49 protein-coding genes and 4 pseudogenes (2 of these 53 only partly in view) are annotated in these 57671 nt (G+C 51.5%); 32 read left to right on the top strand and 21 right to left on the bottom strand.

All coding sequences use genetic code 11. The features are described from left to right. A protein-coding gene (locus tag HV302_RS20915; protein WP_181626538.1) for a bifunctional metallophosphatase/5'-nucleotidase crosses the window boundary here: on the bottom strand, positions 1-48 show its beginning. It extends 1524 nt beyond the left edge of the window; only the first 48 of its 1572 coding nucleotides appear in the window; the start codon lies at positions 46-48; its stop codon lies beyond the left edge, outside the window. Positions 49-158: 110 nt separating this feature from the next. Then, the gene (locus tag HV302_RS20910) at positions 159-917 is read right to left on the bottom strand and encodes an outer membrane protein OmpK (protein ID WP_046275514.1); all 759 of its coding nucleotides are present in this window, start codon (positions 915-917) and stop codon (positions 159-161) included. Between the two features lie 573 nt (positions 918-1490). Here HV302_RS20910 and HV302_RS20905 point away from each other — a divergent pair. The 8 genes and pseudogenes from HV302_RS20905 (at position 1491) to HV302_RS20870 (ending at position 12472) form a co-directional block, all read left to right on the top strand. Next, positions 1491-2984 (top strand): annotated as a pseudogene (locus HV302_RS20905) (sulfatase family protein). A 98-nt stretch (positions 2985-3082) separates the two neighbouring features. Continuing rightward, positions 3083-4282: an anaerobic sulfatase maturase gene (locus tag HV302_RS20900; protein WP_181626537.1), complete on the top strand. Its 1200-nt coding sequence runs from the start codon at positions 3083-3085 to the stop codon at positions 4280-4282. 24 nt (positions 4283-4306) lie between these two features. Then, entirely contained in the window at positions 4307-5557 is a 1251-nt protein-coding gene (locus HV302_RS20895; RefSeq protein WP_047414469.1) for an IS1/IS1595 family N-terminal zinc-binding domain-containing protein, read from the top strand. 118 nt (positions 5558-5675) lie between these two features. Further along, positions 5676-7391, top strand: coding sequence for an aryl-sulfate sulfotransferase (locus HV302_RS20890; RefSeq protein ID WP_046274470.1), 1716 nt, complete (start codon positions 5676-5678; stop codon positions 7389-7391). 156 nt (positions 7392-7547) lie between these two features. Then, entirely contained in the window at positions 7548-8714 is a 1167-nt protein-coding gene (nhaA, locus tag HV302_RS20885; RefSeq protein ID WP_181626536.1) for a Na+/H+ antiporter NhaA, read from the top strand. A gap of 38 nt (positions 8715-8752) precedes the next feature. Further along, entirely contained in the window at positions 8753-9652 is a 900-nt protein-coding gene (gene nhaR / locus HV302_RS20880) for a transcriptional activator NhaR (RefSeq protein ID WP_016155652.1), read from the top strand. 354 nt (positions 9653-10006) lie between these two features. Continuing rightward, positions 10007-11488, top strand: a complete 1482-nt coding sequence (locus HV302_RS20875; RefSeq protein ID WP_019078334.1) for a glycoside hydrolase family 18 protein — start codon at positions 10007-10009, stop codon at positions 11486-11488. Positions 11489-11746: 258 nt separating this feature from the next. After that, positions 11747-12472, top strand: coding sequence for a winged helix-turn-helix domain-containing protein (locus HV302_RS20870; protein ID WP_016155655.1), 726 nt, complete (start codon positions 11747-11749; stop codon positions 12470-12472). Between the two features lie 110 nt (positions 12473-12582). Here the strand turns inward: HV302_RS20870 and HV302_RS20865 are convergent. Together HV302_RS20865 and rpsT are read right to left on the bottom strand one after the other, a co-directional pair. After that, positions 12583-12925, bottom strand: a pseudogene (locus HV302_RS20865) (transposase domain-containing protein); the annotation flags it as partial. Between the two features lie 68 nt (positions 12926-12993). Next, the gene (gene rpsT, locus HV302_RS20860; RefSeq protein WP_003018940.1) at positions 12994-13257 is read right to left on the bottom strand and encodes a 30S ribosomal protein S20; all 264 of its coding nucleotides are present in this window, start codon (positions 13255-13257) and stop codon (positions 12994-12996) included. Between the two features lie 105 nt (positions 13258-13362). Here rpsT and HV302_RS28390 point away from each other — a divergent pair. From HV302_RS28390 to HV302_RS20820, 9 genes and pseudogenes are all read left to right on the top strand, one after another. Continuing rightward, positions 13363-13578 (top strand): annotated as a pseudogene (locus HV302_RS28390) (DUF2575 domain-containing protein). A 7-nt stretch (positions 13579-13585) separates the two neighbouring features. Continuing rightward, complete coding sequence (ribF, locus tag HV302_RS20855; RefSeq protein ID WP_016155656.1) at positions 13586-14524, top strand: bifunctional riboflavin kinase/FAD synthetase; 939 nt, start codon at positions 13586-13588, stop codon at positions 14522-14524. Between the two features lie 37 nt (positions 14525-14561). Further along, entirely contained in the window at positions 14562-17378 is a 2817-nt protein-coding gene (gene ileS / locus HV302_RS20850) for an isoleucine--tRNA ligase (RefSeq protein ID WP_016151638.1), read from the top strand. Then, entirely contained in the window at positions 17378-17875 is a 498-nt protein-coding gene (lspA, locus tag HV302_RS20845; RefSeq protein WP_003018932.1) for a signal peptidase II, read from the top strand. Before ileS ends, lspA begins: the two co-directional genes overlap by 1 nt. A gap of 116 nt (positions 17876-17991) precedes the next feature. Then, a complete protein-coding gene (fkpB, locus tag HV302_RS20840; protein WP_003018929.1) occupies positions 17992-18441 on the top strand; it encodes an FKBP-type peptidyl-prolyl cis-trans isomerase in 450 nt (149 codons plus the stop codon). A gap of 1 nt (position 18442) precedes the next feature. Then, on the top strand, positions 18443-19393 hold the full coding sequence (ispH, locus tag HV302_RS20835) for a 4-hydroxy-3-methylbut-2-enyl diphosphate reductase (RefSeq protein WP_047500149.1): 951 nt from the start codon (positions 18443-18445) through the stop codon (positions 19391-19393). A gap of 66 nt (positions 19394-19459) precedes the next feature. Next, on the top strand, positions 19460-20374 hold the full coding sequence (rihC, locus tag HV302_RS20830; protein WP_016155659.1) for a ribonucleoside hydrolase RihC: 915 nt from the start codon (positions 19460-19462) through the stop codon (positions 20372-20374). A 97-nt stretch (positions 20375-20471) separates the two neighbouring features. Beyond that, a complete protein-coding gene (locus HV302_RS20825) occupies positions 20472-21035 on the top strand; it encodes a glucose-6-phosphate isomerase family protein (protein ID WP_181626535.1) in 564 nt (187 codons plus the stop codon). Then, positions 21028-21810 (top strand): glucose-6-phosphate isomerase family protein, encoded by a 783-nt coding sequence (locus HV302_RS20820; RefSeq protein WP_181626534.1) that lies wholly within the window; start codon positions 21028-21030, stop codon positions 21808-21810. The genes HV302_RS20825 and HV302_RS20820 overlap by 8 nt, the downstream gene beginning before the upstream one ends. A gap of 41 nt (positions 21811-21851) precedes the next feature. Here the strand turns inward: HV302_RS20820 and HV302_RS20815 are convergent, their stop codons facing one another. The 5 genes from HV302_RS20815 to HV302_RS20795 are packed head-to-tail and all read right to left on the bottom strand — an operon-like array spanning position 21852 to position 26165. Then, positions 21852-22670 (bottom strand): PTS system mannose/fructose/sorbose family transporter subunit IID, encoded by an 819-nt coding sequence (locus tag HV302_RS20815; RefSeq protein ID WP_181626533.1) that lies wholly within the window; start codon positions 22668-22670, stop codon positions 21852-21854. After that, positions 22670-23470, bottom strand: coding sequence for a PTS mannose/fructose/sorbose/N-acetylgalactosamine transporter subunit IIC (locus HV302_RS20810; protein ID WP_016151644.1), 801 nt, complete (start codon positions 23468-23470; stop codon positions 22670-22672). The genes HV302_RS20815 and HV302_RS20810 overlap by 1 nt, the downstream gene beginning before the upstream one ends. Before the next feature lie 10 nt (positions 23471-23480). After that, positions 23481-23975 (bottom strand): PTS system mannose/fructose/N-acetylgalactosamine-transporter subunit IIB, encoded by a 495-nt coding sequence (locus tag HV302_RS20805; protein WP_003837349.1) that lies wholly within the window; start codon positions 23973-23975, stop codon positions 23481-23483. An 11-nt stretch (positions 23976-23986) separates the two neighbouring features. Further along, complete coding sequence (locus HV302_RS20800) at positions 23987-24415, bottom strand: PTS sugar transporter subunit IIA (protein ID WP_181626532.1); 429 nt, start codon at positions 24413-24415, stop codon at positions 23987-23989. Positions 24416-24419: 4 nt separating this feature from the next. Next, on the bottom strand, positions 24420-26165 hold the full coding sequence (locus HV302_RS20795) for a class I mannose-6-phosphate isomerase (protein WP_019078343.1): 1746 nt from the start codon (positions 26163-26165) through the stop codon (positions 24420-24422). A 187-nt stretch (positions 26166-26352) separates the two neighbouring features. Here HV302_RS20795 and HV302_RS20790 point away from each other — a divergent pair, with 187 nt between their 5' ends. The 5 genes from HV302_RS20790 to caiF all read left to right on the top strand — a co-directional run bounded on the left by HV302_RS20790 (position 26353) and on the right by caiF (position 33834). Then, a complete protein-coding gene (locus HV302_RS20790; RefSeq protein WP_016151647.1) occupies positions 26353-27360 on the top strand; it encodes a LacI family DNA-binding transcriptional regulator in 1008 nt (335 codons plus the stop codon). A gap of 133 nt (positions 27361-27493) precedes the next feature. Then, positions 27494-28315, top strand: coding sequence for a 4-hydroxy-tetrahydrodipicolinate reductase (dapB, locus tag HV302_RS20785; RefSeq protein ID WP_181626531.1), 822 nt, complete (start codon positions 27494-27496; stop codon positions 28313-28315). A 456-nt stretch (positions 28316-28771) separates the two neighbouring features. Beyond that, a complete protein-coding gene (gene carA, locus HV302_RS20780; RefSeq protein ID WP_003018918.1) occupies positions 28772-29920 on the top strand; it encodes a glutamine-hydrolyzing carbamoyl-phosphate synthase small subunit in 1149 nt (382 codons plus the stop codon). 17 nt (positions 29921-29937) lie between these two features. Then, positions 29938-33165: a carbamoyl-phosphate synthase large subunit gene (carB, locus tag HV302_RS20775; protein WP_181626530.1), complete on the top strand. Its 3228-nt coding sequence runs from the start codon at positions 29938-29940 to the stop codon at positions 33163-33165. Between the two features lie 273 nt (positions 33166-33438). Beyond that, on the top strand, positions 33439-33834 hold the full coding sequence (gene caiF / locus HV302_RS20770; RefSeq protein WP_016151651.1) for a carnitine metabolism transcriptional regulator CaiF: 396 nt from the start codon (positions 33439-33441) through the stop codon (positions 33832-33834). Positions 33835-33876: 42 nt separating this feature from the next. On the opposite strand, the gene caiE is transcribed toward caiF, so the two are convergent. From caiE to caiT, 6 genes are all read right to left on the bottom strand, one after another. After that, positions 33877-34473: a carnitine operon protein CaiE gene (gene caiE, locus HV302_RS20765; RefSeq protein ID WP_181626529.1), complete on the bottom strand. Its 597-nt coding sequence runs from the start codon at positions 34471-34473 to the stop codon at positions 33877-33879. Positions 34474-34533: 60 nt separating this feature from the next. After that, complete coding sequence (gene caiD / locus HV302_RS20760) at positions 34534-35319, bottom strand: crotonobetainyl-CoA hydratase (protein ID WP_000004376.1); 786 nt, start codon at positions 35317-35319, stop codon at positions 34534-34536. Between the two features lie 54 nt (positions 35320-35373). Further along, on the bottom strand, positions 35374-36927 hold the full coding sequence (gene caiC, locus HV302_RS20755) for a crotonobetaine/carnitine-CoA ligase (RefSeq protein WP_181598599.1): 1554 nt from the start codon (positions 36925-36927) through the stop codon (positions 35374-35376). A gap of 62 nt (positions 36928-36989) precedes the next feature. Further along, entirely contained in the window at positions 36990-38207 is a 1218-nt protein-coding gene (caiB, locus tag HV302_RS20750; RefSeq protein ID WP_019078349.1) for an L-carnitine CoA-transferase, read from the bottom strand. A 105-nt stretch (positions 38208-38312) separates the two neighbouring features. Continuing rightward, positions 38313-39455, bottom strand: coding sequence for a crotonobetainyl-CoA dehydrogenase (gene caiA, locus HV302_RS20745; protein WP_003018898.1), 1143 nt, complete (start codon positions 39453-39455; stop codon positions 38313-38315). A gap of 34 nt (positions 39456-39489) precedes the next feature. Next, complete coding sequence (caiT, locus tag HV302_RS20740; protein ID WP_016155669.1) at positions 39490-41007, bottom strand: L-carnitine/gamma-butyrobetaine antiporter; 1518 nt, start codon at positions 41005-41007, stop codon at positions 39490-39492. Between the two features lie 481 nt (positions 41008-41488). Between caiT and HV302_RS20735 the strand changes: the two genes are divergently transcribed. From HV302_RS20735 to folA, 9 genes and pseudogenes are all read left to right on the top strand, one after another. Then, complete coding sequence (locus HV302_RS20735) at positions 41489-42259, top strand: electron transfer flavoprotein FixA (protein WP_047417242.1); 771 nt, start codon at positions 41489-41491, stop codon at positions 42257-42259. Positions 42260-42274: 15 nt separating this feature from the next. Further along, a complete protein-coding gene (locus tag HV302_RS20730) occupies positions 42275-43216 on the top strand; it encodes an electron transfer flavoprotein subunit alpha/FixB family protein (RefSeq protein ID WP_075847944.1) in 942 nt (313 codons plus the stop codon). 49 nt (positions 43217-43265) lie between these two features. Beyond that, entirely contained in the window at positions 43266-44552 is a 1287-nt protein-coding gene (locus HV302_RS20725) for an FAD-dependent oxidoreductase (protein WP_016151658.1), read from the top strand. Then, positions 44549-44836, top strand: coding sequence for a ferredoxin-like protein FixX (gene fixX / locus HV302_RS20720; protein ID WP_000203736.1), 288 nt, complete (start codon positions 44549-44551; stop codon positions 44834-44836). Before HV302_RS20725 ends, fixX begins: the two co-directional genes overlap by 4 nt. 109 nt (positions 44837-44945) lie before the next feature. Then, the gene (locus HV302_RS20715) at positions 44946-46289 is read left to right on the top strand and encodes an MFS transporter (protein WP_019078353.1); all 1344 of its coding nucleotides are present in this window, start codon (positions 44946-44948) and stop codon (positions 46287-46289) included. 90 nt (positions 46290-46379) lie between these two features. Next, a complete protein-coding gene (locus HV302_RS20710) occupies positions 46380-46613 on the top strand; it encodes a YgdI/YgdR family lipoprotein (RefSeq protein WP_003018880.1) in 234 nt (77 codons plus the stop codon). 103 nt (positions 46614-46716) lie between these two features. After that, complete coding sequence (gene kefF, locus HV302_RS20705; protein ID WP_016151660.1) at positions 46717-47247, top strand: glutathione-regulated potassium-efflux system oxidoreductase KefF; 531 nt, start codon at positions 46717-46719, stop codon at positions 47245-47247. Continuing rightward, a pseudogene (gene kefC, locus HV302_RS20700) lies at positions 47240-49102 on the top strand (glutathione-regulated potassium-efflux system protein KefC). The gene kefF and the pseudogene kefC overlap by 8 nt, the downstream one beginning before the upstream one ends. Before the next feature lie 198 nt (positions 49103-49300). After that, entirely contained in the window at positions 49301-49780 is a 480-nt protein-coding gene (gene folA / locus HV302_RS20695) for a type 3 dihydrofolate reductase (RefSeq protein WP_016151662.1), read from the top strand. 94 nt (positions 49781-49874) lie between these two features. Here folA and apaH read toward each other — a convergent pair whose 3' ends face one another. From apaH to lptD, 6 genes are read right to left on the bottom strand one after another with little or no spacing between them, the layout of a single operon-like run. Further along, positions 49875-50723 (bottom strand): bis(5'-nucleosyl)-tetraphosphatase (symmetrical) ApaH, encoded by an 849-nt coding sequence (apaH, locus tag HV302_RS20690; protein WP_181626528.1) that lies wholly within the window; start codon positions 50721-50723, stop codon positions 49875-49877. A gap of 10 nt (positions 50724-50733) precedes the next feature. Continuing rightward, positions 50734-51111 carry a Co2+/Mg2+ efflux protein ApaG gene (apaG, locus tag HV302_RS20685; protein ID WP_003018867.1) on the bottom strand — a complete coding sequence of 126 codons (378 nt, stop codon included), beginning with the start codon at positions 51109-51111 and terminating at the stop codon, positions 50734-50736. A gap of 2 nt (positions 51112-51113) precedes the next feature. Further along, complete coding sequence (rsmA, locus tag HV302_RS20680; RefSeq protein WP_003018865.1) at positions 51114-51935, bottom strand: 16S rRNA (adenine(1518)-N(6)/adenine(1519)-N(6))-dimethyltransferase RsmA; 822 nt, start codon at positions 51933-51935, stop codon at positions 51114-51116. Next, entirely contained in the window at positions 51928-52920 is a 993-nt protein-coding gene (gene pdxA / locus HV302_RS20675) for a 4-hydroxythreonine-4-phosphate dehydrogenase PdxA (protein WP_181626527.1), read from the bottom strand. The genes rsmA and pdxA overlap by 8 nt, the downstream gene beginning before the upstream one ends. Next, positions 52920-54206, bottom strand: a complete 1287-nt coding sequence (gene surA, locus HV302_RS20670; RefSeq protein WP_181626526.1) for a peptidylprolyl isomerase SurA — start codon at positions 54204-54206, stop codon at positions 52920-52922. Before surA ends, pdxA begins: the two co-directional genes overlap by 1 nt. A gap of 53 nt (positions 54207-54259) precedes the next feature. Beyond that, positions 54260-56620, bottom strand: coding sequence for an LPS assembly protein LptD (lptD, locus tag HV302_RS20665; protein ID WP_016155673.1), 2361 nt, complete (start codon positions 56618-56620; stop codon positions 54260-54262). Positions 56621-56963: 343 nt separating this feature from the next. On the opposite strand from lptD, the gene djlA reads away from it, so the two are divergent. Then, positions 56964-57671, top strand: the 5' portion of a protein-coding gene (djlA, locus tag HV302_RS20660) for a co-chaperone DjlA (RefSeq protein WP_181626525.1). 108 nt of this gene lie beyond the right edge of the window; only the first 708 of its 816 coding nucleotides appear in the window; the start codon lies at positions 56964-56966; the stop codon falls past the right edge of the window.

Raw genomic sequence — 57671 nt, 5'->3', positions numbered from 1 at the left:
AATACATAAAGACAAGAGGGACAGCGAGAATTTATTCTTCACATTCATATTCATATTCCATTTATTCGATATATTGACAATTACACCTCACCGCATCTGATATATCGGATGCAGAGTTTCAAACTGGGTTATTTCTTTTTTATTTATTTTGATAGTAATCAGAACTCGAAGCCAATCATATAATTCATACGGTCACCATAATCTTTATAACCTAATTTATTATTAAAGTAACGATAGGATACCGATGCAGTCCAGCTAGGTATAAATTTCCATGTGAAAGTCACTGCGCCATTCAGACCAGTATGTCCACCTTGTTGCTCTGCATAGGCATCATTACGATCCATTTCAATTTCATTCCAGTTGGAAACAGCAAATTTTTCGTTAAACATTTCAAAATTATATGCCGCAACCCAACCAAGTACATATCCGTTAAGGCCAGTAGCCTGACCGTATTTTTTTGACGTATAGTCGTTGGATAAATTGTGTATAGCCACATAGGGTTTAATGAACCATGATTTTTCTACCAGACCAAGGTAGCCGACCCCATACATCATATTCAATTCATCACCAAACGTGTTCTCCATCGACATATAGAGTTTGGTCATCAACGTAAAATCAGAACCTTCTATCGGACGATAATGTCCGAGAAACTGAGTAACGTGGTTCCGTCCTTCGACTGGATGGTTGAGAACGTTCATTTCGTAAAATGAAGCAAATTCACCTCTGTCGAAAACGGCGCCAAAATCAGCCACCGCTTTCCACACTTCACCACGATCGACGTTTACGAAACCTTTATTCCAGTCACCATACCCGAGACTAATTTTCCCATATACGCGTTTTAGTTCAGCTGAATGACCATTAAAACAGGCTAAGATAAGGCATGCACCAAGTAGACTATTAATGTGTTTTTTGTTCATGCTCAGCTCCGTGAGGTAAAGAAAATAATAAAGTGTAATGCTTTTGAAAAAAAGGAAGTCTATTGGTTGATGTTTTGTTTGTGAGTGATAGGTGTCGCAAAAATACCAGTGTTCGAATATTAATTTGAGAAAGTGTCGGGAGGTGTTGTTTTTTTTATGCTAACTTTATGTTTTTTTGAATATAAGGCGTGTTACCGGAGTAACGCGAATATTTTTTATCGATGCTTTTGATATTCTTTTTGTATGACTTATTCGCTATTAGCAACTTAGTGCCGAGAAAACAACATATGCTGACATTAACGAGATATAGAGAGGGTGAGGGAGGTGTTTGGGATCTTCGTCACTTGTTATTGTGCAGTTTTTTAATAGAATTTTCTGGTAAGTTTATATAAATAAAAATGATACTTTAATTATTAATATAGCGTCTGCGAATGTATTTGTTTCTTTATTTTTTTTCAATCACTCTTTATTGCATGCTGATGTAATAGTGAGTGCCAGAAATCAACCGAAAATATTAAGCCTTTTGGCAAGTTTATTGCGTAATTGGTGATGTGATAATTCAAAGGAGTTGAAATGAAAAGAACTGTTGTTGCCAGTATGATCGGACTGGCCTTATGTGCCGGAAGCGTATCGTCAACCGCGCAGGCTGCTACGGATAAACGTCCTAACTTAGTCATCATTCTTGCTGACGATTTAGGCTATGGCGATCTCGCGACTTATGGCCATCAAATCGTCAAAACCCCTAATATCGACAAGCTGGCGCAGGAAGGGGTGAAATTTACCGACTACTATGCACCTGCGCCGCTGTGTTCTCCTTCTCGTGCTGGTTTATTAACGGGGCGTATGCCGTTTCGTACCGGGATACGCTCATGGATCCCTGAAGGGAAAGACGTCGCATTAGGACGCAATGAATAGACGATTGCCAATCTGCTGAAAGAGCAGGGCTATGACACGGCGATAATGGGCAAATTACACCTGAATGCCGGAGGAGATCGCACCGATCAGCCGCAAGCGAACGATATGGGATTCGATTACACCCTGGTGAATGCTGCCGGGTTCGTAACGGACTCAACTTTAGATACCGCAACAGAGCGCCCGCGTCATGGCATGGTACATCCAACCGGTTTTGTGCGTAATGGCAAGCCGATTGGTAGAGCAGAGACCTTCAGTGGAGAATTAGTAAGCTCTGAAGTTGTGAACTGGTTGGACAATAAGAAAGATGATAAGCCGTTTTTCTTATACGTCGCCTTCACAGAAGTTCATAGCCCACTGGCATCGCCGAAAAAGTATCTCGATATGTATTCACAAAACATGAGCGACTACCAGAAACAGCATCCGGATCTGTTCTACGGAGATTGGGCTGATAAACCGTGGCGCGGCACGGGAGAATATTACGCCAATATCAGCTATATGGATGCGCAGGTCGGTAAAGTAATGGATAAGATTAAGGCAATGGGTGAAGAAGATAACACCATTGTCATTTTTACCAGCGATAACGGACCGGTCACACGCGAGGCTCGTAAAGTGTATGAACTGAACCTGGCGGGCGAAACGGATGGGCTTCGCGGTCGTAAAGACAATTTGTGGGAAGGCGGCATCCGTGTTCCGGCAATCATCAAGTATGGTAAACATATTCCGCAGGGGATGGTAACGGATACGCCGGTTTATGGTCTCGACTGGATGCCGACGCTGGCAAATATGATGGATTTTAAACTGCCAACAGATCGTACCTACGATGGGCAGTCTCTGGTGCCATTACTGGAACAGAAAACGTTAGCGCGTCAGAAGCCACTCATTTTTGGTATTGATATGCCATTCCAGGATGATCCAACGGATGAGTGGGCTATTCGCGATAGTGACTGGAAAATGATCATCAATCGCGAAAATAAACCTAAATACCTCTACAACCTGAAAAAAGATCGTTTTGAAACCCTTAATCAGATTGGCAAGCAGCCTGATATCGAAAAACAGCTGTACGGTAAGTTCCTGAAGTACAAAAAGGATATTGATAACGATTCCTTAATGAAAGCCCGAGGTGAAAAACCGACGCCAGTAACCTGGGGTTAATCGGATAACAACAAAAAAATAGAGTATGCCACTTAGGGCTATGCCCGCCTGGCTCAGTATTTTTATGCTGAGCCGGGTTCTTTTATTTATGGACCTCCGTGATGCAAAGGAAAAGTTGTCAGGTAATGGTTAAGCCGACAGGATCAGTATGCAATCTGGACTGCAAATACTGTTTTTACCTGGAAAAAGAGAAGCTCTATCCAGACAGAAAAGCAAATTTCAAAATGTCAGATGAAATGCTTGAATTATTCATCAAGCAACACATTGCCGCACAGGATGTGGATGACGTCATTTTTGCATGGCAAGGTGGAGAACCGACTCTGATGGGGCGCGCGTTTTACCAGCGGGCGATTGAACTTCAGCAGCGTTACGCTGAGGGGAGAACCATAGTAAATACCTTTCAGACTAATGGCGTTTTGATCGACGAAGAATGGGCTGAGTTTTTCAAGAAGAATGATTTTCTGGTGGGGATTTCTGTTGACGGTGACGCTGCGCTACATGATGAATGGCGTGTTACTCGTTCGGGTAAACCAACACATGAGAAAGTGGAGCAGGCCATTAAACGCCTGGTACGTCACGGCGTTGAGTTTAATACGCTGACGGTGGTTAACCACACTAATATGTCTCATCCACTGCAGGTTTACCAATATCTGAAAAGCATTGGTAGCCAGTATATGCAGTTTATTCCATTAGTGGAGAGGCGTAGTGACAGCAGCGATGCCGAGTTGGCTGCACCCTGTGATAAACAAACGAAAATGATGCCGTGGTCCGTTGACTCACTTGAATTCGGCCATTTTCTCAATGCTATTTTTGATATCTGGATCCGTGAGGATATTGGTAATATTGGCATACAGATATTTGAGCAGACGCTGGCTGCCTGGTGCGGATTACCTCCGCATGTGTGCGTGTTTTCTCCAACGTGCGGCAGTGCATTCGCAATGGAAATGAATGGTGATGTTTATAACTGCGATCACTTTGTCTATCCGCAGTACAAACTAGGGAATATTCAGCATACAACGGTGCGTGCGATGAACAATAGTGAGCAAAATCGGCAATTCGGCAATGATAAAAGCCGTACCATGGCGCAAGAATGTTACTCCTGTCAGTGGCGGTTTGCTTGCAATGGGGGATGTCCTAAACACCGATTTCTCCCCTCAGTCTCAGGAGTATCGAATCAGAACTTTTTATGTGCTGGTTATCAGTTGTTTTTTTCCCATACTGCACTAGCGATGGGGGCGATGAAAACGCTCTATGAAAATAATATTTCGCCAGCAGAGATAAAAACAATATTTGTGTGATAGTAATATTCGCAGGGAGTGAATATGTTTTCTCGAATCAATGTTGATGCCTGTAAAACACCTACTTGTAAAAATATGGGTATATTAAATAGTCCGGATTATTTAACCCAAGGGAAGGAGATTCTGTGTAGAGAATGTGGATTTTTGTTCCCCATCATTTCTGAGTACTCGCTCAATCTCTTCCGTCAGTCGGCAAACCAGGCCTGGAAGGGATTGATTAAAGCTTGTCCTGGCTGCGGTAGTTCATCACTGAAAAAATATGGATTTTCCGCTCAAAGAGAGGCGCGACTATACTGCCTTGAGTGCCACAAAACGTTCGTTTCCCCAGGAGAACATAAGGCAGATATCCGTCAGGAAAACCTTGCCAGACTTATCCAGGAAGGCGCTTCGTTGTCTGATATTAGAGCGACACTTTCATTAGACAGCACGGGTCTAAACCGTGCGCTACAAAAATTATCCCGCAAGGTAAATGAGGCTGAACGAGAGTTCGTTTTTCCTGCGTTTGATCTGGCGATGAGTACGTGCGCTTTTCGGGTTAAATTTAATGGCGGCGACAACAGTTTGTATGCTCTGGTTACGGCAGAAGAGAGCAGTGGCAGGGTTATCGCTGTGACAACTAATTATTCCACGCAGCCTGTCGAAAACGAATATCAGTACATTTCTGAATACGAGGAACGTCTGCCGCCTGGGACGTTAGCGCATCTTGTCCAACGCAAAGAACTCATGACGATGCGGCGAAATACCCTATTTGATATCGACTATGGTCCCGCCACGCTTTACAAAAACGATCCCGGGATGTTGGTAAAACCGGTTCTTCCCGCGTACCGGCATTTTGAGCTGGTCAAAGAGCTTACGGATGAGCACTCCCTCAATGTTCAGCACGACATCGATCATGAGTGTTTTATATTAGGAGGATGTATGATGGCTAATCTGCAATCTGTGCGGCAAGGTCGTTGTCATATATCATTTGTAAGAGAAATGGGGGTTTCACCTCCGGATAAAGACTTTCCTTATCGAGTGTTCCTTAGTGGCGGAATACGTAATAATGTCTGGCGAGCCTTCTCAACACGCGGTTACTCTAAAGCCGTATGTAACCTCACAGGAAATAAAAAAACGAGTATGCTACGCTACGCTACCTTAACGGGCAGCACTAAATTTATTCAGTTTTTGCATACGCATCCGTTTTTCTTTCAGCTTAGCCGCCTGTCTCCTGCCAATGTTACGGTCGTACTGAATTATTTAAAATTTGAATATAATAAAAATATAATGCGATAACGGAATGTTTTTATTGATATTAATTGATACTTTTTGATTGCCTGATTGATACATCCCCAGTGTATTTATTTTGTTGTTCCGCTGTGGAACGATGAAATGAATAAATTGGACACGCATAATGAAAAAGATTATTTCCCCCGATATTAAGTTGCCTACACCTCGTCCCGCTGTTAATCAGGAGATTGACAGCAATAATGAGATGGTTCTCAGTCATACAGCTGTTTATCAAGATTGTCTGGCTCGGATCACTGATGAGAATACGTTGGAAAATGCGGTCATTGTTCTAAACCCTTATGGTACAGCCCCTTTAAGTGCATATGCCGGTGTTTGGAGTGCTGAAGAACGTACTGTAACGCTGAAAATTCAGGATCTGGCGCAAAGCGCGATACAAGTCGTGCAAGATTTTACGTTGAATGTGGGGGCGAATCTGCTGCCTGTACTTGGCCTAGTGGCAGATGTCGATAACCAACTGGCTATTTTGGTTGATGAAGTCGTTATCGCCACTTATACGATAGCAACCCAACCTTTACCTGCAACGGATTCTGCAGATGTGCAGTTAGGGTTTCCTGTTATCAATGTGACTCAACCAGTGACTGACGCCGACCTGATTGCGCCGGGCTGCTATTTCATTACGCATTTCGACCGCTATAACTATGCTCTGGATCAGGATGGTGTGGTGCGTTGGTACGTGACACAGGACTTCCCGTCATTCAATTTGGTGCGCATTGATAACGGTCATTTCTTGGCTACATCAGAAGCTAAAAACACCTACCTTGAGATGTATGAGTTCGACATGATGGGACGGCTGTATACTTTTTATATTCTGGATAACCAATTCCACCACTCAATTTGGCAATGGGACAGTAATACCATCGTCGCGCCTTCCGAATATACCTCGGGCAGACCAGATTCACTGAAGACTAATGAAGATGGCGTCTCAGTTGTGGATTTATCTACCGGGCTGGAAATTGCCTATTACGACATGGCCGCTATTCTTGATACCTCACGTACAGCGAGACCAACGGGGACGGCACCTGGTGAAGATCCGACCGCTCAGGACTGGCTGCATATCAACCAAAGCTATGTTAATGAAACGAATAGTTTGCTGATCGCTTCAGGGCGTCATCAGAGCGCTGTTTTTGGCATCAGCCTCGAGACTGAATCGCTGCAGTTTATTATGTCCACGCATGAAGATTGGAGCGAGGAGTATAAGCCTTACCTTCTGACTCCGGTCGACAGTGATGGTGTCCCTCTTTATGACTTCAGCAATCAGGATGATGTGGATGCGGCAAACCGTGATTTTTGGTCGTGGGGACAACACAATGTGACTGAAGTGGCTAATGACGAACCAGGAATGGTCGAATTTATGGTATTCGACAATGGTAACTATCGCTCTCGTGTTGATAGTAAAAGCCTGCTTCCACCAGATAATTACAGCCGGGTTGTACACTTTATCGTTGATTTGAACGCAATGACGGTAATGCGCCCTTTTGAATACGGTAAGGAGTTGGGAGCTCGCGGTTATAGTAGTTGTGTAAGCGCCAAAGAGGTGTTGCAGAATGGCAACATCGTTGTGCATTTCGGCGATTGCACATTTGACGAAAATGGCCGAGCTATCTCTTGCCAGCCGGGGGATAGCGACATTATTGACCCGCAGGAAGGAAATGAAGCATTGGGGAATTTGCTTCTGCAAGAAATTGAACCGGTAACCAAGTCGGTGCTTTTTGAGGCGACAATGACCTCTGGTTACTATAAAAACGAGGAAGTGAATGGCGTAGGCTATCGCTATGACATCACCAGTTTCCGCGTTTATAAAATGGGACTGTATGCCTGATTAGGTCTCAGTGTTTTGCGCTCTATGCCCGACATCTGTTCGGGCTTTTTTATTCGTAAAAACCGATCTATTCATCATGAATAATCTAATTTTAACGAGCTTTCTGAAGGTGTAAGATAGTATTTACGAAGTATTCACCCAATAGAGAGAATAAAAGTGAAACATCTGCATCGTTTTTTTAGTAGTGACGCCTCGGGGGGCATCATTCTGATCATCGCTGCCGTGGTTGCTATGCTGATGGCAAATATCGGGGTTACCAGTGGATGGTACCACGCCTTTCTGGAAACGCCCGTTCAACTGCGGGTTGGCGCGCTTGAGATCAACAAAAATATGCTGCTGTGGATCAATGACGCGTTGATGGCGGTGTTCTTCCTGTTGATCGGTTTGGAAGTGAAGCGTGAGTTAATGCAAGGTTCGCTGGCCAGTCTGCGCCAGGCGGCGTTTCCGATCATTGCCGCTATCGGGGGCATGATTGTCCCGGCGCTGCTGTATCTGGCATTCAACTATGCTGACCCTATCACCCGTGAGGGTTGGGCGATCCCGGCGGCAACGGATATCGCTTTTGCATTAGGCGTGCTGGCGCTGTTGGGCAGCCGTGTCCCGCTGGCGTTGAAAATCTTCCTGATGGCGCTGGCGATAATCGATGACCTCGGCGCTATTGTGATCATCGCGTTGTTCTACACCAGCGATCTCTCGCTGTTGTCGCTGGGCGTTGCCGCGTGCGCGATCCTTGTCCTGGCAGCATTGAATCTGTGCGGTGTAAGACGCACCGGTATTTATATTCTGGTTGGCGTAGTGCTGTGGACGGCCGTACTGAAGTCTGGCGTGCATGCAACTCTGGCGGGCGTGATCGTCGGTTTCTTCATTCCGCTGAAGGAAAAACACGGGCGTTCACCGGCGAAGCGTCTGGAGCATGTTTTGCACCCGTGGGTGGCATATCTGATCCTACCGTTGTTTGCCTTCGCTAACGCGGGTGTCTCACTGCAGGGCGTCACCATTGATGGACTGACTTCGGTGTTACCGCTGGGGATCATTGCTGGCCTGTTAATCGGGAAACCACTGGGTATCAGCCTCTTTTGCTGGCTGGCGTTACGCTTCAGGATGGCGCAATTGCCGGAGGGAACGAATTTCCAGCAAATTATGGCGGTCGGCATTCTGTGCGGCATTGGCTTTACGATGTCGATTTTCATCGCCAGCCTGGCGTTTGGGACCGTCGATCCTGAGCTGATTAACTGGGCGAAACTGGGGATCCTGATCGGTTCTTTGCTGTCGGCGGTAATAGGTTACTGCTGGTTACGTACCCGGTTGAAAGCTGCAGCCTGACGGGATAACCCTTTCGTGACAATTTTCAGGGAGAGTGTATGTCTCATATAAACTACAACCACCTTTACTACTTTTGGCATGTATATAAAGAAGGATCGGTGGTTGGTGCAGCAGAGGCGCTTTATCTGACACCGCAGACCATTACCGGGCAGATTAAAGCGCTTGAGGAACGCTTACAGGGAAAGTTGTTCAAGCGAAAGGGGCGTGGGCTGGAGCCCAGCGAATTAGGCGAATTGGTTTTTCGTTATGCGGATAAGATGTTCACGTTAAGCCAGGAAATGCTGGATATCGTGAACTACCGCAAAGAGTCGAATTTACTGTTCGATGTCGGCGTGGCAGATGCGTTGTCCAAACAGCTGGTCAGCAGCGTGCTGAATGCTGCAGTCGTTGAAGATGAACAAATCCATCTGCGTTGTTTTGAATCAACGCACGAGATGCTGCTTGATCAGCTCAGCCAGCATAAACTGGATATGATTATCTCCGACTGCCCGATTGATTCTACGCAGCAGGAAGGGTTGTTTTCAGTGAGGATTGGCGAATGCAGCGTGAGCTTTTGGTGCACCCAGCCATTGCCTGAGAAACCATTTCCGGCCTGCCTCGAAGAGCGTCGATTACTGATCCCTGGGCGCCGTTCGATGCTCGGGCGTAAGCTGCTGAACTGGATTAATTCACAAGGGCTGAACGTTGAAATCCTTGGCGAGTTTGATGACGCCGCGCTGATGAAAGCGTTTGGCGCAACGCATAACGCTATTTTTGTTGCGCCTACGCTTTATTCCCACAATTTCTATGCCGATGATTCAATTGTTGAAATTGGACGCGTAGAGAATGTGATGGAGGAGTATCACGCCATATTTGCGGAAAGAATGATCCAGCATCCAGCGGTGCAGCGTATTTGCAATACTGATTACTCGGCACTATTTATTTCTGCGGGTAAATAATCAAGGCGCACTCGTCATACTTCATATTGTGGGGGGGGTTACTCGGCCAGTCGGTACACTGCACCCTGCCACCTTGTGGCAGGGTCACTGGTGAGTGCTGAGCAAAGTGGATGCACCGACGCAAAAGATGTAGCAAATCAAACAGAAAGAGATTTTCTGAGACCCTCCAGCTCGCTTCTTACCCTATCTCATAACCTGTTTTATACAGAAAATGAGATCTCATCAAATCGATATCTCATGGTTTCAAAGCGTTTGTGATTAGCACCCCTCGCATAATGGGAGCATTACATAGGTGTCCCACCGGACGGATGGGACACACTATTTCTTCTATGACTCATTAACGAGGTAAGCATTATGACTAACAGCAAACTGGTACAAAATGATTCGCTCAGTACAAAAGAGTACGAGCAGAACGGATTTGTGGCGGCCACGGAAACCAATGAGTTTAGCTATACATCGGCGCGTGTTGCGAAGGTAGCCTATAACGAGTACAAGCCCAACGAGTTTAAAGTGTCCGGTTACTGGACTGACTGGTCGCAATATGACGGCCGTCTCGATGGTGATTTCGCGCCTTCCAGCTGTGGGCGCGGCGTTGACCTGGCGTTATTAGACCCCTTTGCTTACGATAAAATTACGCTGGGTTTCTGCGGGATTGTCGGCGATACCGGCGAGAAAGCGACGACCATCAACAATGCCGCAGTCGACTTCCAGCGTACGCAATGGCAACCCACTTTTGTCGATGCGTGGGGAGATGTTGCCTCCTATCGCAACTGCGGCTTTGCGGGCTGGGTAAGCAATGATTACATGGCGCTTTTCCATCAGTACGATGCACAGGGCGTTCTGGGGGGGTTACGCGATGTACAGAAAAAGAACCCGAATCTCCATCTTTCAATGAGTATCGGCGGCTGGACCATGAGCCAGGCGTTCCACTTTATGGCTAAAGATCCACATAAACGCGCGCTATTCTGCGACGGCCTGACCGATCTGTTCACCCGATTCCCGATGTTTAGCGAAATCGATCTGGATTGGGAATATCCGGGGGCACCGGGAAATACCGGTAATACCTACGATGATACTGACGCACCAAATTTTGCTGCCTTGATTAAGGATGTGAAAGCCGCGCTGAATAAAATCAATCGCAGTGATGTGAAAATTAGCGTTGCCGCGGCTGGTGACATCGAGAAACTGAAAAAAGCCAATATTCCAGCGCTCATTGATGCGGGGGTCTGGGGCATTAATTTAATGACCTACGACTTCTTTGGTACGCCGTGGGCTACCGAGCTGGCGCATCATACCAATCTCTACCCGAATGGCAGCGCGAATAACTGGAGCGTAGAGACCGCCGTTAATTATCTGGAGTCGATTGGGGTGCCGCTTAAACAGGTCTTTATCGGTTATGCCGGTTATAGCCGTAATGCTCATGATGCGACGATCCAGAGCGTATCTCCGCTGAAAGGAACTTACACACCAGGATACGGCACGACGGTCGGAACATTTGAATCCGGCTCAACGGAATGGTACGACCATATCGCAAATTATCTTGATCTGGAAAACCAGACCGGTCGCAATAATTTTATTGTTTACACCGATGAAGTGGCGGATGCGGATTTCCTGTATAACCCACAGTCTAAAGTCTTTATGTCGCTGGATACCCCACGCACCGTGAAGGCCAAAGCCGAGTACGTAAAATCCCGCGGCCTGGGCGGCCTGTTTACCTGGACGGCGGATTTGGATCGTGGCCCGCTGGTGAATGCGGCTCGCGAAGGGCTGGGCTGCGAAATGACGCGGCAAACTGTTGATATGAGACCGTTCTATTTTAAAGGTATTACGAAGTAAGTGCTCATGTCCCCCTGTAAAGGGGGACATTTTCGGCTGTCTCAATCGTGTAAAAAACATAGATAAGTAAATAAATATTGTGTATCAGGTGAATTATTATTTTGGATTGAATAAGTAAATTTATATTACATTTTATGACATTGCCTTCTTATTTTTAGATTTTTTTATGGTTTTTTACATCAGGTTTGACAATTCTCTCAGTTAGATGATTATTTTTGGTACTAAAATAACGCATCTCAATAGTTAATGGATTTTCAAATGGTTACATCATTCATGATTGGAAATGATTTATTGTTTGATACAAGTGAAATGGTTCTTCATCATCTTAAGGATGGGGAAAGTATTCATTTATCCGGCGTGAAAGGTCGCTGTTTGAAGTGTCTCATCTCACATACCCAACAAGATATAACGACAAAAAAGCAAATTTGCGATGAGGTATGGGGACAATTTGGTTTATTCGCCAGCGATAGTACGTTATTGCAGACGATTTATGCCTTGCGGCGGGATTTGCGGGATATAGAGATGACGGATTTAATCGTTACCCATCCCCGACTGGGCTACCAGATCAATCCGGCCTATAGCGTTACACCGGTTGCTGAATTAGGCGCTGAAAAAAATGAACCTGCTGCCACTGAGGTATTTTCCTGTCCTTCTGACACTGATATTCTCAGTGCCCATTATGAAATTCAGAAAAAAACCGAAGGCAAAAAAACAGACGTTGCCGTTAATCTCTCCCTGCATAAGGCGAGGGTTATTTTAGCGTTCCTGACATTTGTATTGACTACAGTATTAGTACTCCTGACAGTGTTTTTCTACAGGGAAGAGTTACGTCTTCATAATGGCGGAAAAAACTTGTATTTAAATCCTGAAACGGGAAAAGATAGTCATGGACAAAAAGGATTTATCCTGTGCCAGTGCAATAAGTACGATACAAGCGAAAATTGCAAAAATCATGAATATATATGTAAAAAAGTGACTTCATGATATTTTTCGTTACGTAATGCAACTTAAGTTTATTATGCGTTTGGTGGATAAGGCGAGAGCGTCATCTTGCCACCGAAAAGCTCAGTTAACCGTCGTTCGGCAAGATGATGCGTCCAGTGATGAGCCGGTTAGATGAAATAATGCCTCAAGTGGTGCATCACAGAATTTCCAGCAGGTCTGATTAATAGAGTTGGCAGCCAGAGAGCCATCCAGAACAAGCTCGAGTTTTGTCACCGCATCGGTGATGTAGAGATCATAATGAAGCCCATTCCGATAATTAACCAGATAACGAGTTCCGCGGAGAGTTTATGCTTTCTGATACTGGCTTTATCTGTGGAGCGAAGGACCTGAGAGACATTCAGGAGGTATTGAGTGCCGAAAAGAGGAAAGAGATTCGGGTTCAGCCCAGGTTGTATCGCATAGCGACAGGTTGAAAGTATGAAAAAGCCCCATCAAAAATGATGGGGCTTATTGTGCTACGCTTGCGCGGGTTTTTTCACAAAGCGACAACAAGCAGGCGATTAAGCCAGTTTGTTGATCTGTGCAGTCAGGTTTGCTTTATGACGTGCAGCTTTGTTTTTGTGGATCAGACCTTTAGCAGCCTGACGGTCCACGATCGGTTGCATTTCGTTAAATGCTTTCAGTGCAGTAGCTTTGTCGCCAGCTTCGATAGCTGCGTATACTTTCTTGATGAAAGTACGCATCATAGAGCGACGGCTAGCGTTGTGCTTGCGGGCCTTTTCAGACTGAACGGCGCGCTTCTTAGCTGATTTGATATTAGCCAAGGTCCAACTCCCAAATGTGTTCTATATGGACAATTCAAAGGCCGAGGAATATGCCCTTTTAGCCTTCTTTTGTCAATGGATTTGTGCAAATAAGCGCCGTTTAAATTGCAGCACTCGTTGCGTAGTGATGGCGCAGGATTCTACCAGCTTGCGGGGCGTGAATACAGCCTTTCCACGAGAAAAATTGCATTGGTGCGCCCGTGAAGGGCGTCAATTTGTTTCATAACGATGAAAACCATCCTCTTTCTGTTTCGTAGAAACAATCGCCGGTTAACGTTGAACGCGGTACAGGGTATACTTTCACGATTTTCACTGTTTTGAGCCAGACATGAAGCTGATACGAGGCATACATAATCTCAGTCAGGCCCCGCATGGGTGTGTGCTGACTATTGGTAATTTCGACGGCGTGCACCGTGGCCATCGTGCGTTGCTGCAGGGCTTACGGGAAGAAGGGCGCAAACGCAATTTACCGGTGATGGTGATGATTTTCGAGCCGCAGCCGTTGGAGCTGTTTGCGACGGACAAGTCACCTGCGCGCCTCACCCGCCTGCGGGAAAAACTGCGTTATCTGGCGGAGTGCGGCGTTGATTACGTGCTGTGCGTGCGTTTTGACAGGCGCTTCGCGGCATTAACGGCGCAGACCTTTATCAGCGATCTGCTGGTGAAGCGCCTTGGTGTACAATTTCTTGCCGTTGGTGATGATTTCCGCTTTGGCGCTAGCCGTGCGGGCGATTTCTTGTTATTACAGGAAGCGGGCGCTGAGTATGGTTTTGATATCACCAGCACCCAAACTTTCTGTGAAGGCGGTGTGCGCATCAGCAGCACCGCGGTACGTCAGGCGCTGGCGGAAGATAACCTGCAACTGGCCGAAAGCCTGCTTGGGCATCCTTTTACTATCTCAGGACGCGTAGTTCACGGTGACGAGTTAGGGCGCACTATCGGTTTTCCGACGGCAAACTTACCGCTTCGTCGCCAGGTTTCTCCGGTGAAAGGGGTTTATGCGGTTGAAGTAATGGGGCTGGGTGACAAACCTTTCCCCGGCGTCGCCAACATCGGCACACGCCCGACGGTAGCAGGCGTACGCCAACAGTTGGAAGTGCATCTATTGGACGTTGTAATGGACCTGTATGGTCGCCATATAGATGTAGTACTGCGTAAAAAAATACGCAGCGAACAGCGATTTGCCTCGCTGGATGAACTAAAAGCGCAGATTGCGCGTGATGAGTTGACTGCCCGTGAATTTTTTGGGCTAACAAAACCGGCTTAATGCCTATACGAGTTTTAAATACGGAACCGAGAATCTGATGAGTGACTATAAATCAACCCTGAATTTGCCGGAAACAGGGTTCCCGATGCGCGGCGATCTCGCCAAGCGTGAACCGGGAATGCTGGCGCGTTGGACTGATGATGACCTGTACGGCATCATTCGTGCGGCCAAAAAAGGCAAAAAAACCTTCATTCTGCATGATGGCCCTCCTTATGCGAATGGCAGCATTCATATTGGTCACTCGGTTAACAAGATTCTGAAAGACATTATCGTGAAGTCCAAAGGACTCACGGGATTCGACTCGCCTTACGTTCCGGGCTGGGACTGCCACGGCCTGCCTATCGAGCTGAAAGTAGAGCAGGAATACGGCAAGCCGGGCGAGAAGTTCACCGCCGCTGAGTTCCGCGCCAAATGCCGTGAATACGCAGCGACGCAGGTTGACGGTCAGCGTAAAGACTTTATCCGTCTTGGCGTGCTGGGCGACTGGTCGCATCCGTACCTGACCATGGACTTCAAAACTGAAGCCAACATCATTCGTGCGCTGGGTAAAATCATCGGTAACGGTCACCTGCACAAAGGTGCGAAGCCGGTGCACTGGTGCGTTGATTGCCGTTCCGCGCTGGCGGAAGCGGAAGTTGAGTATTATGACAAAACCTCCCCGTCCATCGACGTTGCGTTCCACGCCGCCGATCAGGACGCGGTAAAAGCGAAATTTGGCGTTTCTGACGTCAATGGCCCGATCTCACTGGTTATCTGGACTACCACCCCGTGGACGTTACCGGCGAACCGCGCAATCTCTCTGGCGCCTGATTTTGACTATGCGCTGGTGCAGATTGACGGGCAGGCTGTGATTCTGGCGAAGGATCTGGTTGAAAGCGTCATGCAGCGTATTGGTGCGGCTGAATACACTATTCTGGGCACCGTAAAAGGCGCCGAGCTGGAACTGCTGCGCTTTACCCATCCGTTTATGGGCTTTGACGTACCGGCTATTCTTGGCGATCACGTTACGCTGGATGCGGGTACCGGTGCGGTCCATACCGCCGGCGGCCACGGTCCGGATGACTACGTCATTAGCCAGAAATACGGTCTGGAAATCGCTAACCCGGTTGGCCCGGACGGCGCATATCTGGCGGGTACCTATCCGGATCTGGACGGTGTGAACGTCTTTAAAGCCAACGACAAAATCGTTGCGCTGCTGAGCGATAAAGGCGCTCTGCTGCACGTTGAGAAGATGCAGCACAGCTACCCGTGCTGCTGGCGCCACAAATCGCCGATCATCTTCCGTGCGACACCGCAGTGGTTCGTCAGCATGGATCAGAAAGGTCTGCGCGCGCAGTCGCTAAAAGAGATCAAAGGCGTGCAATGGATCCCGGATTGGGGTCAGGCACGTATTGAATCGATGGTTGCCAACCGTCCTGACTGGTGTATCTCCCGTCAGCGTACGTGGGGTGTGCCGATGTCTCTGTTTGTTCACAAAGACACCGAAGAGCTGCATCCGCGTGCTATCGAATTGATGGAAGAAGTGGCCAAACGCGTTGAAGTTGACGGCATCCAGGCGTGGTGGGATCTCGATCCGAAAGATATCCTCGGCGATGAAGCTGACCAGTATGTCAAAGTCCCGGATACGCTGGACGTGTGGTTCGACTCCGGTTCAACCCACTCATCCGTCGTGGACGTGCGTCCTGAGTTTGCAGGCCATGCGGCAGATATGTATCTGGAAGGTTCTGACCAGCACCGCGGCTGGTTCATGTCTTCTCTGATGATCTCCACTGCAATGAAGGGCAAAGCGCCATACCGTCAGGTACTGACCCACGGTTTCACCGTTGATGGTCAGGGTCGCAAAATGTCCAAGTCTATCGGTAACACCGTAAGCCCGCAGGACGTAATGAACAAACTGGGCGCGGATATTCTGCGTCTGTGGGTCGCTTCTACCGACTATACCGGCGAAATGGCCGTTTCTGACGAAATCCTGAAACGTGCTGCCGACAGCTATCGTCGTATCCGTAACACCGCGCGCTTCCTGCTGGCGAACCTGAATGGGTTCGATCCGGTAAAAGATATGGTGAAACCGGAAGAGATGGTGGTGCTGGATCGCTGGGCGGTAGGTTGTGCGCAAGCGGCGCAGGAAGAGATCCTGAAAGCTTATGAAGCCTATGACTTCCACGAAGTAGTACAGCGCCTGATGCGCTTCTGCTCCGTAGAAATGGGTTCGTTCTACCTCGACATCATCAAAGACCGTCAGTACACCGCGAAAGCGGACAGTGTGGCGCGTCGTAGTTGCCAGACTGCGCTGTTCCATATTGCAGAAGCGCTGGTACGCTGGATGGCGCCGATCATGTCCTTCACCGCTGATGAAATCTGGGGTTACCTGCCGGGCGAGCGTGAGAAGTACGTCTTTACCGGTGAATGGTACGAAGGTCTGTTTGGCTTAGGCGAAACCGAAGCGATGAATGACGCCTACTGGGACGAGTTGCTGAAAGTGCGCGGCGAAGTGAACAAGGTCATCGAGCAGGCACGTGCGGATAAGAAAGTCGGTGGTTCGCTGGAAGCGGCGGTTACTCTGTACGCTGAACCAGAGCTGGCGGCGAAACTGACCGCGCTGGGCGAAGAGTTGCGCTTTGTTCTGCTGACCTCCGGTGCGACGGTTGCGGATTATGCAGCGGCTCCTGCTGATGCTCAGCAGAGCGAACTGCTCAAAGGTCTGAAAATCGTACTAAGCAAAGCCGAAGGTGAGAAATGTCCGCGCTGCTGGCATTACACTACCGATGTCGGCCAGGTGGCGGAACATGCAGATATCTGCGGACGCTGTGTCAGCAACATCGCCGGTGATGGCGAACAACGTAAGTTTGCCTGATGAGTAAGCCTCTTTGTTCAACAGGACTACGCTGGCTGTGGCTGGTGGTAGTCGTGCTGATTATCGATTTAGGCAGCAAATACCTGATCCTCCAGAACTTTGCTCTGGGGGATACGGTGTCGCTGTTCCCGTCGCTTAATCTGCACTACGCGCGTAACTATGGTGCGGCGTTTAGCTTCTTAGCCGATAGCGGTGGCTGGCAACGTTGGTTCTTTGCCGGTATCGCCATTGGTATCTGCGTTATCCTGATGGTGATGATGTATCGCTCGAAGGCGACGCAGAAGCTAAACAACATCGCGTATGCGTTAATCATTGGCGGTGCGCTGGGCAACCTGTTCGACCGCCTGTGGCACGGCTTCGTGGTTGATATGATTGACTTTTACGTCGGTGACTGGCATTTCGCGACATTCAACCTTGCTGATACGGCGATCTGTATCGGTGCGGCATTGATTGTCCTCGAAGGCTTCTTACCGTCGAAAGAGAAAAAAGCCGCATAAAAAATGCCGGATGGCGCTATGCTAATCCGGCCTACAATATACTGCGATTCTTGTGGGCCCGGTAAGCGTAGCGCTATCGGGCAAACAGGCGGCAGCAATTTTAAAGAGCAACCTGCATGTCTAAATCAGTACAGAGTAACAGTGCGGTGCTGGTGCACTTCACCCTTAAGCTCGACGATGGCTCCACCGCAGAGTCAACCCGCAATAACGGCAAGCCTGCGCTGTTTCGCCTGGGCGACGGTTCTCTGTCTGAAGGACTGGAACAACACCTGCTGGGGTTAAAAGAAGGTGATAAAACCACTTTTGCTCTGGAGCCGGATGCCGCCTTCGGCGTGTCAAGCCCGGACTTAATTCAGTATTTCTCGCGTCGGGAATTTATGGACGCGGGCGAGCCAGAAATTGGCGCTATCATGCTCTTTACCGCAATGGACGGCAGTGAGATGCCTGGTGTGATCCGCGAAATCAATGGTGACTCGATCACGGTTGATTTCAACCATCCGCTGGCCGGGCATACCGTTCATTTTGATATTGAAGTGCTGGAAGTCGAACCGGCACTGGAGGCGTAAAATGCAGATCCTGTTGGCCAACCCGCGCGGTTTTTGCGCTGGCGTAGACCGCGCTATCAGCATTGTGGAAAACGCGCTGGCTATTTACGGCGCACCGATTTATGTCCGTCATGAAGTGGTGCATAACCGCTATGTGGTGGATAGCCTGCGCGAGCGCGGCGCTATTTTTATTGAGCAAATCAGTGAAGTACCGGATGGCGCGATCCTGATTTTCTCCGCTCATGGTGTGTCTCAGGCGGTGCGTAACGAAGCCAAAGGCCGCGACCTCACGGTTTTTGATGCGACCTGCCCGCTGGTAACGAAAGTGCATATGGAAGTTGCCCGCGCCAGCCGTCGCGGTGAAGAGTCAATTTTAATTGGTCACGCCGGGCATCCGGAAGTTGAAGGCACGATGGGCCAGTACAGTAACCCGCAGGGGGGAATGTATCTGGTCGAATCACCTGAAGATGTGCTGAAACTGAATGTAAAAAATGAAGGCAAATTGTCCTTCATGACGCAGACTACTCTCTCCGTTGATGACACCTCTGACGTCATTGACGCGTTGCGAAGCCGTTTTCCGAAAATTGTCGGGCCGCGCAAAGACGATATCTGTTATGCCACGACCAACCGCCAGGAAGCGGTCCGTGCGCTGGCAGAGCAGGCCGATGTTGTGCTGGTGGTCGGCTCGAAAAACTCTTCTAACTCCAACCGTCTGGCTGAACTGGCCCAACGAATGGGGAAAGCGGCGTATCTGATTGACGATGCGACCGATATCCAGGAAGCGTGGGTGAAAGAAGCTAGGTGCGTGGGCGTGACGGCCGGTGCCTCGGCGCCTGATATCCTGGTGCAAAACGTGATTGCCCGCCTGCAGGAGCTTGGCGGTGGGGAAGCTATTCCACTGGAAGGGCGTGAAGAAAACATCGTTTTCGAAGTACCGAAAGAGCTGCGTGTGGATGTTCGTGAAGTAGAGTAAGTCTTTCCGGTTACGATTATGAGAAGATGCCAGACTTAACGTCTGGCATTTTTTTATGGAGAAACCATGCGCTTACCGATCATTCTTGATACCGATCCCGGCATTGATGATGCTGCCGCTATTGCCGCCGCGCTGTTTGCCCCTGAGCTGGATCTGCAACTGATGACCACGGTAGCAGGTAATGTGTCGGTGGAAAAAACCACCCGTAATGCATTGCAACTGCTGCACTTCTGGAATGCGGATATTCCGCTAGCGCAGGGGGCATCGATGCCGCTGGTGAGACCGCTGCGAGATGCCGCTTCCGTACACGGTGAATCAGGTATGGAAGGGTATGAATTTGTCGAACATGACCGCCAGGTGATGGCAAAACCTGCCTTCCAGGCCATTCGCGATGCGTTGATGCATGCCCCGCAGCCTGTGACGCTGGTGGCAATTGGCCCCCTGACCAACATTGCGCTGCTGCTGACTCATTATCCTGAATGCATATTCAACATTCACCGTCTGGTGATTATGGGCGGTTCTGCCGGGCGCGGGAACTTCACGCCAAACGCGGAGTTTAATATTGCTATTGATCCCGAGGCCGCCGCAAAAGTCTTCCAGAGCGGGCTGGAGATTGTGATGTGTGGGCTGGATGTCACTAATCAGGCCATGCTCACCCCTGACTATCTGGCGACGTTGCCGCAGCTTAACCAGACGGGAAAAATGCTGCACGCGCTGTTTAGCCATTACCGTAGCGGCAGTATGAATACGGGGCTACGAATGCACGACCTGTGCGCTATTGCCTGGCTGGTGCGCCCGGAACTGTTTACCCTGCAGCCGTGCTTCGTGGCGGTTGAAACCCAGGGGGAATATACCTCGGGTACGACGGTGGTGGACATTGAAGGACGTTTAGGGCATCCGGCAAATGCCCAGGTCGCGCTGGGGCTGGACGTTGAGGGGTTCCAGCAGTGGGTGGCAGAGGTACTGACGCTGGCACCTTGAGGCTGTGATCCGGCCCGCAATATGCAGATAGCGATAGCAGGTTAATCGATTAATCTGCTAATCTGATCCTGTTGTTCTCCTCGGGCCGGAGACACATATGAACCTTTCTTTTATCCAGCCACCGCAGGTGGCGTGGGCAAGCGGCGCTTTAGCTGATGGCCTGTTATTGCGTAAATCCACCCGTATTGAGGATCTTCCAAACGTTTTTGCCGATGAACACGCCCGTCAACAGCTGACTGGCGAGCAGGTCGTGTATGACGTTGAGATGCTGGATACGTCTCCCGCTGAAGGTGAACTCTACACCGGCGTTACCCATCTTTACCCTGGCCGGGTCGGCTGTGAGTATTTTATGACCCGCGGGCATTTCCATGCGCGCCGCGAACAGGGGGAAGTCTATTTTGGTCTGCGTGGCACCGGTTTGCTGCTGTTGCAAACTGAGCAGGGCGACGCGAGGCTGGAAAAAGTATTCGCGGGATCTGTCCACATTATCCCCGGCTTTACCGCGCATCGGTTAATCAACACCGGGGAAGAGGTTCTGTCGGCGCTCGCCGTATGGCCAGGGATTGCGGGTCATGATTATGCAGCGCTCGCCAGCGGCTTCAGAATAAGGGTCTTTGAGGAAAATAAGACGGTTCAGGCGAAGGAGGTACAGAATGGGTGACTTAGCGCATTCTTACGGCCTGGATATGACGGTCCATCATCACCCGCTTGGTTTTAGCTATGGGGATGAGGTTACCGGGCCGATGCCGGAGATTCGTCAACTCGACCAGATTCGCGCCTCGCTGCGCGATCCGCACTGTGAAGGGCCGCAAGAGGTGTATGCCATAGCGATGGATGTGGCGCGAATGCAGGATCGAGAAGAGTTGAAAAAGCGGATGCTGTTGTTTGGCGTGGTCACCTATGCGGCGGGATGGCTGGGAGAAGAGCCGGTGCGTAGTCAGGGACATATTCATCGTATTAGTCTGCACAGCGGCTGGTCTCCGCCGGAGCTTTATGAAATCTGGCAGGGAAAAGCGATCATTTATATGCAGGAATATGTTGAGGACGACCCAGGCCGCTGTTTTGCTGTAATTGCCGGACCCGGTGAGAAAGTGTTGGTACCACCCGGTTGGGGACATGCGACTATATCCGCAGACCCGGATGTACCGTTAACCTTTGGCGCGTGGTGCGATCGTGAATATGGTTTTGAGTACGACGCCGTGCGTGCGCATAAAGGACTGGCATGGTATCCGCTGCTGCAGGGCAACAACGTTATCTGGCAGCATAATCCGCGTTACATCCCTGGACGACTGCAGGCCGTTACGCCCAGACAATATACGGAATTCTCGATTACCTCCGCACCTGTTTATCAACAATTCATCGAGGACCCGGCACGTTTCCAATTTATCTCACGCCCGGACAAGCACCCCGAGCTATGGCAAAACTTTCATCCATAAAAAAACCGGGGCATAGCCCCGGTTGTACCGTTTTCTTTGTGTTATCCCGCAAACAGGCCCGTGGCGACGCCGAGGGCGGCCAGTATCAACAGTAAAATCATCGCTTTCACTGGTGACACACCGCGCTTGGCCATCAGATACCAGGTACCAAGCACCACAATCAGCGGCAGTAACTGCGGGAAGATACCGTCCAGCATCTGTTGAACATGGATATTCACCCCATCTTTGGTAATAAACTCCAGTCCGGTGCCAAGTTTAACGTAGCTGGCCGCCACGCCCCCCATGACAAACACACCCAGCAGCGATAACGCTTCACGCAGACGGGCAGACTTGCTGCTCACCAGCATTTCCACCGAGCCAGAACCCATTTTGTAGCCTTTCAGGAATAAGAACCACGAACCGGGAATGATGATGGCCAGCCAGGCAACGGTATAAAACAGTGGCCCGAGAATGTTACCGCCGGCCGCCAGGGCCATGCCGATGCTGAGCAGGATAGGGATCAGCATGCCAGGGATCATTGAATCGCCGATCCCGGCAATAGGGCCCATCAGGCCAACCTTCAGGGTATTGATGGTCTCCCCATCGATCGGCTCACCGTTCGCTTTTTTCTCCTCCAGCCCCAGCACCATGCCGTTTACGATCGCGCCTATCTGGGGTTCCGTATTATAGAATGAGGCATGACGGCGCAGCATTTCAGTACGTTGGGCTGCGTCGGGATAGAGCTTTTTCGCCACCGGAAGCATACTCAGACAAAAGCCAAAAGATTCCAGACGTTCAAAACTCATCGATGACAAGTTGTGCATCATCCATGTGCGCCAGCAGCGGCGAAGATCTTTACGCGTAAGTGTACGTTCTTCCATCAGAATTCATCCTCATCATCATCGGCTACCGACTTTGCATTCGCGGCCTGCGGCGGTTCCGGTTTGTAGTTGTAATGGATCAACGCCAACAGCGAACCGACGATCACCAGCGCGACCATGTTGAGTTTTAAAAATACGATGCAGACAAAACCGACGAGGAAGTAGATCAGCATGGTGTAGTTTTTGATGATCTGCTTTAGCAAAATCGCGATCCCGACGGCGGGTAAAATGCCGCCCAGTACGTTCATCGTTGACAGAACTATTTTCGGCAAGCTGTCCATAAAACCGCTGATGTATTGCGCGCCGAAGTAAACCGCAATAAAAGTCGGTACAAAACGCAGGACAAAGTTTGTCACCTGTGGCCAGATGGCGCTGTTCAGGTAAATACCGCGTTCGTCACCCCGTTCCAGCGCCACATCTGCCCGGTGATTCCAGAAAGAGTTCAGTACCATCATCGCGTTAAACAAAATGGTTCCGGCGATACCGATGGTCGCCGCTAGCGCGACCGCGACCTCGGGGCCTTTTCCTGAAAGGATCCCTAGGGCGATTGCGGGGTAAGCAACAAAGTTGAGATCGGCCGGCATCGAACCGCCAGGCGTTACCATCGCGATATACACCGCCTGAACCGCGACGCCAATCATGATCCCGGTTTTAATGTCGCCGAGAATAATCCCGACCAGCATTCCAGAAATCAGCGGGCGGGTGATCAGATACCAGCCGCCGGTCAGTCCCAGAAGCCAGGGACTGCTGAGGGCGCCGAGATAGCAAAGTATGCCAATCAACGTAGCTTCGATAATCATCGTGCGCTCCTTATTTCAGCTTCTGACGTGCGTCCTGCCAGCTGTAGCAACTGGCATCAGGAACCAGGCGAAACTCAACCAGATGTCCATGTTGCGTCAGCCAGTCAAAGGCGGCAATTTCATCCCCGTTGACCGACTGATTCGGGCCGATGGTGGTGGTATCAGCACGCGCGCTCATCGGACCCACATTAATCTTGCCGTTGGCATTTTTCAGGCTGATACCTGCTTCTTCAATGCGTTTGAGCGTGACGGGTGATTTGCCAATGACGAAATAACGTTTCTCGCTGGCAATGACTTTTGGCAATTTTTCAATCGCGGTGGCCGTATCAAACAACCAAACTTTGGTGTCCTGTACGGCGCCTTTCATCACCGAAGAGAGCAAAGGGTCGGCCGCGACGGCGTCGTCTATAGCGACGATCCCATCACAGGGCAGCTCTTTGGCCCAACGTGTCACGAGCTGCCCATGGATTACGCGGTCATCGATACGTACAAAAGAAATACTCATAGTGGTTTCCTTTAAAAATCGTCGGACTGAACGGATAAAACCGGGGCGGCTTTAATCAGCGTGGGTATCGTCAGCGCCAACAGCTCGACGGCTGCGGCGTGAACATCCGTTAAATGGCAAATCTCCTCGCTTTGTAACAGCATCGGGAAATTGACCCCCGCTACGACTGCAACGGGAGGAACCGTTTGTGAAGAAAAAGCATGATGGCAGGCGACATTCCACGGCGTACCGCTTTGCATGTCACACAGCACCAGTACGCCGTCAGCGTCTTTTCCGGCATTGGTGAGAACCTGAGAGAACGTCGCTTTAAACCCTTCGATACCTGCCTGTTCACTCAGCGTGACGGGGTAAACATGCGGTAATTCTCCATAAACCATACGACCGCTGGCGAGAAGCGCGTCCGCCAGGGGACCATGGGTGGCAACAATTACGTTAATCATGCGCTTATCCTCTAACCCAGGCTTTAATCGTGGCGAGCTGTTGACCGACGCCTTTGCCAAACGGCGAAATACGATATTCTCCGACGGCGGCAGGGATGATAAAGGTCTCTGCATAGTTGACGACAAACGGGGGAAACGCACCGCTCGGGCTTTCAACAACGGCCTGCGCTCCTTCGACTAGGTTCAGGACGTTGACGCCGCCATGGGTATGGTGAGTGACCGGTGCCGTAAACCAATGGCGACGCGTTTCGATAAATTCGCGTTCGTGCATTCCGGTTCTTTCTTCCCGCCAACCCTCCCCTTCAGCAAGGGGTTCAATACGGTTGACGAGGTTGTCGTGCACCCATTGCGTGTCGCGCTGCCAGTCAATAACCTGCTGACCGTGATCCAGATGCACCGGACGCGGTAAGCCGTCTAACCCTAAGCGGCCCCAATCCCACAGCTTGAAGGTGAAGATATAGGGCGTTGCGCTGATCTCCAGCACCATGGTTCCTGCACCCGAGCAGTGTACGGTTCCGGCAGGGATCAGGAAGTGATCGTGTTTATGTGCAGGGATCTGGTTAACGAATCGTTCATCATCAAAGGTTTTTTCGCCACGACCCGCGGCCCGGAGGTCGTCGAGCATATCCTGCGGTGCGATCCCGGTTTTGGTCCCGAGATACACCACGGCGTCCGGCTCGGCTTCGAGAATGTAATAGCTCTCATCCTGGGTATAGTGCATACCAAACTGCTGTTGAATGTACTCAGTGAGCGGATGAACCTGAAAACTCAAATTCTGGCCGCCAATAGTGTCGAGGAAGTCAAAACGGATCGGGAATTCCGCGCCAAAGCGCGCGTGAACTTTTTCACCCAGCAGGGGGCGGGGACAGGTCAGCACCAGATCCTGAGAGGGGATCTCGATCCGCACGTTGCCAAAACGCAGTAACAGGCTGTTTTCCTCGGGCACGCAATCAAAACACCACGCGTAATTGGGAGCTGAGGGATCGAGATCGAAGCGTTGTTTCATCCATTGCCCGCCCCAGACGCCTGGGTCAAAGAAAGGGGCAACGCGAAACGGTTGTTCGGTGGTTTGTTGCAGACCGGCGCGTAACGCGTTCCCGCTGACCATCGCGGGACTATTTTCTACCGTGGTATCGAGCAAATAATCGGCGCGTTTGAGTAACGGCGTTTTATGTTTGTCGAATACCCGCCATTCAATGAAAAAAGCACGTTTGTAACGACGAAGAATATCTTCATCCTGGTTTTCTGCACCCCAGTTACCCAGCCCGTTATGACGCATACGCTGTTGAATTTCCCAGCGCGGAAGATCGGCATAAACCAGTACGTCACCAGGGTGTGCCAACGCAGCGCCCGAGCCGTACACCACAACCAGCCCTGCGGTAACGGCATCAATCTGTTGGCGGAGTTGGCTGAGTTTGTCGCTATCAAAAAATTCATCCAGGTGATGACAGGAGAGAACGCCGAATACGCGATCGTCGGTAAGGTTACGCGCCAGTAAATCATGCAGGGCCTGCTCATCGCGGCGGGCGGATTCAATATTCAGCACCAGTGCGGTATCTAATGTCGTAACGAGCTGTTGCTCCAGCTCGTCTAGCCGCACGCCCGGATAGCAATCCACGATCAATACGGTTTTGGCGGCGGTAGAAACCCTGGTGTTAAGCACTGAATGAATCGACGACCAACCCTGCCAAGCCTGGTTGTCATAGCCCTGAACGTTAACCTCAGGGAATTTATTATAGGTTGTACGCATATTCTGTCTCCGTGTTGGCTTATTTAAGATTAATCGATTAACCTTATTTTCATAGTGTGGTTAACGCGATTAACCCGCCATAATCAGAATCCAGTGCGGTAAAAAGCACGTTAGCGTGATGTGAATCACACGTAAAAAGGCAATGTTTCGGTTATTCGATTAACCTTTGAAATAAACAGGAGAGATCATGACTACAGTCACGCTGGCGCAGGTTGCTGAACGCGCGGGAGTCTCCACGGCAACCGTTTCAATGGTGTTGCGTAACCGGGGGCGCATTTCTCAGGCCACACGTGACAGGGTGCTCAAAGCGCTGGACGATGCCGGCTACGTTTATAATCAAACCGCCGCTAACCTGCGTAACCGAAGCAGTAATCAGGTCGGATTGTTGTTACACGATATCACTAACCCTTTTTACGGTGAGATGACTGCAGGGCTAAGCCATGAGATGGAGCGGCATGACCTGCTTCTGTTTCTGGCAAACAGTGAAGAGTCAGGAGAAAGGCAGCAAAAATTTGTCGACTCGTTGATGCGCAATAATGCCTGCGGCATGGTGCTCTGCGCGGCGCGCGAAACACCGACCTCCTTCTTCGAGGCGCTGAAAAGGCGCAATATTCCCGCCATCATGGTGGTTCGCCCTCTTAGCGATCCTGATTTTGATTTTGTGGGAACCGATAACTTTCTCGGTACGCAAATGGCCACCACCCATTTAGTCAAAATGGGGCATAAGAATATTGCGTTTATCGGTGGTAGCCCAAGTTCCGGGAGCCGGGCACAGCGTATCGGTGGATTCACCAGCACGTTGCTGGAGCAGGGAATATCGCCGAATCCGCAATGGATAGTGGCGACGCAGGCCAGCCAGATTGACGGCGCAAAAGTGGCTGAGTCGCTTCTTATGCGGTTCCCGGAAATTACCGCCGCCGTTTGTTATCAGGATATTGTGGCGCTTGGGGTTATGCAGGCATTACGTAAAATGGGGCGTGAACCAGGGCGCGATTTTGCGCTGGTGGGGTTCGATGACATTACCGAAGCGGCGCTGGTACAACCTGCGCTCACCACCGTGTCGGTGGCCGCAAAAGAGATAGGTCGCAAGGCTGGGGAGCTACTTTATAGTCGCATTCAGGGAAATGACGAACCTCCGAAACGCATTATTCTGCCACCTGCGCTGGTGGTCAGAGAATCATGTGGTTTTCGCTGATCGTCATGCCTTTTACTGATATCTCTCCCTGTTTATCATTAAATTCTAATTATCGACGTTTTCGGCTGGCGGCGCAGCGATGTGCTGGTTAATCTGAAAACGATTTACGTAAAATTAACAAAAGAGAATAGCTATGCATGATGCACAAATCCGCGTTGCCATCGCGGGAGCCGGAGGGCGCATGGGGCGTCAGTTGATTCAGGCCACTCTTGGCATGGATGGCGTACAGCTCGGCGCGGCGCTGGAGCGCGAAGGTTCTTCTTTGCTGGGAAGCGATGCCGGAGAATTAGCGGGAGCCGGTAAAACGGGCGTTACCGTGCAAAGTAGTCTTGAGGCGGTGAAAGATGATTTTGATGTTTTCATCGATTTTACTCGCCCGGAAGGCACGCTGGCGCATCTGGCGTTTTGCCGCCAGCACGGTAAAGGGATGGTGATTGGCACCACTGGCTTTGATGACGCGGGCAAACAGGCTATTCGTGATGCTGCGCAGGACATTGCTATCGTTTTCGCCGCGAACTTTAGCGTTGGCGTTAACGTCATGCTTAAGCTGCTGGAGAAGGCGGCGAAAGTGATGGGTGATTACACCGATATTGAGATTATTGAAGCCCATCACCGTCATAAAGTGGATGCGCCGTCAGGCACTGCGCTGGCGATGGGGGAGGCGATTGCCGGGGCGCTGGATAAAGATTTAAAAGAGTGTGCCGTCTATTCGCGTGAAGGTTATACCGGTGAGCGCGTACCCGGTACGATCGGTTTTGCCACGGTGCGGGCGGGAGATATCGTTGGTGAGCATACCGCGATGTTTGCCGATATTGGCGAGCGCATTGAGATCACGCATAAAGCCTCCAGCCGCATGACCTTTGCCAATGGCGCAGTACGATCGGCAATTTGGCTGAAATTAAAGTCAAACGGTCTTTTTGATATGAAAGATGTGCTTGATTTACGCAGTTTATAACTTTTATTACCCTTCGTGATGTGGTTATTGTAATCATAACTATTTGATTACATAGGGCAATATTTTATTGCCCTTTTATTTTTTCGCTTTTTAATTTGATTTTTTATTTAATTGCCTGTTTGTTGGTGTTTTGCAGGGTTATTTTGTTATTTCAATGTAAATTTTGACCAAATGGTCCACTTTTATCTATCGCGCTTCCTGTTTTTACACTCTTTATCTTCCGCAAGCGTTTTCCACCCCAAGTTAGCTGATCTTTTTGCCTGTTAAATCGTGTGTTTTATCCCAGTGGCGTAAAATAATAATAAAAAATGCCCTTTTGGGTAGACTTTTACGTGGGCTATCTCTAGAATGCCGCCGTTTGCCAGAAATCCATAGGTAAGCAAATTTGCATTGATTCATGAGGTGTTAATGAATTAATATGCAAATAAAGTGAGTGAATATTCTCTGGAGGGTGTTTTGATTAAGTCAGCGCTATTGGTTCTGGAAGACGGAACCCAGTTTCACGGTCGGGCCATAGGGGCAACAGGTTCGGCGGTTGGGGAAGTCGTTTTCAATACTTCAATGACCGGTTATCAAGAAATCCTCACTGATCCTTCCTATTCCCGCCAAATCGTCACTCTTACTTATCCTCATATCGGTAATGTCGGCACCAATGAAGCCGATGCAGAATCTTCTCAAGTACATGCGCAAGGCCTGGTCATCCGCGACCTGCCGCTGATTGCCAGCAACTTCCGCGATACCGAAGACCTCTCTTCTTACCTCAAACGCCATAATATTGTGGCAATTGCCGATATCGATACCCGTAAGCTGACGCGTTTGCTGCGTGAAAAGGGCGCACAGAACGGCTGCATTATCGCGGGTGATAACCCGGATGCGGCGCTGGCGCTGGAAAAAGCGAAAGCCTTCCCGGGTCTGAACGGTATGGATCTGGCGAAAGAAGTGACCACCGCGGAGCCTTATAGTTGGACGCAAGGTAGCTGGACGCTGGCCGGTGACCTGCCGGAAGCTAAATCCGCCGATGAACTGCCGTTCCACGTAGTGGCCTACGATTTTGGCGCTAAACGTAACATTCTGCGTATGTTAGCGGATCGCGGCTGCCGCCTGACGGTTGTGCCGGCGAAAACCTCTGCTGAAGATGTTCTGAAGATGAATCCGGACGGTATCTTCCTGTCCAACGGTCCTGGCGATCCGGCGCCGTGCGACTACGCGATTACCGCGATTCAGAAATTCCTCGAAACCGATATTCCGGTATTTGGCATCTGCCTCGGCCATCAACTGCTGGCGCTGGCAAGCGGTGCGAAGACCATTAAGATGAAGTTTGGCCACCACGGCGGCAACCATCCGGTAAAAGATATTGATAACAACACCGTGATGATCACCGCTCAGAACCACGGTTTTGCGGTCGATGAGGCCTCCATGCCTGCCAACCTGCGCGTGACCCACAAGTCGCTGTTCGACGGCACCCTGCAGGGGATTCATCGTACCGACAAACCGGCGTTCAGCTTCCAGGGGCACCCTGAAGCAAGCCCAGGTCCACACGACGCTGCGCCGCTGTTCGACCACTTTATCGAGTTAATTGAGCAATACCGTCAGTCCGCGAAATAATCAGGAGTAAAAGAGCCATGCCAAAACGTACAGACATAAAAAGTATCCTGATTCTGGGCGCGGGTCCGATCGTTATCGGTCAGGCGTGTGAGTTTGACTATTCCGGCGCGCAGGCGTGTAAAGCCCTGCGTGAAGAGGGTTACCGCGTTATTCTGGTGAACTCCAACCCGGCGACCATCATGACCGACCCGGAAATGGCCGATGCCACCTACATCGAGCCGATTCACTGGGAAGTGGTACGCAAAATCATTGAGAAAGAGCGCCCGGATGCGGTGCTGCCAACCATGGGCGGTCAGACGGCGCTGAACTGTGCGCTGGAGCTGGAACGTCAGGGCGTACTGGCTGAGTTCGGCGTGACCATGATTGGCGCGACGGCGGATGCTATTGATAAAGCGGAAGACCGTCGTCGCTTCGACATCGCGATGAAAAAAATCGGTCTCGATACCGCACGTTCAGGCATCGCTCACACCATGGAAGAAGCGCTGGCGGTTGCCGCTGACGTCGGCTTCCCGTGCATTATCCGTCCGTCCTTCACCATGGGTGGCACCGGCGGCGGTATCGCCTACAACCGCGAAGAGTTTGAAGAAATTTGCGAACGCGGTCTGGATCTTTCCCCAACCAACGAACTGCTGATTGATGAATCGCTGATTGGCTGGAAAGAGTACGAGATGGAAGTTGTACGTGATAAAAACGACAACTGCATCATCGTCTGCTCCATCGAAAACTTCGACGCGATGGGCATCCATACCGGTGACTCCATCACCGTTGCGCCAGCCCAGACGCTGACCGACAAAGAATATCAAATCATGCGAAACGCCTCGATGGCGGTGCTGCGTGAAATCGGCGTTGAAACCGGTGGTTCTAACGTCCAGTTTGCGGTAAACCCGAAAAACGGCCGTCTGATTGTTATCGAGATGAACCCGCGCGTCTCCCGCTCCTCGGCGCTGGCGTCCAAAGCAACCGGCTTCCCGATTGCTAAAGTCGCAGCCAAGCTGGCGGTAGGTTACACCCTCGACGAACTGATGAACGACATCACCGGCGGGCGGACTCCGGCTTCGTTTGAGCCGTCCATCGACTACGTTGTGACGAAAATTCCACGCTTCAACTTCGAGAAATTTGTTGGCGCTAACGACCGCCTGACCACCCAGATGAAATCTGTCGGTGAAGTGATGGCGATTGGCCGCACCCAGCAGGAGTCTCTGCAAAAAGCGCTGCGCGGTCTGGAAGTGGGCGCGACCGGCTTCGACCCGAAAGTAAGTCTGGATGACCCGGAAGCGCTGACCAAAATCCGCCGCGAGCTGAAAGACGCGGGCGCCGAGCGTATCTGGTACATCGCCGATGCTTTCCGTGCTGGCCTGTCCGTCGATGGCGTGTTCAACCTGACCAACATCGACCGCTGGTTCCTGGTGCAGATTGAAGAACTGGTGCGCCTGGAAGAAAAAGTAACAGACCTTGGCATCAACGGCCTCGACGCTGACTTCTTGCGCGTACTGAAGCGCAAAGGTTTCGCCGATGCGCGTCTGGCGAAACTGGCCGGCGTACGCGAAGCGGAAATCCGCAAGCTGCGTGACCAACATAACCTGCACCCGGTCTACAAGCGCGTGGATACCTGCGCGGCAGAATTTGCCACCGACACCGCTTACATGTACTCCACTTATGAAGACGAGTGCGAAGCGAATCCAACTCAGGATCGTGACAAGATTATGGTGCTGGGCGGTGGTCCAAACCGTATCGGTCAGGGCATTGAATTCGACTACTGCTGCGTGCACGCCTCGCTGGCGCTGCGCGAAGACGGTTACGAGACCATCATGGTCAACTGTAACCCAGAAACCGTTTCTACCGACTACGATACCTCCGACCGTCTGTACTTCGAGCCGGTAACGCTGGAAGACGTGCTGGAAATCGTGCGCATCGAGAAGCCGAAAGGCGTTATCGTGCAGTACGGCGGCCAGACTCCGCTGAAGCTGGCGCGCGCGCTGGAAGCGGCAGGCGTGCCGGTTATCGGCACCAGCCCGGATGCTATCGACCGTGCGGAAGACCGTGAACGCTTCCAGCAGGCGGTTGACCGTCTGAAGCTGAAACAACCGGCGAACGCCACCGTGACCGCCATTGAAATGGCGGTTGAGAAGGCGAAAGAGATTGGTTACCCGCTGGTGGTGCGTCCGTCCTACGTTCTCGGCGGCCGCGCGATGGAAATCGTCTACGACGAAGCCGACCTGCGTCGCTACTTCCAGACCGCGGTCAGCGTTTCTAACGATGCGCCGGTACTGCTGGACCGTTTCCTTGATGACGCGGTAGAAGTGGACGTGGACGCCATCTGCGACGGCGAAATGGTGCTGATTGGCGGTATTATGGAGCACATCGAACAGGCGGGCGTGCACTCCGGTGACTCCGCATGTTCTCTGCCTGCGTATACCCTGAGCCAGGAAATTCAGGATGTGATGCGCCAGCAGGTGCAGAAACTGGCCTTCGAACTGCAGGTTCGCGGTCTGATGAACGTCCAGTTTGCGGTGAAGAATAACGAAGTTTACCTGATTGAAGTGAACCCGCGTGCGGCGCGTACCGTTCCGTTCGTCTCCAAGGCAACGGGCGTACCGCTGGCGAAAGTCGCGGCGCGCGTGATGGCCGGGAAAACGCTGGCACAGCAGGGCGTCACCAAAGAAGTTATCCCGCCGTACTACTCGGTAAAAGAAGTGGTGCTGCCGTTCAACAAGTTCCCGGGCGTTGATCCGCTGTTAGGGCCAGAAATGCGCTCTACTGGTGAGGTGATGGGCGTGGGCCGTACCTTCGCGGAAGCGTTCGCCAAGGCACAGCTCGGCAGCAGCTCCACCATGAAAAAACAGGGTCGTGCGCTGCTCTCCGTTCGCGAAGGCGATAAAGAGCGCGTGGTTGACCTGGCGGCGAAGCTGCTGAAGTTTGGTTTCGAGTTGGATGCGACGCACGGCACCGCGATTGTGCTGGGCGAAGCCGGTATCAATCCACGTCTGGTGAACAAGGTGCATGAAGGCCGTCCGCACATTCAGGACCGTATCAAGAATGGCGAGTACACTTACATCATCAACACTACCGAAGGCCGTCAGGCGATTGAAGACTCCAAGCTGATTCGCCGCAGCGCACTACAGTACAAAGTGCATTATGACACCACCCTGAACGGTGGTTTCGCAACGGCGATGGCGCTGAATGCCGATGCTACCGAGAAGGTGACCTCGGTTCAGGAAATGCACGCGCAGATCAAAAAGTCATAAAAAAAGGGTCCGGTGATAATTGCGCTAACCGGGCCTGCAATATAATTGGGAAAGGGTTTCTGTAAAGAAACCCTTTTTTTATCTCTCATAAGGTCATTCCTGGCCAACCGTGCTTTCATAACCACATTTTCAATGTAATAAGCACGATGTTGCTCACACTAATCAACATTCAAGTCGCATACTATCCATTATATCCACAATTTTAATATGGCTTAGTTTTTATTAATTTGGACAGGCCGTAGCCAGATTTTTAATTTGTGAAATGGTGTGCTTATGTGTGAAAAATATGTTGAAAGACCGCTTTATTTGTTAATTGCTGACTGGATGATGGCTGAAGATCGTTGGATCACAGCAAAGGAAATTTCCCGCCATTTTGATATTGAACACTGCAAAGCAATTAATACGCTCTCTTATATTCTGTCGGAAGTGGGAGAAATTGTTTGTGAAGTTAAGATGATCCCTAATCAAATTGCAGGCCGCGGCTGCCAGTGCCAGCGTTTGGTGAAAGTCATTAGTATTGATTCTCATCTCTACAGACGATTGAATCACAATTTGCAGGAAAAAAAGGTGAGTGTGGCGAAAACGCCGCGACTGCCAGCGGTTCCCCCAACAGAGCTTAACCGTGAGCAGAAATGGCAGATGATGCTCTCCAAGAGCATGCGTCGATAATGGTGATTTGCCGGATCGGCGTGAGCGCTTCTCCGGCATAAATTACCGTGCTGATTTTGGCTTTACGTCCGTCGTGCCTTTCAGTCGCGGCCGGTTTTTTTCGACCTGCGTTAATGGCAAGGTTTCGTGTAGTCCTGTTTGGCAGCGGATTGCAAGGTCCTGATACTCTTTGGTGTTCAGCCGTTTCCAGTGCAGCTCCTGGACCGTGACTTCACGCAGTACGCGAACCGGTGAACCAACCAGCATCTGCCTTGCCTCTCCCTGAAATCCGGCTTTGACAAAGCTCATGGCGGCGACAATGCTCTCTTCGCCAATCACCGCACCGTCCATAATCACGCTGTTCATGCCAATCAGCGCATCTCTGCCCACCACGCAGCCGTGCAGGATTGCGCCATGGCCGATGTGTCCATTCTCATGCACGATAGTGTCGGTGTCGCAGTAGCCGTGCATGATGCAGCCATCCTGCAGGTTAGAACCGGCTTCCAGAATCAGGCGACCATAGTCACCGCGCAATGAGGCGTGTGGACCAATATAAACCCCGGCCCCCACAATGACATCGCCAATCAGCACAGCGCTGGGATGGACATAGGCATCCGGATGAACCACCGGAATCAGGCCCTCAAAGGCGTAATAGCTCATTGTCTTATCTCGGTTTTATTGCCGGATTGCGGCGTAAATACCTTATCCGGCATAGGCACATTAACGACCTTTCCATACAGGATCGCGTTTTTCTGCAAATGCCTGTGGTCCTTCGAGCGCATCTTCCGAGTGCAGTACTGATGGATAGTGCTTCAGCACACCGCTGCGGATGTACCGGTAGCCTTCTTCCACCGGCATTTCGCTGGTTGCACGGTAAATCTCTTTCAGCGCGGCGATAGCCAGCGGGGCGCTATTTACCAGCTGCTGCGCCAGTTCGCGCGCGCTATCCATCAGTTCGCTCTGGCTGACAACGCGGTTGACGATGCCCCAGCGCAGTGCTTCTTCGGCGCTCATTCGTCTGCCGGTCATCACCATTTCGTTGACGATAGCTGGTGGCAGTAGTTTAGGTAAACGCAGTACGCCGCCGCTGTCAGGCACGATCCCGAGTTTTGCTTCCGGCAGTGCGAAGCTGGCATTTTCCGCACAGACGATAAAATCCGCCGCCAGCGCCAGCTCAAAACCGCCGCCAAACGCGTAGCCGTTTACCGCGGCGATGACCGGCTTATCGAGGTCGAAAATTTCGGTTAAACCGGCGAAGCCGCCTGGGCCAAAATCGGCATCCGGCGCTTCACCTTCGGCCGCCGCTTTTAAGTCCCAGCCCGCAGAAAAGAATTTCTCTCCGCCGCCGGTGATAATTGCTACGCGTAATTCCGGGTCATCACGAAAATTAAGAAAAGCTTCCCCCATTGCGAAGCTGGTTTTAGCGTCAATGGCATTGGCTTTAGGCCGGTCAAGGGTAATTTCCAGGATCGGGCCGTTACGGGTCAGATGTAATGATTCACTCATAGTTCATCTCCAGATAATTAGGTTTCCCGGCCGGAGGAATTCCGACCGGAGGGGTTATTTCAGATTTTTTTTGATTATTTTTCCTGAACAATTGCGCGGCAGGTCGGTTCTTATCTCCATAAAAGAAGGAACCTTGAATTTCGCCATATTGTTTTCGCAGAAGCTGAAGAACTCAGCTTCGCTTAATGTTTCACCCTCATTAAGGACGACAAAAGCTTTAATGGCTTCATCACGGATCGAGTCTTTAATACCGACAACCACAATGTCCTGAATTTTCGGATGCGCAGAAATAATATTTTCCAGCTCGACGCAGGAGACATTTTCCCCACCGCGTTTAATCATGTTGCAGCGTCTGTCGACGAAATAAAAAAAACCGTCCGCATCCTGGTAACCCGAATCACCGGTATGTAACCACCCTTCAGGTTCCAGCGCTTTGGCAGTAGCGTCGGGTTGCGCGTAGTACTCTTTGAAGATTGTTTTTCCCGGCACGCCTTTAATGCAGATTTCGCCAATTTCTCCGGCGGGCAGGGGACGGTTGTGATCGTCACGGATTTCGGCTTCATAGCTAAAACCCACGCGACCAATAGAGGGCCAGCGCCGTTTGTCTCCGGGGCGATCGCCAATAATGCCTACGATGGTTTCGGTCATACCGTAGGAGGTCAGCAGTCTGACGCCAAAGCGGTCGATAAAGGCATCTTTTTCCTGTTCGGATAAATTGAGATAGAACATCACTTCGCGCAGGTGATGCTGTCTGTCCGTTGGGGCTGCGGGTTGGACCATCAGCGTTCTGATCATCATCGGGATGCATTCGGTGACCGTCGCCTGATATCTACGCACCTGCTCCCAGAACGCCCTGGCGCTGTACTTCTCCACCAGCACAAAGGTGCTGCCTGCGGAGAATGCGGCCATGGCAGCCGTACACTGACAGTCGATATGAAAAGCGGGCATCACCGTCATATAGACGTCATCATCGCGCAGAGCGATTTGCCAGGAGGTGTAGTAGCCCGCAAAGCGCAGGTTGTAGTGGGTAATCACCACCCCTTTAGGCCGCGAGGTGGTGCCTGAGGTAAACAGAATTTCCGCCGTATCGTCAGTGGATAACGCAGGCGTATAGCACAGATTAGTCGACTGGTGGGCTTGTAGTTGGGTAAAGTGGCTCACGCCGTCGTCAACCGGAAGCTGCTCGCCAATCAGACAGATATGATTAAGCGGAGTGGTATTTTCCAGCCGTATCTGGCGGTACATAGGATAAAACTCGGCACTGGTGACCAGCAGGCTCACCTGGCTGTTTTGCAGGATCCAGGCGCTCTCTTCGCCCAGCAAGCGGGCATTAATCGGCACCATAATGGCACCAATTTTTGCCAGTCCAAACCAGCAAAAAATAAATTCCGGACAGTTATCCAGATGCAGTGCGACCTTGTCGCCCTTGCGGATCCCTAAGGAATGGAAAAGGTTCGCCGTGCGGTTTATCTCTTCATTGAGCGAGGCATAGCTATACTGCCGAACGATTCCTTCGCAGGATTCGAAAATTAACGCCGTTTTATCTCCGTACACCCCGGCCAGGTCGTCCCACATCTGACGTAAGTTTTGTCCGCCAACGATATCCATAATGCTTTATCCACTGAAATCAGGCGTGAGCGCTAACCAACCAGCAGGTCAGCGCGTCGCGTTTATTCCTCAACTCTGGCCAGGCCTTTGCCGACCAGCTCATTTATGTCTGCTTCGCTATAACCAATGTTTTTCAGAATGGCGGCGGTATCCATGCCGTGTGACGGCATGCCACGCCAGATTTTCCCTGGGTTGTTTTTAAATTTCGGCATGATGTTCGGCCCTTTGCAGGTGCGGCCGTCCATCGTTTGCCACTGAGTAATGGATTCACGGGCAACGTACTGCGGGTTGCCTTCCAGTTCAGGAATGGTCAGTACCTTCGCGCAGGCGATATTCAGCTCAGCAAAGCGCGCCTGGACTTCGGCGATGGTGTGCGTTGCCAGCCAGGCGTCCAGTTTCTCTTCCACGAGCGGGCCGTAAGGGCATTCCACGCGATGGATAAGCTGGGTGCCTTCCGGGACTTCCGGTGTGCCAAGAATGTGGGCGAGGCCAATATCCTTGAAGCACTCGTTGATTTGCGTGATGCCGACCAGCTCCATGACGATATAGCCATCGGCGCATTTATAGAGACCGCAGCCAGCGTAATACGGGTCTTTGCCTTTGGTCATGCGTGGACAAATTTCGCCGCCGTTGAAGTAGTCCATCATGAAGTACTGACCCATGCGCAGCATCACTTCGTACATGGCGATATCAATGCTTTCACCCTTACCCGTTTCGCGTACTTTGTGCAGGGCTGCCAGCGCTGCTGTCGTCGCGGTCATCCCGGAGAAATAATCGGCGGTGTACGGGAAGGCCGGCATCGGCTGATCAACATCACCGTTTTGGATCAGATAGCCGCTGAACGCCTGCGCGATGGTGTTATATGCCGGAAGATTGGTGTACTCCTCGGTACCAAACTGGCCGAAGCCGGAAAGGTGGGCGATAACCAGTTTTGGGTTATGTTCCCACAGCACGTCATCGGTAATGCCGCGGCGAGCAAAGGCCGGGCCTTTACTGGCTTCAATGAAAATATCGGTGGTTTCCATGAGCTTCAGAAACGCTTCCCGGCCTTCATCTTTGAAAATATTCAGCGACAGGGCGTGCAGGTTGCGGCGTGAGAGCTGTGGATAGTTAGGTTGCACGCGGATGGTATCGGCCCATGCGACGTTTTCAATCCAGATAACCTCAGCACCCCATTCGGCGAACATCTGTCCGGCGAACGGGCCGGCAATTTCGATTCCTGAAAAAACCACGCGTACCCCGGCAAGTGGGCCAAAGGTGGGCATTGGTAAATGATTCATAATTTTGCTCCTGGCATTTTTTGTAGGCCCGGTAGGCGCAGCGCCACCGGGCATGTTGCCGGATGGCGGCGTAAACGCCTTATCCGGCCTACGAATCGTGCTGAATTAGCGGTATTGCTTGAGTACCGCACGACCCAACGTCAGGATCTGCATTTCATCAGAGCCACCAGAAACACGGTCAACGCGCAGATCGCGCCAGAAACGCGTGATGCGATGGTTACCCGCGATACCTACACCCCCCAGCACCTGCATGGCGGTATCGACCACTTCAAACGCAGCGTTGGCGCAGAAGTATTTGCACATTGCCGCATCGCCCGAAGTAATGGTGCCGTTATCCGCTTTCCATGCCGCTTCAAGCAGCATGTTTTTCATGGAATTCAGTTTGATCGCCATATGCGCGAACTTCTCCTGAATCAGCTGGAAACGGCCGATCGTTTCGCCAAACTGCACGCGCTGATTGGCGTAGCGCGCGGCGTCTTCAAAAGCGCACATTGCCGTACCGTAGTTGGTCAGTGCGACAAGGAAACGTTCATGATCGAACTCTTCTTTCACGCGGTTGAAACCATTACCTTCCCGACCGAACATGTCTTTCTCGTCCAGTTCAACGTCGTCAAAAGTGATTTCACAGCAGCTATCCATGCGCAGACCGAGTTTCTCCAGCTTGTTGACCTTGATACCCGCTTTGCTCATGTCAACGAACCACTCGGTGTAAACAGGTTTATCCGGCGATGCACCATCTCTCGCCATAACCACGATGTACGGGGTATAGGCGCTACTGGTGATAAAGCACTTACTGCCATTAAGATAAACCTTACCATTTTTACGTGTATAAGTGGTTTTCAGGCTGCCAACATCCGATCCCGCTCCCGGTTCGGTGATGGCAGAGTTCCACATCTGCTTACCGGTGCCCTGGAATGCCATGATTTTATCAATCTGCTCTTGGGTACCTTCACGCAGAAAAGTGTTAAAACCGCCCGGCAATTGGTACAACACGTAAGTTGGCGCACCAAGACGACCCAGCTCCATCCAGACGGCAGCGACGGTAACAAAACCCGCTTCCAGTCCACCGTGTTCTTCCGGAATCAACAGGCTATCGATGCCCATATCCGCCAGTGCTTTAACAAAACGCTCAGGGTAGACGCTGTCACGATCGCACTCGGCAAAATAAGCTTCCCAGTTCTCACTGGCCATCAATTCACGAATACCGGCGACAAACAGCTCCTGCTCGTCATTTAAGTTGAAATCCATCTTTCAGCCTCTTGATCAATTGGGTTAATTAGAATTACTTGTCTTTCCAGTGCACTTTGGCGTCTTTAATAAAGGACAGCGTCACCATGATGTTGACGAAGAACAGCGGGCATCCTCCGGCGATAATCGCGGTCTGAATCGGCTTCAGCCCACCCAGCGCCAGCAGAACGATACCGATGATGCCGACCAGAACGGACCAGCCGATACGCACTAACAGCGGCGGTTCTTCACCATCGCGGACTTCACGACAGGTGGACATCGCCAGGGTGTAAGAGCAGGCGTTAATCAGCGTCACGGTGGCAATAAAGCAGAGGATGAAGAAGCCCCACATGGTGGCGGTGCTGAGCGGTAGAGCAGCCCAGGTTTCGATAATGGCGCGCGCCACACCGTGTTGTTCAATCAGCTGCGGGATATTGAGAACGTTTTTATCCATCAGCAGCAGCGTGTTGCTGCCAAGGACTGTCCACAGGATCCAGGTCGACGCGGTCAGGCCCAGCACCATCCCGAAGCACAGTTCACGGACGGTACGACCACGAGAAATACGGGCCAGGAAGATACTCATCTGGATGGCGTAAATGACCCACCACGCCCAGTAGAAGACGGTCCAGCCCTGTGGGAAGCCGCCTTTACCTATGGCATCGGTATAGAACAGCATACGCGGCAGATACATCAACAGCATGCCGACGGAGTCGGTGAAGTAGTTCATGATGAAGCTGGCGCCGCTGACGATAAACACCCAGCCCAGCATCAGGAAGCTCAGATAGCTACGCACGTCGCTGGCGATCTTGACCCCTTTTTGCAGGCCGCAGGCCACGCAAATGGCGTTCAATATGATCCAGCAGGTAATGATGATTGCGTCGAGTTGCAGCGTATGCGGAATACCGAACAGATACTGCATGCACTCGGTTACCAGCGGAGTGGCCAGACCGAGGCTGGTACCCATCGCGAATATCAGCGCCACCAGATAGAAGTTATCGACGATGGTGCCGAACAGCCCTTTCGCATGCTTCTCGCCCACTAACGGTACCAGCGTGGAGCTGGGACGGATGACGTCCATCTTGCGCACAAAGAAGAAGTAGGCGAAAGCCACAGAAAGGAAACTGTAGGTTGCCCACGGCAACGGTCCCCAGTGGAACAGGCTGTACGCCAGGCCCAGCTCTTTCGCGCCCGTGGAGTTAGGCGCGAGAGCAAACGGCGGGGTGGAGATGTAGTAGTAGATCTCGATGGAACCCCAGAACAGCACCGCGGCGGATGTACAGGAAGCGAACATCATAAAAATCCAGCTGGCGGTACTAAACTCTGGTTTTTCGTCGCCTAATTTCTTTTTGGCATACGGGCCAAAGACCAACCAGAACCAGCCGAAGAGCATGACGACCATATACCATTCAAATGCCCAGCCCCAGACATTGGTGACATAACTGAATACCGCATTAATAACGACGTTAGCGGCATCGAGATCTCTTACAGTTAGCCAACAAAGTATCCCAACTATTATTAATGGCGGAAAAAAAACCTTCGGTTCAATTCCCGATTTTCTCTTTTCATTTTTCATAAGTGAATTCCAGTGTGAAAACGAAACTTATTTAGCGTGCCCGTGCATGATCGTTTGTTTATTTATTATTAATGATTTGTTGATAACTTTTTAACCTCTGGGAGCGCCTCAGTGAGTAACCCATAATGAGTATTCATATCGGGTGGTTCTGTTATCTTCGTCACACTTTTTTATGCTGAGTAATTCGCTCAAAAATTTGATATTTTTTGTTTATAATCAATTGGTTGGCTGTGGTTTTTTAACTTTTTTAAGTGACTGGCGTTCAATATTGTTGAACCCGCAGACAATATTGAAAATTTTCATATTTGACGTGATTCTTTCAATATTGGTGAGGTGCATAACACTATTGAAAGTTACGAATTTCAATGTGTGACATTTTCAATATTGGTGATTAAGGTTTTATTTCCGAATTAAAGAGCGTGATATCTGTATTTAACACTGCCGATATAAATACGTTTCCTTCATGATTTCTGGAGATGCAATGAAGATAATTACTTGCTACAAATGCGTACCTGATGAACAGGATATTGCGATTAATAATGCTGATGGTTCACTCGATTTCAGCAAAGCGGATGGCAAAATAAGCCAGTATGATCTGAATGCGATCGAAGCGGCTTGTCAGTTGAAACAACAGTCAGGAGAGGCCCAGGTTGTGGCCATGAGCGTCGGCGGCAAAGCGCTGACCAATGCAAAAGGGCGAAAAGATGTGCTTTCCCGTGGCCCAGATGAACTGATTGTTGTTATTGACGAGCAATTTGAGCAGGCGCTGCCGCAACAAACTGCCAGCGCGCTGGCTGCTGCCGCGCAAAAAGCAGGTTTTGATCTGCTTATTTGCGGTGACGGTTCTTCCGATCTTTATGCTCAGCAGGTTGGTCTGCTGGTGGGCGAAGCGCTGAACATTCCGGCGATTAACGGCGTGAGTAAAATCCTCTCTCTTACCGACAGCACTCTGACGGTAGAGCGTGAACTGGAAGATGAAGTCGAAACTCTGAGCATTCCGCTTCCGGCGGTGATCGCGGTCTCAACGGACATCAACACCCCACAAATCCCTTCCATGAAAGCCATTCTTGGCGCGGCGAAAAAACCGGTTCAGGTCTGGTCGCCGGCAGACATTGGCCTGAACAGCGCGCAGGCATATTCCGAACAACACGTTGCTGCACCGAAGCAGCGCGAGCGTCAGCGCGTTGTAATTGAAGGTGACGGTGAAGAACAGATTGCCGCGTTTGTCGAGAATCTTCGCAAAATCATTTAATTATCAGGGGATGTTATGAACAAATTTTCCAGTATCTGGGTATTCAGCGATACCCCTTCTCGTCTGCCGGAACTGATGAATGGTGCGCAGGCTTTAGGTGAAAAAGTTAACACGTTTGTGCTGAGTGAAGCGGACTGCGCGACGGCATGCCATTTAGGCGCAGATGATGTCTGGTTACTCAGCGGTAAACCAGAAGACCGTATGATTGAGGACTACGCTGATGTGATGGCCGAAACTATTCGTCAGCACAGCGAGGGCGGGGCGGTGCTGCTGCCGAATACGCGTCGCGGCAAGCTGTTAGCGGCAAAACTGGGTTTTCGCTTGTCGGCAGCGGTCTCCAACGACGCCAGTGCAGTCGCCGTGCAGGACGGAAAAGCGGCGGTAAAACATATGGTCTATGGCGGCCTGGCGATGGGGGCAGAAACAATCGCTTCACCGTTCGCCGTGATAACGCTCAGCAGTGGAACGTTTGACGCGCAGCAACCGGATACCGCCCGCAGCGGCGAGGTGCACACCGTGTCATGGCAGGCTCCAGCTATAGCCGTTACTCGTACGGCAACTCAGGCACGTCAGAGCAACAGCGTCGACCTCGACAAAGCCCGTCTGGTGGTTAGCGTGGGACGCGGGATCGGCAGCAAAGAAAATATCTCGCTGGCGGAGGCGCTGTGCCAGACGATTGGTGCCGAGCTGGCGTGCTCCCGTCCGGTGGCGGAAAACGAGAAGTGGATGGAGCACGAACGCTACGTCGGCATCTCCAACCTGATGCTCAAGCCTGAACTGTATCTGGCTGTGGGGATCTCCGGGCAGATCCAACATATGGTCGGCGCCAACGGCGCGCAGACGATTTTCGCCATCAACAAAGATAAAAATGCGCCGATTTTCCAGTATGCGGATTTTGGCATCGTTGGCGATGCACTGAAGATCCTGCCTGCGCTGACGGCTGCTTTAGCGCGTTAAACCATTTCGGGCAGGATGCGAAGGTGTCCTGCCGCTGACAGGAGTACGTATGTCCGAAGATATCTTTGATGCCATCATCGTGGGTGCAGGTCTGGCGGGTTCGGTTGCGGCGCTGGTGCTGGCTCGGGAGGGCGCACAGGTGCTGGTTATCGAGCGCGGCAATTCTGCTGGCGCGAAGAATGTCACCGGTGGGCGCATGTATGCGCATAGCCTGGAGAATATCATTCCCGGTTTTGCTGAGCAGGCCCCCATTGAACGCATCATCACCCACGAAAAACTCGCCTTTATGACCGACAAAGGGGCGATGACCATCGACTATTGCAACGGCGAAGACGCCAAATCGTCGCAGGTTTCTTACTCTGTCTTACGCAGTAAATTTGACGCCTGGCTGATGGAACAGGCCGAAGAGGCGGGCGCTCAGCTCATCACCGGTATCCGCGTGGATAACGTTGTGCAGCGCGAGGGCAAAGTCGTGGGCGTGGAAGCCGATGGCGATATTCTGGAAGCCAAAGTGGTGATCCTTGCCGACGGAGTGAATTCTCTGTTGGCTGAAAAGCTAGGTATGGCAAAGCGCGTCGAGGCATCGCATGTTGCCGTCGGCGTAAAAGAGCTGATCGAGTTGCCGAAATCGGTAATTGAAGATCGTTTCCAGTTACAAGGGAACGAAGGGGCTGCCTGTCTGTTTGCCGGATCGCCCACCGATGGGTTGATGGGCGGTGGCTTTCTCTATACGAATGAAACGACCCTTTCTCTGGGACTGGTCTGCGGCCTTCATCATCTGAAAGATGCGAAAAAATCGGTTCCGCAAATGCTGGAAGATTTCAAACAACATCCGGCGGTTGCCCCGCTGATCGCCGGTGGCAAGCTGGTGGAATATGCCGCGCACGTCGTACCGGAAGCCGGTATCAACATGCAGCCAGAACTGGTGGGGGACGGCGTACTGATTGCTGGTGACGCTGCCGGAATGTGTATGAACCTCGGCTTTACCATTCGCGGTATGGATCTCGCCATATCCGCAGGTGAAGCGGCGGCGAAAACGGTGCTTTCCGCAATGAAGCGCGACGATTTTAGCAAGCAGTCGCTGGAGGAATACCGTCAGCATCTGGACGAAGGCCCGATGCGCGATATGCGCATGTATCAAAAGCTACCCGCTTTTCTTGATAACCCACGCATGTTTACCGCTTATCCGGAAATGGCGGTCAGTATTGCGCGCGACCTGTTCACCGTGGATGGTTCGGCACCGGTGCCAATGCGTAAAAAAATCCTGCGCCATGCGAAGAAAGTGGGCTTCATCAACCTGATGAAAGATGGCCTGAAAGGAGTGACCGTATTATGACATCTCCCGTCAACGTGGACGTCAAACTGGGCGTCAATAAGTTCAATGTGGATGAAGACAGTCCGCATATCATTCTCAAAACCGATCCTGATAAACAGGCGCTGGAGGTGCTGATTAAGGCCTGTCCGGCTGGCCTGTATAAAAAGCAGGATGACGGTAGCGTACGTTTTGATTATGCCGGATGCCTGGAATGCGGAACGTGCCGCATTCTCGGACTGGATACAGCGCTGGAAAAATGGGAATACCCGCGTGGGACGTTTGGCGTGGAGTTCCGCTACGGCTAAACCTGGTGCCGGATGGCGGCTTCGCCTTATCCGGCCTACAGGAACAATGCGTAGGCCTGATAAGCGTAACGTCATCAGGCATTAAGTTAAAATAAAACAGGACATAACCATGCAGCAGCCCAGGAACTTTGATGACATCAAATTCACCTCTATTCACCGCCGGATAATGCTGTGGGGAAGCGGTGGGCCGTTTCTGGATGGTTATGTGCTGGTGATGATTGGCGTGGCACTGGAACAGCTCACGCCAGCATTGAAACTGGATGCGCAGTGGATTGGTCTGCTGGGCGCCGGTACGCTCGCGGGGCTGTTTGTGGGGACGTCGCTGTTTGGCTACATCTCCGACAAGGTCGGGCGGCGCAAAATGTTCATTATCGATATTATCGCCATTGGCGTGATATCGGCGGCAACCATGTTTGTCTCCTCGCCCGTTGAGTTGTTGGTAATGCGCGTGCTGATCGGCATTGTAATTGGTGCCGACTACCCGATCGCCACCTCGATGATCACCGAGTTCTCCAATACCCGCCAGCGCGCTTTCTCCATCGGTTTTATCGCCGCTATGTGGTATGTCGGCGCCACCTGTGCCGATCTGGTCGGATACTGGTTGTATGATGTTGAGGGCGGATGGCGCTGGATGTTGGGCAGCGCGGTGATCCCCTGTATTTTGATCCTGATTGGGCGTTTCGATCTTCCTGAATCACCGCGCTGGCTGCTGCGTAAAGGTCGGGTGAAAGAATGTGAGGAGATGATGATCAAACTGTTCGGCGAACCGGTGGTGTTCGACGAAGAAGCGCCGCAGGAGACGCGCTTTCTTCAGCTATTTAATCGCCGTCATTTCCCGTTTGTACTGTTTGTCGCCGCTATCTGGACTTGTCAGGTGATCCCGATGTTTGCCATTTATACCTTTGGTCCGCAGATTGTGGGGCTACTGGGGCTTGGTGCCGGGAAAAGCGCCGCGTTGGGAAATGTGGTAATCAGCTTGTGCTTTATGTTGGGATGCATTCCTCCCATGTTCTGGCTTAATAGCGCGGGCCGACGACCGCTGTTAATTGGCAGCTTCATTATGATGACGCTGGCGCTGGCCGTGCTGGGGTTAATCCCTGATATGGGCGCGTGGCTGGTGGTGCTGGCGTTTGCCGTATACGCATTTTTCTCTGGGGGACCAGGAAACCTGCAATGGCTATACCCTAACGAACTGTTTCCCACCGATATTCGTGCGTCTGCCGTCGGGGTGATTATGTCCTTAAGCCGTATCGGCACCATTGTTTCAACCTGGGCGCTGCCGGTGTTCATCACCAAATACGGGATCAGTAATGTCATGCTGATGGGGGCGGGCATTTCGCTGATCGGCCTGCTCGTGTCCATCGCTTTCGCCCCGGAAACGCGAGGTCTGACGCTGGCGCAAACCAGCCAAATGACGATCCGCAGTAAACCCGTGACCAGGGCGGGTTATTAGGAGTGTTCTGTATTTTCCCTGCAACTCAGTCAGTTAGACTACAGTTAACGGGTATATCACTGAAAACGACTGAAAAGCAGGGAGAACACCATGCAAAAACATATTCTGATCACCTCTATTTTTACCGCAGCAGCACTGTTCACCGTTGCCGGTTGCTCCTCGAACCAGGCGGTTAAAACGACCGATGGCAAAACAATCGTGACCGACGGCAAACCGCAAGTCGATGATGATACAGGCCTGGTGTCGTACAAAAATGCGCAAACGGGTAAGACGGAACAAATTAACCGCGATCAGGTTAAAGATATGAGCGAACTGGATAACTAGTTCAGTTTTCTCCATTCAACCACTCAATAATATTGACTGTTAGCCTGCGGATTAACTGACTAAACTCACTGTTATTACAATAATGCAGTGAAACAGGCTAATCATGATCCTCATCATTTATGCGCATCCCTATCCGCAGCACTCGCATGCGAATAAGCGGATGCTTGAACAGGCAAGGATGCTGGAGGGCGTGGAGATCCGCTCGCTCTACCAGCTCTACCCCGACTTCAATATCGATATTGCCGCTGAACAGGATGCGCTGGCGCGCGCTGATTTGATTATCTGGCAGCATCCTATGCAATGGTATAGCACTCCTCCCTTACTCAAGCTGTGGATGGATAAGGTCCTTTCGCACGGTTGGGCATATGGCCACGGCGGGACAGCGCTCCACGGTAAACATCTGCTGTGGGCAGTGACGACCGGCGGCGGCGAAAACCACTTTGATATTGGCTCCCATCCCGGATTTGATGTGCTTTCCCAGCCCTTACAGGCAACGGCGCTCTACTGTGGCCTCAAATGGCTGCCGCCGTTTGCGATGCACTGTACGTTTATCTGTGATGATGAAACTCTGCAGGCGCAGGCGCGTCATTACAAACAGCGTCTGTTGGAGTGGCAGGAGGTTCATCATGGATAACCATACGCTAATACAGGCGCTGATTTATCTCGGATCGGCGGCGCTGATTGTCCCCATTGCCGTGCGACTGGGGCTAGGATCAGTGCTGGGGTATCTCATCGCAGGGTGCATTATTGGACCATGGGGTCTGAGGATGGTGACCGACGCTGAATCAATCCTGCATTTTGCCGAGATCGGCGTGGTGTTGATGCTGTTTGTCATCGGTCTGGAGCTGGATCCGCAACGTTTGTGGAAACTGCGGGCCTCGGTGTTCGGTGGTGGTGCGCTGCAGATGGTGGTATGCGGCGGTCTGATTGGTTTGTTCTGTATGTTCCTCGGCCTGCGCTGGCAGGTAGCGGAACTGATCGGCATGACGCTGGCGCTTTCCTCCACGGCTATTGCTATGCAGGCGATGAATGAGCGGAACCTGATGGTTTCGCAAATGGGACGCAGCGCGTTTGCCGTGCTGTTGTTCCAGGATATCGCCGCTATTCCTCTGGTGGCGATGATCCCATTACTTGCGGCGAGCGGAGCATCGACAACGCTTGGAGCGTTTGCGCTCTCCGCCCTTAAGGTGGCGAGCGCCCTGGTGCTGGTGGTGTTGCTGGGGCGTTATGTGACGCGTCCGGCCTTGCGTTTTGTCGCTCGTTCTGGCCTGCGGGAAGTATTCAGTGCCGTTGCGCTGTTCCTCGTTTTTGGCTTCGGTCTGCTGTTGGAAGAGGTTGGACTGTCGATGGCGATGGGGGCGTTCCTGGCTGGCGTGCTGCTGGCAAGCTCTGAGTATCGTCACGCGCTGGAAAGCGATATCGAGCCATTTAAAGGGCTGCTGCTGGGACTGTTTTTCATCGGCGTCGGGATGTCTATCGACTTTGGTACGCTGATTGATAATCCCTTGCGCATTATCATTCTGTTGGTCGGTTTCCTGGTTATCAAAACCGTCATGCTGTGGCTGATAGCGAAACCCTTACAGGTGCCGAACAAGCAGCGCAGATGGTTTGCCGTGTTATTAGGGCAGGGCAGTGAGTTTGCCTTCGTGGTGTTTGGCGCGGCGCAAATGGCAAACGTGCTTGATCCTGATTGGGCGAAATCTCTGACGCTGGCGGTGGCGCTGTCGATGGCGGCGACGCCGATTTTACTGGTAATTCTGACGCGTCTGGAAAAATCGGCGACCGGTGAAGAGCGGGAAGCAGATGAAATCGACGAGGAACAACCTCGGGTGATCATCGCCGGGTTTGGGCGATTTGGTCAGATAACCGGTCGTCTGTTGTTGTCGAGCGGGGTCAAAATGGTGGTTCTTGATCATGACCCGGACCATATCGAAACGCTGCGTAAATTCGGCATGAAGGTTTTCTATGGCGATGCGACCCGGATGGATCTGCTGGAGTCTGCCGGGGCGGCTAAAGCTGAAGTTATTATTAACGCCATTGACGATCCGCAAACCAGCCTGCAACTGACCGAAATGGTGAAACAGTATTTCCCGCATCTGCAAATTATTGCCCGTGCGCGCGACGTGGATCATTACATCCGCCTGCGCCAGGCTGGCGTGGAGATGCCGGAACGTGAAACCTTTGAGGGCGCGCTGAAGACCGGACGTTTGGCACTGGAAGGTCTTGGGCTTGGACGCTATGAAGCGCGTGAGCGGGCCGATGTATTCCGCCGCTTCAACACGCTGATGGTTGAGGAGATGGTGAAAGGGGAAAATGACGCAACGTCCCGCGCGGCGGTATATAAACGCACCAGCGAAATGCTGAGTGAAATTATTGCGGAAGATCGTCAGCACTTATCATTAATTTAACGCCATGGCTGGCAAGGCACGGATGAAGGTAAGCATACGGGCGACGTCGCCGATGAGCCGGAAGTGAAACCGTCAGCATAGGGTAAAAAATGTGATGTTCTGCAAACTTTACTGCTAATTGGCTGTTTTTGAACTACTGTAATGCTGGCGTACCACCTTAAATAGGTCGGTTCGCCAGCAGAACGGAAAATTTTCATGCTCATCCTCTTTCCGCCAGTCGACGAAAGATTGCGCTTTCCGTATAGTGGCGACAATTTTTTTGTATCCGGGAAACATTCAATGATCAGTCTGATTGCGGCGTTAGCGGTAGATCGCGTCATCGGTATGGAAAATGCCATGCCATGGAACCTACCTGCCGATCTCGCCTGGTTTAAACGTAATACCTTAAACAAGCCGGTTGTCATGGGACGCCACACGTGGGAATCCATCGGGCGACCGTTGCCAGGGCGTAAAAATATCGTCATCAGCAGCAAGCCTGGCACCGACGATCGCGTGCAGTGGGTGAAGTCTGTTGAGGAAGCGATCGCGGCCTGTGGCGATGAACCTGAAATCATGGTTATTGGCGGTGGGCGTGTGTATGAGCAGTTCCTGCCGAAAGCGCAGAAACTGTATCTGACACACATTGATGCGGAAGTTGAAGGGGATACGCATTTCCCGGACTACGAACCGGATGACTGGGAATCGGTGTTCAGTGAATTCCACGATGCTGACGCGCAAAACTCCCACAGCTACTGCTTCGAGATTTTGGAACGTCGTTAATGTGGATGCCTGATGGCGTTGCGCTAATCAGGCCTACAGATTGCACATTCGTTTGCCGGATAAGGTGTAAGGACCGCCATCCGGCAGACGACTATCAGGCGTTGACGGCCTCGCCGGGATCCAGATTCAGATGGCGATTTGATGGCTGTACAAAGTACTGTTTGTCTTCCCAGCGCAGACAGGTGAGATCCCCGCCCCAGCAACACCCCGTATCTAACGCGTAAATACCTTCTGGCGTGCCTTTGCCCTCCAGCGATGCCCAGTGCCCGAATGCAATGCTATAGGCTTCACTGACAGGTCCAGGAATGGCAAACCACGGCTTCAGCGGGGCAGGCGCATCTTCTGGCGACTCTTTGCTGTACATGTCCAACTGACCGTTGGGGAAGCAGTAACGCATGCGGGTAAACGCGTTGGTAATAAAACGCAGGCGCGCCAGCCCCGTCAGCTCCGGGGTCCAGTTATTTGGCATGTCGCCGTACATGGCATCAAGGAAGAATGGATAAGAGTCGCTCGACAGCACGGCTTCAACATCGCGAGCACAGTCCTTCGCCGTCTGCAGATCCCACTGTGGGGTAATCCCTGCATGCGCCATGACCAGTTTCTTCTCTTCATCAACCTGCAACAGCGGCTGACGACGTAGCCAGTTAAGCAGCGTGTCAGCATCCGGTGCCTCAAGCAGCGGCGTGAGCCGGTCTTTCGGTTTATTACGGCTGATGCCAGCAAACACGGCCAGCAGGTGTAAATCGTGATTACCGAGGACTAACCGCACGCTGTCGCCCAGCGATTTAATGTAGCGCAAAACGTCTAACGACCCTGGCCCACGCGCAACCAGATCGCCGGTGAGCCATAAGGTGTCTTGTTCTGGATTAAAGTCAACCTGGTGCAGCAAGGCTACCAGTTCATCGTAACAACCGTGAACGTCGCCAATGAGGTATGTTGCCATAGCTATTGTTTTAATGAATGAGTGTAGGAACGGCGAGTCGGAACACGGGAATGTCGATGGTAAAGGCGATCCCTTGCTCATCGATCATTTCGTAATGACCCTGCATGGTGCCCAGCGGTGTTTCAATCACCGCACCGCTGGTGTACTGGTACTCTTCGCCAGGTTCGATGTGGGGCTGAACGCCAACCACGCCTTCGCCCTGAACTTCGGTTTCACGGCCATGACCATTGGTGATCAACCAATAACGCCCCAACAGCTGCACAGGCGCTCGCCCCAAATTGCGGATAGTCACGGTATAAGCAAAAACGTAACGTTCATCATCAGGTGAGGATTGCGCCTCAATGTAGACGCTTTGTACCTGAATGCACACTCGGGGCGAATTGATCATGTTTAACTCTCCTTCGATGGCGCGTTTTCTGACAGATAGTTAGCCATCCGGCAGTATTGCGCGACAGAGATATTTTCCGCTCGCATCGCCGGATCAACGCCCAGCTCTGTCAGTACTTCAACGCTAAACAGGTTGCCGAGACTATTACGTACCGTTTTGCGACGCTGATTAAACGCTTCAGTGGTAATACGGCTCAGCACACGAACATCTTTAACGGGGTACGGCATTGTCGCGTGAGGGACCAGACGTACCACGGCGGAATCGACTTTAGGCGCTGGCGTAAATGCGGATGGCGGCACTTCAAGTACCGGGATCACATTGCAGTAATACTGCGCCATTACGCTTAATCGACCATACGCTTTACTGTTTGGCCCTGCAACCAGACGGTTAACCACCTCTTTTTGCAACATGAAATGCATGTCGGCGATGGCATCAGTATAGGAAAAAAGATGGAACATGAGCGGCGTGGAGATGTTATACGGCAGGTTGCCGAATACGCGCAGCGGCTGACCCATCGTTTGTGCGAGTTCGCCGAAGTTCATGGTCATGGCATCTTGCTGATAAATCGTCAGCTTCGGCCCTAAAAACGGGTGTGTTTGCAGGCGGGCGGCGAGATCGCGGTCCAGCTCAATGACCGTGAGCTTGTCCAGGCGTTCGCCTACAGGTTCGGTCAACGCTGCCAGGCCCGGGCCGATTTCGACCATAGCCTGACCTTTCTGCGGGTTGATAGCAGAGACAATACTTTCGATCACAAACTGATCGTTGAGGAAGTTTTGCCCGAAACGTTTACGGGCTAAGTGGCCCTGATGGACTCGATTATTCATTGGTATTAACAATCATTTTGATGGCGAGATTAAGCGCCGTAATAAAACTGCCGACATCTGCTTGCCCACGACCCGCAAGTTCAAGCGCGGTGCCGTGATCGACGGATGTGCGAATAAAGGGCAGGCCCAGCGTGATATTCACACCGCGACCAAATCCCTGGTATTTTAGCACGGGGAGACCCTGATCGTGGTACATTGCCAGCACGGCATCCGCGTGGTCGAGATATTTGGGCTGAAACAGCGTATCTGCGGGCAGCGGGCCGTTTAATTTCATCCCCTGCGCACGCAGTTCATCAATGACCGGAATGAGGGTGTCTATCTCTTCCGTTCCCATATGACCACCTTCACCGGCATGCGGGTTAAGACCGCACACCAGAATATGCGGATCGGCAATGCCAAACTTGGTGCGCAAATCATGATGCAAAATACCGATCACTTCTTTAAGCAGAGCAGGCGTAATGGCGTCGGCAACGGCTCTGAGCGGCAAATGAGTGGTTGCCAGGGCAACGCGCAGCGCTTCAGTCGCCAGCATCATGACGACTTTCTTCGCCTGTGAGCGCTCTTCAAAAAACTCGGTATGTCCGGTAAACGGGATGCCTGCGTCATTGATTACGCCCTTGTGTACCGGACCGGTAATCAGCGCCGCAAACTCACCTTGCAGACAACCATCGCAGGCGCGAGCCAGCGTATCCACCACATATTGTCCGTTCTCTACCGCCAACTGACCCGCGATAACAGGCGCCCGCAGAGCAATCGGCAACAGCGTCAACGTACCTGCTGATTGCGGTCTGGCTGGGGTATCTGGAGAGTATGGGAGGAGTGAAAGCGGTAAACCGAGCATTGCTGCCCGGTCACTGAGGAGTGCGGCATCCGCACAGACAACGAGTTCTACAGGCCACTCACGCTGGGCGAGCTGAACCACCAGGTCCGGGCCAATCCCGGCGGGTTCGCCGGGAGTGATCACAACGCGTTGAATACGAGTCATTAGTTGCTCAGAACTTTAACGTAGGCGCTGGCGCGCTGTTCCTGCATCCAGGTCGCAGCTTCTTCCGAGAATTTACGGTTCATCAGCATACGATAAGCTCTGTCTTTCTGCGCCGCGTCAGTTTTATCAACGTTACGCGTGTCCAGCAGTTCGATCAGATGCCACCCGAAAGAGGAGTGCACCGGGGTACTCATCTGGCCTTTGTGAAGATTGGTCAGCGCATCGCGGAAAGCGGGATCGAAAATATCCGCTGCAGCCCAGCCCAGATCGCCGCCCTGGTTGGCAGAACCCGGATCCTGAGAAAACTCTTTAGCCGCTGCCGCGAAGGTTGTTTTACCGCTCTTAATATCAGCTGCGATTTGTTCCAGCTTCAGACGCGCCTGTTGATCGGTCATGATCGGCGATGGCTTGAGCAGAATATGGCGGGCATGAACTTCAGTCACGGAGATGCTCTGGCTTTGACCACGCATATCGTTAACTTTCAGGATGTGGAAGCCGACACCAGAACGAATTGGGCCGATGATATCGCCTTTTTTCGCGGTGCTTAGCGCCTGGGCAAAGATGCCCGGCAGCTCCTGAATACGTCCCCAACCCATCTGGCCGCCTTTCAGCGCCTGCTGGTCGGCGGAATAGGTGATAGCCAGTTTGCCGAAATCGCTACCGTTACGCGCTTCATCAACAACAGAGCGCGCCTGACTTTCAGCCGCGTTAACCTGGTCAGAAGTTGGGTTTTCCGGTAATGGGATCAGAATGTGGCTCAGGTTCAGCTCGGTGCTGGCATCGTTTTGGTTGCCGACCTGCTGCGCCAGAGCATCCACTTCCTGAGGCAGGATAGTAACGCGACGGCGAACTTCGTTGTTACGCACTTCAGAGATGGTCATCTCTTTGCGGATCTGGCTACGATAGGTCGAATAGCTTAAGCCATCCTGTGCCAGACGGCTGCGCATCTGATCCAGCGTCATGTTGTTTTGCTTGGCGATGTTGGCAATCGCCTGATCCAGTTGCTCGTCAGAGATTTTAACACCCATCTTCTGACCCATCTGCAGGAGGATTTGATCCATGATCAAACGTTCCAGGATCTGATGACGCAGCGTGGCGTCGTCCGGTAATTGTTGACCAGCCTGACCCGCATTAAGTTTTACTGACTGCATTAAGCCATCGACGTCGCTTTCCAGAACGACGCCGTTATTGACGACGGCTGCGACTTTATCGACTACCTGCGGGGCAGCGAAACTGGTATTCGCGATCATGGCGATACCGAGAAGCAGCGTTTTCCAGTTCTTCATACTTTTTCCATTTCAATTAACCGCAAAGCGGATTACGTTGTAAATCAATCAGATCATAAAGAGCTTTGATACGGCAAAATGTTAGAACGCAACATTTGGTTGGTGCCGAGACCGTAGTTAGAACTCAGGCCGCGTAGTTCGATATTAAAGCCGATCGTGTTGTCATAAACTGCATGTTTCTGAGTGTCATCCCAGCCGTTCAGCTTACGTTCGTAGCCGAAGCGAATGGCGTAACAGCAGGAGTTGTACTGCAGACCCAGCATGGAATCCGCTTCTTTGTTCACGTTGGTATCAAAGTAGTAAGCCCCGACAATCGACCAGCGGTCGGCGATCGGGAAGCTTGCTACCGCGCCCACCTGTGAAATCCCGTTTTTATACTGCTCTGCTGTAGAGTAGTAAGACGGCAGGGTTGCCTGGATATATTCAGAGCTGGCATAACGGTAGTTCAGCTGCAGCATACGGTTTTCGTCGCGGCGGTATTCGATACTGCTGCTGCTGGTTGCAACGCTGTCCAGACGCGTGTCGTACTGGATCCCACTGCGTAAACCCCAGCGATCGGAGATGCGCCAGTAGGTGTCGCCAGCCCATACCAGTGAGCCCGTTTTGTCGTCATTCTCCCATTTAATGTTGTCATCGCCAGTGCGAGACTCGGTGAAATAGTAGATTTGACCCACAGAAATATTAAAACGTTCAACGGCTGCGTCATCATAAACGCGAGATGTGACCCCGGTCGTTACCTGGTTGGCAGATGCGATGCGGTCCAGACCGCCATAGGTGCGATCGCGGAACAGGCCGCTGTAGTCAGATTGCAGCAGGGACGAGTCATAGTTATAGATATGACTTTGGTCGCGATACGGTACATACAGGTACTGAGCACGGGGCTCCAGCGTTTGGGTATAGCCCGGCGCTAACATGTTCATGTCGCGCTCGAAGATCATCTTGCCGTCAACTTTAAACTGCGGCATGACGCGGTTGGCGGAATCATCAAGCTTGTTAACGTTACTCGGGTTGTTGTTGTACCAATCCAGGTTAGTTTGCTGATAGTGCGTTGCCAGCAGCTTCGCTTCGGTATTGATACTTCCCCAGTTATTCGACAACGGCAGATTAATTGTTGGTTCAAGGTGAACACGCGTCGCTTCTGGCATGTTGTCGTTGGAATTAACGAAATGGACCGCCTGCCCATAAATCCGGGTGTCAAACGGACCGACGTCATTCTGGTAGTAGTTGACGTCTAACTGTGGCTGAGCGGAATAGCTACTGTTGTTCTGATCGTCAAAGACCTGGAACTGCTTGGTCGAAACCGTCGCATCAAAGTTTTGTACCGCATAGCCGACGCTGAATTTTTGCGTGGCGTAGCCGTCAGTACTGGAACCGTACTTGTTGTCAAAGTCGTTAAAGTAGCTGGAATCGCTGACCTTGGTGTAGTCGACGTTAAAACGCCACACCTGATCCATTACACCGGCGTGCTGCCAGTAGAACAGCCAGCGGCGGGAATTATCATCCTTCGGGTGTTCATCCTCGTACACTTTATCGGAATTCAGATAGTCGAACTCCATCAGACCTGCGCCCGCCTGGGTGAGGTAGCGGAATTCGTTCTCCCACATGATACCGCCACGACGGTGTATATAATGCGGCGTGATGGTGGCGTCCATATTGGGCGCAATGTTCCAATAATACGGGAGATAGAACTCAAAATAGTTATTGGTAGAGTATTTTGCGTTCGGGATCAGGAAACCAGAGCGACGCTTATCGCCGACGGGTAACTGTAAATAAGGACTGTAAAAGACCGGAACCGGACCCAGTTTAAAACGGGCGTTCCAGATCTCTGCGACCTGTTCTTCACGGTCGTGAATGACTTCGCTGCCGACGACGCTCCAGGTATTGGAACCTGGCAGACAGGAGGTGAAGCTACCGTTTTCCAGAATGGTATAGCGGTTTTCCCCACGCTGCTTCATCAGATCGGCTTTTCCGCGCCCCTGACGACCTACCATCTGATAATCACCTTCCCAGATGTTGGTATCTTTGGTATTCAGATTAGACCAGCCCTTCGGCCCCTTCAGAATAACCTGATTGTCATCATAATGGACATTGCCCAGCGCATCGACGGTACGAACTGGCTCCGGCTGGCCTTCTGCCTGCTTCTGATGAAGCTGCACTTCGTCGGCCTGCAGGCGGCTGTTACCCTGTGCGATGTCCACATTGCCGGTAAACACCGCGTCATCCGGGTAATTCCCTTTCGCGTTGTCAGCAGTGATGGTGACGGGTAATTCATTAGTCTCGCCCTGTACCAGAGGACGGTCATAGCTTGGCACGCCCAGCATACACTGTGAGGCGAGATCGGCTGCCAGACCCTGATGGCTATAGAGGGCGCTGGCAATCATGGTGGCCAGAAGAGTGGGAATACGTTTTTTCATACGTTGTATTTATTGTTCCATCATCAGTAGCGTCGCGCGTGACAAACGGTCACAGCCTAACTTATCTCATCTTCACTTCGCTAGTATTAATCCTGCCCATTTTATCCCGCCACCTTTCAAGCTGCATCTTCGTTCCAGACGAATTGGTCACTGCGTTGCCGCCTTGTTGCAACTCGAAATCCAACGGGTATAGCGTTTGTGGTGTTAGGCACGGCATAGAATGACAGGTATGATAATGCAAATTATAGGCGATGTCCCACAATTGACCGCAGCCGTAAATCGGTAAAAGCACCTTATATTGTGGGACATATCCTGGCTGAGGGCAGAAAGATTTGGGGAGTCTATGCAGTATTGGGGAAAGATAATTGGTGTCGCCGTGGCCTTAATGATGGGCGGCGGCTTCTGGGGTGTGGTTCTGGGCCTGTTAGTTGGCCACATGTTCGACAAAGCCCGCATGCGCAAAATGGCGTGGTTTGCCAACCAGCGTGAACGCCAGGCGCTGTTTTTTGCCACCACTTTTGAGGTGATGGGGCACCTGACCAAATCCAAAGGTCGCGTCACGGAAGCCGATATCCATATCGCCAGTCAATTGATGGATCGAATGAATTTGCACGGTGACTCGCGTACCGCCGCGCAACATGCCTTCCGGGTGGGAAAAACGGACAATTACCCATTACGTGAAAAAATGCGTCAGTTTCGCAGCGTCTGTTTTGGTCGCTTCGATCTGATCCGCATGTTTCTGGAGATTCAGATCCAGGCGGCTTTTGCCGATGGGTCGTTGCATCCGAACGAGCGTGAAGTGCTGTATGTTATTGCTGAAGAGTTGGGGATCTCACGTACCCAGTTTGATCAGTTTCTGCGCATGATGCAGGGCGGCGCCCAGTTTGGCGGCGGATATCAGCAGCAGTCCGGCGGCGGTGGCTGGCAGCAGGCGCAACGCGGTCCGACGCTGGAAGACGCCTGCAATGTGCTGGGTGTGAAAGCGACCGATGATGCGACCACCATTAAGCGCGCATACCGTAAGCTGATGAGCGAGCACCATCCGGACAAA

This window comes from Citrobacter sp. RHBSTW-00859, from assembly GCF_013729795.1.
Classification (GTDB): Bacteria; Pseudomonadota; Gammaproteobacteria; order Enterobacterales; family Enterobacteriaceae; genus Citrobacter; species Citrobacter braakii.
The sequence above is the reverse complement of the archived record's forward strand: the minus strand, read 5'-3'. Positions and strand labels throughout refer to the sequence as shown.

Coding starts and splice junctions, on each gene's coding strand:
- HV302_RS20910 (WP_046275514.1), bottom strand. CDS start 917: ATGAACAAAAAACACATTAATAGTCTACTTGGTGCATGCCTTATCTTA.
- HV302_RS20895 (WP_047414469.1), top strand. CDS start 4,307: ATGTTTTCTCGAATCAATGTTGATGCCTGTAAAACACCTACTTGTAAA.
- HV302_RS20890 (WP_046274470.1), top strand. CDS start 5,676: ATGAAAAAGATTATTTCCCCCGATATTAAGTTGCCTACACCTCGTCCC.
- nhaR (WP_016155652.1), top strand. CDS start 8,753: ATGTCTCATATAAACTACAACCACCTTTACTACTTTTGGCATGTATAT.
- HV302_RS20875 (WP_019078334.1), top strand. CDS start 10,007: ATGACTAACAGCAAACTGGTACAAAATGATTCGCTCAGTACAAAAGAG.
- HV302_RS20870 (WP_016155655.1), top strand. CDS start 11,747: ATGGTTACATCATTCATGATTGGAAATGATTTATTGTTTGATACAAGT.
- ribF (WP_016155656.1), top strand. CDS start 13,586: ATGAAGCTGATACGAGGCATACATAATCTCAGTCAGGCCCCGCATGGG.
- ileS (WP_016151638.1), top strand. CDS start 14,562: ATGAGTGACTATAAATCAACCCTGAATTTGCCGGAAACAGGGTTCCCG.
- lspA (WP_003018932.1), top strand. CDS start 17,378: ATGAGTAAGCCTCTTTGTTCAACAGGACTACGCTGGCTGTGGCTGGTG.
- fkpB (WP_003018929.1), top strand. CDS start 17,992: ATGTCTAAATCAGTACAGAGTAACAGTGCGGTGCTGGTGCACTTCACC.
- ispH (WP_047500149.1), top strand. CDS start 18,443: ATGCAGATCCTGTTGGCCAACCCGCGCGGTTTTTGCGCTGGCGTAGAC.
- rihC (WP_016155659.1), top strand. CDS start 19,460: ATGCGCTTACCGATCATTCTTGATACCGATCCCGGCATTGATGATGCT.
- HV302_RS20825 (WP_181626535.1), top strand. CDS start 20,472: ATGAACCTTTCTTTTATCCAGCCACCGCAGGTGGCGTGGGCAAGCGGC.
- HV302_RS20820 (WP_181626534.1), top strand. CDS start 21,028: ATGGGTGACTTAGCGCATTCTTACGGCCTGGATATGACGGTCCATCAT.
- HV302_RS20815 (WP_181626533.1), bottom strand. CDS start 22,670: ATGGAAGAACGTACACTTACGCGTAAAGATCTTCGCCGCTGCTGGCGC.
- HV302_RS20810 (WP_016151644.1), bottom strand. CDS start 23,470: ATGATTATCGAAGCTACGTTGATTGGCATACTTTGCTATCTCGGCGCC.
- HV302_RS20805 (WP_003837349.1), bottom strand. CDS start 23,975: ATGAGTATTTCTTTTGTACGTATCGATGACCGCGTAATCCATGGGCAG.
- HV302_RS20800 (WP_181626532.1), bottom strand. CDS start 24,415: ATGATTAACGTAATTGTTGCCACCCATGGTCCCCTGGCGGACGCGCTT.
- HV302_RS20795 (WP_019078343.1), bottom strand. CDS start 26,165: ATGCGTACAACCTATAATAAATTCCCTGAGGTTAACGTTCAGGGCTAT.
- HV302_RS20790 (WP_016151647.1), top strand. CDS start 26,353: ATGACTACAGTCACGCTGGCGCAGGTTGCTGAACGCGCGGGAGTCTCC.
- dapB (WP_181626531.1), top strand. CDS start 27,494: ATGCATGATGCACAAATCCGCGTTGCCATCGCGGGAGCCGGAGGGCGC.
- carB (WP_181626530.1), top strand. CDS start 29,938: ATGCCAAAACGTACAGACATAAAAAGTATCCTGATTCTGGGCGCGGGT.
- caiF (WP_016151651.1), top strand. CDS start 33,439: ATGTGTGAAAAATATGTTGAAAGACCGCTTTATTTGTTAATTGCTGAC.
- caiE (WP_181626529.1), bottom strand. CDS start 34,473: ATGAGCTATTACGCCTTTGAGGGCCTGATTCCGGTGGTTCATCCGGAT.
- caiD (WP_000004376.1), bottom strand. CDS start 35,319: ATGAGTGAATCATTACATCTGACCCGTAACGGCCCGATCCTGGAAATT.
- caiC (WP_181598599.1), bottom strand. CDS start 36,927: ATGGATATCGTTGGCGGACAAAACTTACGTCAGATGTGGGACGACCTG.
- caiB (WP_019078349.1), bottom strand. CDS start 38,207: ATGAATCATTTACCAATGCCCACCTTTGGCCCACTTGCCGGGGTACGC.
- caiA (WP_003018898.1), bottom strand. CDS start 39,455: ATGGATTTCAACTTAAATGACGAGCAGGAGCTGTTTGTCGCCGGTATT.
- caiT (WP_016155669.1), bottom strand. CDS start 41,007: ATGAAAAATGAAAAGAGAAAATCGGGAATTGAACCGAAGGTTTTTTTT.
- HV302_RS20735 (WP_047417242.1), top strand. CDS start 41,489: ATGAAGATAATTACTTGCTACAAATGCGTACCTGATGAACAGGATATT.
- HV302_RS20730 (WP_075847944.1), top strand. CDS start 42,275: ATGAACAAATTTTCCAGTATCTGGGTATTCAGCGATACCCCTTCTCGT.
- HV302_RS20725 (WP_016151658.1), top strand. CDS start 43,266: ATGTCCGAAGATATCTTTGATGCCATCATCGTGGGTGCAGGTCTGGCG.
- fixX (WP_000203736.1), top strand. CDS start 44,549: ATGACATCTCCCGTCAACGTGGACGTCAAACTGGGCGTCAATAAGTTC.
- HV302_RS20715 (WP_019078353.1), top strand. CDS start 44,946: ATGCAGCAGCCCAGGAACTTTGATGACATCAAATTCACCTCTATTCAC.
- HV302_RS20710 (WP_003018880.1), top strand. CDS start 46,380: ATGCAAAAACATATTCTGATCACCTCTATTTTTACCGCAGCAGCACTG.
- kefF (WP_016151660.1), top strand. CDS start 46,717: ATGATCCTCATCATTTATGCGCATCCCTATCCGCAGCACTCGCATGCG.
- folA (WP_016151662.1), top strand. CDS start 49,301: ATGATCAGTCTGATTGCGGCGTTAGCGGTAGATCGCGTCATCGGTATG.
- apaH (WP_181626528.1), bottom strand. CDS start 50,723: ATGGCAACATACCTCATTGGCGACGTTCACGGTTGTTACGATGAACTG.
- apaG (WP_003018867.1), bottom strand. CDS start 51,111: ATGATCAATTCGCCCCGAGTGTGCATTCAGGTACAAAGCGTCTACATT.
- rsmA (WP_003018865.1), bottom strand. CDS start 51,935: ATGAATAATCGAGTCCATCAGGGCCACTTAGCCCGTAAACGTTTCGGG.
- pdxA (WP_181626527.1), bottom strand. CDS start 52,920: ATGACTCGTATTCAACGCGTTGTGATCACTCCCGGCGAACCCGCCGGG.
- surA (WP_181626526.1), bottom strand. CDS start 54,206: ATGAAGAACTGGAAAACGCTGCTTCTCGGTATCGCCATGATCGCGAAT.
- lptD (WP_016155673.1), bottom strand. CDS start 56,620: ATGAAAAAACGTATTCCCACTCTTCTGGCCACCATGATTGCCAGCGCC.